Raw genomic sequence first — 57,671 nt, forward strand, 5'->3', positions numbered from 1 at the left:
GAGTCCTAGCGTTTCACACGCAAGGTGAAGTGATTTACTGGGGATATGAAGGATTAGAACCACCTCAATCTAATCAGATTGCTGACGTTTATGGTGATGTTAGTGGTTATCAACCCATCCGATACGTTGATAGTCATGCTGGATATAAAGATTGGTTTATTCAAACGTATCAAAAACCCGGATTCACAGTAGAACTTGGTAGCGGCGTGAATCCGTTGCCTATAAGTGATTTAAATCAACTCTACCCTCAAGCCTTAAGTATTATTTTAGCCAATATGGAGGTATGAATAAGGGTTCTAACCAATTGGTTAGAACCCTTAATTTTAAACCTCTTGAAAATAATCTTTGTAAAAGCCGCCCATTTTACCACTATCATCAATAACAAAGTAAAATTCTTCTGATTCATTTTTTACGTCATATGTTTTGCCTGATGTTAACACATTTTCTACTGTAAATTTTTCCGCATTTGTGTGAACACATTTAATTTGTTTAATAGGTTCATTTTGCTCCCATGTTTTATGAATCACTGTTATCACTCCTACTTATTAATCGAATAATACTTTATACTTGCCGTAACCTTGTTCATCCAGCTGTTCTTTCGGTATAAATTTAAGCGCAGCAGAATTAATACAATAACGCATACCACCTGCTTCTTGAGGTCCATCGTCAAACACATGACCTAAATGACTATCTGCATGTTGACTGCGCACTTCTATTCGGCGCATCCCTAAAGAAGTATCAAGATCTTCTTCTAACGGTGCGATGGGTTTCGTGAAGCTTGGCCAACCACAGCCCGCATCATACTTATCATTTGATGAAAATAGTGGCTCACCACTCACAATATCAACGTAAATCCCGTCTTCTTCGTGATCCCAGTACTCATTTTGATATGGAGTTTCTGTTGCATCTTCTTGCGTGACTTTATACTGTATATCAGTTAATCGATTTTTTAAATCGTCCATTTCTTGCTGATTTGACCAATGTTCTTTAATAAAACCTTGTCGACCTGATCCTTTTTTATACATTTTATAATGGAAAGGGTGTTTTTTATAATAATCTTGGTGTTCTTCTTCAGCAGGATAAAATGTTTTAGCTTCAAGGATATCGACGACAATTGGATCTTTAAATTTACCACTTTCAACTAAGGCTTGCTTAGATTGTTCAGCTAATTGTTTTTGTTCTTCATCATGATAATAAATAGCTGGCTTGTACGACTCGCCTCGATCATTAAATTGACCACCTGCATCAGTTGGATCGATTTGTTGCCAAAAGATCTCTAATAAATCTTCATAAGGAAACACAGAAGGATTATATTTGATTTGTACAGCTTCTCGGTGTCCAGTGGTCTCTGAACATACTTCTTCATAAGTTGGATTTTTCGTATGTCCCCCTGTATAACCTGATTCAATGGATTCAATTCCTGGACGGCGGTCGAATGGTTCAACCATACACCAAAAGCAACCGCCAGCAAATGTTGCTAGTTTTAAGTTATTAGACAAAATCATCACCTCTTAAATGACAAATCAGATATACAATTTAGGTTCTGGAAGTTGATCGTGACGGCTTTCTTTAGTTTGATTCACTTTGCTTACACCCAAATCATGGTATTTAGTTTTATCTAAATCATGATCATCAATTGCAATCTTTGATTCATCATGTTTTTCATCTTCCATCATTAATTTTATCATATCAACCATAAAAGGTGCATGCTTTAAAAGCGGACCGTATTGTTTCCAAACCGGTATTAATTGTTGTACAAGTGTTAACCCTTTTTGAACCATATGAAGCGTTTCATGCAATGAATGTTCATTTGATTTAGCTTGCATCAGCAAGGGCTTACGATTGTGGGTTGAACCAAACAATTTTTCTAAGAAATTCGGTTTTCTATGATTCACAAAGCCGCTGTGCACAGGATTATGCCAATGATACATGGGTTCCATTCCATCTCACTCCTTTATCAGCTACTATACTTATACGGGATTATGACCCTTATTGTATAGGCTAATGTGTCAAACACCAATCAATAGTCGTTTGTTGGTGTCTTATTAAAGCCTTATTAACTTGTGTGAATGGTTGGCTTCCAAAGAACCCTCGATAAGCTGATAAAGGACTTGGATGCGGCGCATGCACAATCGTGTGGCGCGATTGAATAAGCTGAGCTTTTTGATAAGCTTGCTTCCCCCATAAAATGAAGACAATATGGGAATGACTTTCACTTAATTGTGTAATGACGTCGTCTGTGAAAGAATGCCAACCTAAACGACGGTGGCTATTTGCTTCACCTTGTTTGACTGTTAGAGATGTATTTAACATTAGTACACCCTCTTCAGCCCATTGCGCTAAATCACCATGTGGTAGCTCACAACCTAAATCATTCCACAACTCTTTATTAATATTTCGAAGCGATGGTGGAAAAGCTTGCCCTTTAGGAACAGAGAAGCTAAGTCCATTCGCTTGATTCGGTTGGTGGTAAGGATCTTGCCCTAACAAGACCACTTTTACATTGGCAAAGGGTGTTAATTCAAAAGCACGAAACAGTTGATGATATGAAGGATAAATAACGTTCTCAGTATAGGCTTGTTCTACCGTTTCTAATAAATGTTGAAAATACGCTTGATTTAATTCTGGTTTTAAATTTTGCTCCCAATCTTCAGGTAATATCATTCATTAACCTCCTTTATTTCCCGGGTAAGCGCAAAATACGACTTATACATACAAGATAACTAAGTTTTCTCAATGCTACAACAGCCTATACACAATGGGTAAAAGCTGCATAGGTTAGGAGTGAAACCAATGAAGGAGGCATGCATCATGGGTAAAGGATATGATAATAACGGCTTCACACTAATTGTTGTGCTTTTCATTTTACTAATCATTGTTGGTAGCGCATACGTTTGCTAATGGATTTTAAGATGATAAAGGCTTCACCACAAGTGGTGAAGCCTCTTATCATGTTTCAGTATGTCGCTCGTACTCTTCCCAAAGTTGATCAAAAATTTGGATTGCCTTAGGAAATGGACTATTCATTTCTAGATATTCACTTATCTCATTATAATTTACAGACTGTTTGGGGAATCCATGATCACGAAATATTGCTTCAGCAAGTTGTTTCCGCGCATCATGTTTATTTTGGATTCCTCTATATTGCATAGCAAAATGATAAAATGATCTCAAACATAAACACCTGCTTTTATTCGTTATCTAATTGATCTTGAATAGCGGCTAATTTTTTCAACCTTCGTTTATAAACAATTCCTGATGTCATAATCGCTAACTCATAAAGTAATATCATTGGCGCAGCCACAATGAGTTGTAATATAAAGTCAGGTGGGGATAACATAGTCCCCAATATGACAAGAATTAAATAAGCATACTTTCTTGTCCGTTTCATATAGTCAGGTGTTAATACACCTAGACTCGTTAAGAACATAGCAATGAGTGGTACTTCAAAGAAAAATGCAAACGGTACAGTGATTTGCATAATAAAACGGAAATATTTATTAACCGTAAACATTTCATTCACGACACCGTCACTTAAACCAAGTAAGAAATTCAAAACTAAATCTTTAATAATAAAATAACCAAAACCTAATCCTAAAGCAAATAGGATAAAAATCGCTGGAACATATAATAAGCTAACGCGTGCTTCATGCTTGGTTAGACCAGGTTTTATAAATAACCACAACTGTAAAGCTAAAAACGGTATCGTAATTAGAAAACCAACAATCGTCCCGATAATGACATATACCCAAATTATATCGAATGGACTAAGTACAGTCAGCTGAAAGGGCACATCATTCGCTACATAGTTATAAACCTCTTCACGGAAATAAAAGCCGACACCGAAGGACAGAGCAAATACGATAAAACTCCAGAAAAAACGGCGCCTGAGTTCACCTAAGTGACCTGTCCAATCCATTTCTTGTTGATCTATTTCTTCCTCATGCGTCAAAAGTTTCACCTCTTACTACCAATCTCACCATAACATTTATCATAAAAGAAGATGTAAGGAACTCCTTACACCTTGGTGAAACGATCATTATTGTTTATTAGAATCTGACTGTTGCTCTTTCGTGTTAGAGGAATTCGACGAGTTTGAATCGTCAGACATTAAATCGTTCGTTGCTTTTTTAAATTCCTTTAACGAAGAACCAAATGCTTTACCGATCTCTGGTAACTTCGATGGGCCAAAAACAAGCAATAATACTAATACGATTAAAATTAACCCTGGTAATCCGATGCTACCGATGCCCATAATATCACTCCATTTATAATTTATTGACGATCAGTCGTCTTTTTTGATTCTGAATCATCTTCATCAGTTATGCCACGTGTAGAATTTTTAAATTCTCTTAATGATTGGCCAAGTGATTGACCTAATTCAGGTAATTTCTTCGGTCCAAATATAATGAGAAGGATAATTAAAATTAAAATTAATCCCGGTACACCGACTGTCATACATACACCTACCTGTCCCATACTATTACTAACTACATTGTCGCTTATTTCAACTCATTTTGCAAACATATCGAGAGGACTGTTACAAAATGTTCACTTATTGTCGCTTATAAACAGAAAAAGTATGTGCATGTTGGTTCTTTTCGTCCGTCTCCCCTTCTGTTCTTTCAACTAATGCCCACTTGGACCAATCAACTTCCGGAAAATAAGTATCACCTTCAAAAGTCGAATGGATATGAGTTATATACATGTAATCGGCAAATGATAATGCTTCAGCAAAAAGGGCTGCTCCACCAATAATAAATACATGTTCATTGGATAAAACAACATCTTGTAACTCTTCCATACTATGAATAACTGTACATCCTTCTGGGTTGAAATCCTTTTGCCTTGTTAATATGATGTTATGACGTTTAGGAAGTGGTCTCCCGATCGATTCGAACGTTTTTCTTCCCATAACAATTGTCGACTGTGAGGTAACCGATTTAAAATATTTCAAATCATTCGGTAAGTGCCAGGGCATCCCTTGATCCAAACCAATCACATGATTTTCGTCCATCGCTACGATCATTGAATATGTCATGAATAACCTCCTTATACAGCAACTGGTGCCTTAATACTTGGATGTGGATCATATCCTGTAATTGATAAATCATCTAGTTTAATGTCAAAAATTGATTGTTTTTCTTGGTTAATTTTTAATGTTGGTAATGGCATCATCTCACGCTCTAATTGTGTCTTTACTTGTGAAAAATGATTATGATAAATATGAGCATCACCAAATGTGTGAATGAACTCACCAACCTCAAGCCCACATTCATGCGCCACAAGATGTGTTAGTAAAGCATAACTTGCTATATTAAATGGTACACCAAGAAAAATATCACCACTCCGTTGATAAAGTTGACAAGATAGCCGTCCATCTTCTACGTAAAATTGAAATAATGTGTGACATGGTGGTAAAGCCATTGATGGAATATCTTCAGGGTTCCAAGCAGATACAATCAATCGTCTAGAGTTAGGATTCGTTTTAATATCATGAACGACCTGCTTTAATTGATCAATCGTCTCCCCTTGAGAACTTTGCCAGTTTCTCCACTGCTTACCATAAACTTCACCTAAGTGTCCAAACCGTTCAGCAAAGTCATCGTCTTCTAATATGTATTGTTTAAACAGTTGCATTTGTTCTTGGTAGATTTTATTAAATGCCTCATCTTGTTGAGCACGCACCCCAAAGTTATCCATATTCGGCCCTGTGTAATCATCACTTTCAACCCAGTTTTTAAAAGCCCATTCATTCCAAATATTATTATTATGCTGAAGCAAATAACGAATGTTTGTGTCCCCTTTAATAAACCACAACAATTCACTGGCAATTAATTTAAATGGAACTTTCTTAGTCGTAAGTAAAGGGAAACCATCTTGAAGATCAAAACGCATTTGATAGCCGAAGATTGAACGTGTTCCGACTCCTGTTCGATCATGACGGTCTTGACCATGATTAAGCGTATAGTCACTCATATTTAAATAGGCTTCTTCATTTTTAATAGTCATTGTTACCCCTCCGTTCATTTCGTTACAAAACTGTAATGTATACCCTTCAATTTCTGACATATAGTCATATTAGAGTACTTGAAAGGTGTGATCATTATGGTGAATGCAACACCTACTAAAAAAATGATATTAGGTGCAATAGCAGGAAATTTAGCTCTAGCGTCTCCGTTTGCTTTTTATTCACCAGTGCATGCTAGCGAAATAGCTTCCGTTCAATCGACGCCTTTGAGTTACGGCGACCATGGTGAAGCGGTTTTAACCTTGCACCGAAAATTAAAAACAATAGAATATTATCCTAAGAAAGAGACCGCTCAATATAATGCTTTAACCGAATATGCTGTGAAGCAGTTCCAAACAGATCACCATTTAGCTGCTAATGGTGAGCTAAATCAAGAAACAGCTAATATGTTAGACCAAGTTTTTCACGATCATTATATCACATCTATCACGGATGTAGCGGAGGAAATTAAATTCGGCGAGCAATCAAAAAGAGTTGAAAAACTGCAAAACTCACTTAAAGCATTACGTCTATATGATGAAAAAGTTGACGGTATTGCTGGGCCTAACACGAAAGAAGCGCTTGAAAAATTTGATCAGTTTAGTGATGACAAGTTAGATTTAAGTCAATTAGAACCCCCAACGATCGTACATCATGAAGAAACACAACAAGTTAGTCATATGTCTCAATCACAATCAAATACAAAACAAAAATCCGAAACTGTTCAAAAACAATCAAACCGATCCGTTATTTCAACAGCACGTTCACTAGTAGGAACGCCATACAGTTGGGGCGGAACAACAAGAAGCGGATTTGATTGTAGTGGCTTTTTACAATATGTATATAGCCAGCAAGGAAGTTATTTACCACGTACGGTTAGCGATATCTGGAATGCTACCTCCCCTACTTCAAAGCCAAGCGTCGGTAATTTAGTGTTTTTTGAAACCTATCAACCAGGGCCATCGCATGCCGGCATTTATATCGGAAATAATCAATTTATCCATGCTGGAACATCATCAGGTGTAACCATTAGTAATTTATCTGATAGTTACTGGAACCAACGATATTTAGGTGCAAGGATTGTTCATTGATCCGAAAATAAATCGATTTGTTTCGCGTTTAATCCGGTATAATTTATACCTAGCAAATGCTGAAAACGTTTTGCATTGGCATAAGCATGATGTCCCGAATTGTTATTAAACAAAATGGTTAATTGCTCTACTTGTTGAGATAAATTCTGCACACGATCACGCCATGATTTCAATTCTTCATCATTATAATTGTATAAAAATCGGACTTCTCGCCAGTTTTCTTGGCCACTTTGGTTCCAACCATAGACATTACGACCATGAAACCGTATTAAGGATTGTTTTTCATGAGTAATTTCTGGGACAACTGGAATCGAAGACTGACCAGCTTGAGGTTCATCACAAATAGTATGGATCCATTCATCTTCCCTTAAGAAGTTGATTGTGTCTGCTATTATTTGTTCTTGATACCATGACCGATTGCGAAATTCAATCGCAATTGGATAGCATTGAAATTGTTCGCGAATGAATTTCAACCGTTGAATATGCTTTCGACGGACATCAAACCATGGCGGAAATTGAAATAATATTGCATTTAATTTACCTGATTCAATTAAAGGGTCGATCTGCTGCTGATATGATTGGAACATCGACTTAATTTCTTTCCGTGTATATGTTTGGCGATCATGACCAGTAAATGCCTGGTATGCTTTAACAACAAATGAAAAATTATTTGGTGTCTGTTGATCCCAACTTCTTATTTGCTCTGGGCTCATGATGCTATAGAAGCAACTATCCAACTCAACAACAGGAAAATGAGCAGCATAAGAAGACAATTTATGTCTAGAACCGATGTCTTGTTCATGTATATCAGGATGGTCTCCCCAACCAGTTAAGCCAATATTGATTGTCACACGATCACTCCTAAATTTTAGATACACTTAACTCTTGACTTTGTATTTTATATCGGATATACTGAAAGTGCAATTGAGACGTGAAGTATCATAAAGAAAGTCGGGTAACTTCTATAGAAGTGAGAGATGCATTTGTGATCCTTCATTTCTATGGGAGTTACCCTTTTTTGGATACGGAACGTCAATTGTGAATAATCCATTCATAAAATTATCTATGAATGGCAAGTTTTTAGGAGGCTTTTTAAAATGCAAAACGGTACAGTAAAATGGTTTAACGCAGAGAAAGGATATGGCTTTATCCAAGTAGAAGGTGGAGACGATGTATTCGTACACTACTCTGCAATTAACGAAGATGGTTTCAAAACATTAGACGAAGGTCAAGACGTTGAATTCGAAATTGTTGAAGGCGACCGTGGCCCACAGGCTTCTAACGTTAATAAAAAATAATTAAGAATCATCATATACAAACGGCAATCATTCATTGAATGATTGCCGTTTTTTGTATATTAAGGTTGATTTCCTGTTTTTATTTGATTGCTGTCATTCGTGATCCAATCACTAAAGCTGCCAACATACAACAGCACATTGGAAAAACCAGCTTGCCAAAGTGCTATCACATTAGGTGCTGCTGTAACCCCAGAACCACAATAAACGACAATTTGAGAATACTCATTGAGCACTTCAAAATGTTTTTGTAGTTGCTCGTTATGTTTAAAAAATCCATTTTCAAATAATGCTGTCCAATCATAATTCAAAGCTGTCGGTATATGACCTGCTTTTTTATCAATTGGTTCATGCTGTCCCGTATAGCGATCGTGGCTTCTGGAATCAATTAGTGCCACATTTTCTTTTTGAATGTAGTGTTGAACATCGCTTTGAGTTGCTATTAGCGATTGCACTAATCTCCAGCTTTGCTCTTTCTCAATTTTATGATTGATGGGAACTTCATCTGTTGTTGAAAGCCCGGCTTCCTTCCACGCTGAGAGACCACCATCTAATACATAAGCTTCTTCATGACCTATTGCTTTTAATAACCAAACAAAACGAGAGGCAAATGCATGGTTATCATCATAAGCAATCACAATTGATTGATCATTAATTCCTGCTTGTTTTAGAGTATCCAAAAATTGATTAAGATCTGGCAGTGGGTGTCTACCACCTGTTTCTTTGATTTCACCACTCAAATCCTTCTCCAAGTCCATATATACTGCACCTGGTATATGTTCATGTGCGTAAGATACCTTCCCTTTTTCAGGATCTTGTAAATCGAAACGACAGTCAACAAAGATTAGATCTTGCCTTAAGTTCCATTCATATGCGGACTGAACTGATATAATCAATTGAACCCCTCCCTTTTATTTCTCATCATACAGACTTAACGCTTGATTTTCTAACGGAATTCTTTTTGTCATTAGCGCAACATGTAATAAAGGAAATATAAAGGCAGTCAGATAAGCATGAAACATCAATGACAAGCAAATGAATTCAAAAAATACGATCCAATAATTAGGATGCTTTACCCAACGAAATAAACCATTTGTAACACGTTCATCGTTTGTAGGGTTGATAATAACTTTTGTATTCCATAATCGACCCAAAGTTTTAATGACATAAACACGGCATAATTGTAAAACTATAAATATGACGAACAATAGCCAAGGAATTGATTGCTGCCACTGATGTGAGATATAACTTTCAACAATTAAACTAAATAGAAATAACGAATGGACAAGCACAATCCAATGGTAATAAGGGTCATTGATCATAATTCCGCCACGTTTCAACTGATAAGCCTCATTTTTGCGGGCCAATCCTAATTCATATAATCTTAGCGCTATTAAATAAATGAATATGACCACATAAAACAATTATATGACCTCCAACAGTAATATTTCTGAAGAAAATCCTGGTCCTAGAGCAGTTAAGAGCCCCTTATCACCTTGTTTTAACTCCTGATTGATATAGCTTTGTAATACAAATAATACTGTAGGCGATGACATATTACCAAACTGTCTTAAGACGGATTTTGCTGTATCTAGTTTAAGTAAATCAGGTATTATGTCTTCTAATTGTTCAATGATTTTCTTGCCACCTGGATGCGCAACAACAAAATTCAAATCATTCTGGGTTAAATTGTTTCGTTCTAGAAATTCTTGTACCTGAGGTGCCCAAAAAGAATTCACCAATCTCGGGATCTTTTGACTAAACACCACATGAAATCCATCATCCTTAACGTCCCAACCCATCACATCAAGAGAGTCTGGTAATAGCTTTGAGTCAGTCGTGTTGATTTGAACAGTACAGCCTTCAGATTGTTTTACAAGATCATGATTAGCACCTAATAATAATACAGCTGCTGCCCCGTCACTAAAGATTGCGGCACCGACAATATCTTTTTTCGTTAAATCTCGCGGGTGAAAGGCAGTGGATGCTAACTCACAACACACTAATAATAACGATTCATCTGGATGAGCTTTTAGATAATCATAAGCTCTTGCTAAACCAATAGCCCCTCCCGCACAACCTAATCCAAACATAGGCATGCGCTTTATCGACGATGAAAGTTGTAATTCATTAATGAGATGAGCATCAAATGAAGGCGTTAATATTCCCGTGCTAGTCACACTAATGATGGCGTCAATTTCTAAAGATTGATCATAGTTACCAAGGCAATTCTCAACTGCTTCTTGAGCAAGATTTAAGCCTTCTTCAAACCATAATTGATGGCGATCACTTAATTTATTCTCACTATGAAGCCATTCTCGATCCGCTGCAAAATAACGTGTATCAATCGCTGCTTGATCAAACACAGCTAGATATTTTTGAAGTGATTCATTCGTATATTGTGAGATGAATTGTTTTGCTTCTGATTGACTAAACCGGTGACGCGGGACACTTGTACCAATTGATGAAATTATAGCCATATGTGTAACCACCTTTTTATTCTTATAATCCCCTTTATTCGCTCCTTCTAATCATCTCAAATTATGAAAAACCATCTAGCGCTTGCACTAGATGGTCAATGTTCATCAATATTTTTTACCGAAGAATTGATAATAGTCTGCTTTAATAAAACCGTTGAATAGCTTTCGCTTTTTCGATGCCTGAACACCATAATGCTTTTCAAATTGCTCATGTGAAGTTAACATGTACACACTCCATTTAGGGAAATCCTTCATAATACCGCCTAAAGCACGGTATAATGATTCTACTTCATCACGATCACTAAGACGTTCACCATAAGGTGGATTCCCAATCACATAACCTACATCAGATTTGGGACGAAGATCTTTAACATTCATTTGCTTCCATTCAATTAGATCAGCTAACCCTGCTTCAAGTGCATTATTAGTCGCTATTTCAATCGCATTGTGATCGATATCTGAACCAGTTATGGATAATGGTTGATCATAATTGGCTATGTCCTCTGCTTCTTCTAAAGCTTCATCCCAAATGGATTGTGGTAGAAAGTCCCATTCTTGTGCGGAAAAATCACGATTAAATCCCGGTGCAATATTCTGACCAATTAATGCGGCTTCAATTGGTATAGTACCAGAGCCTGTGAAGGGATCGACCAATGTCTTATCAGGTGTCCAATTCGTTAACTTAACTAATGCAGCGGCTAGGGTTTCTTTAAGTGGTGCGTCCACTTGATCGATTCGATAGCCACGTTTGTGTAAACCAGCCCCTGTTGTATCAAGTGAAAGTGTGACGCGATCTTTAAGTATAGCGACTTCCACTTTATAACGTACGCCTGATTCTTCTAAACGTGAATGAATATGATATTGCTCTTGCAAACGAGAAACAATCGCTTTCTTTACGATCGATTGACAATCTGGCACCGAATAGAGTTTAGATTTATGTGATTTACCGACAACATGAATAAAAGCATCTTCAGGTAACCAATCTTCCCATGGGCAAGCTTTTGTTTGTTCGAATAATTCATCGAAGCTATAGGCATCGAACTCATCGACTAGAACTTTGACGCGATCAGCCGTTCTTAACCAAAGATTGGTACGTGCGATTCCTGCAAAGTCTGATTTAAAAATAACTTTCCCATTTTCAGTTTTTAAGTCATGATAGCCTAAGTCTTGTAGTTCTTGCTTAACAAGACCTTCTAAGCCCATAGCTGCTGTTGCTATTAAAGTGAGTTGATTTGACACGAGAGTCATTCCTTTCGCAAATCTGAAATCATCTATCTATAGTATGTATGAAATAATTTATTCAATATGAAATAAAGGCATAAATAAGGTGACCGATCAATGTTTGGTAAGCCATGTTCTGTCTCTTAGTACTGCTAACGGTGGTCAATCTCGTACGCCGAGTGTAATCATCTATCTACAAGCCATAAATGCTTGTCTTCTTGCTAAGTTGAATTCCTTGCAAGAAGTGCCCCTACCATTGTTTGGGTTGCTCACTCGCGGGGTTTACCGCGTTCCACCTCGATTGTTTCCAATCAAGCTCGTCTCTGTGGCACTTTAAAGGTATTGTAGCCCTATCGAAAAGACGTAGGCTACAGCCTTGCCGTTAGCTACCTTTAAGGTAACTACCTTGACTTATGGTTTCGTCAAGCACGAACACTACTAGCATCTCAGCTAGTGTGAGCATGGACTTTCCTCTCAAGCTGTACTTGAGCAATTACATTAACATTGATCTTCCTTATTTATGCCTGAACAACGTATTTTAACACATCATATTAAATAATTCGACTGTAAATATTAACAAAATGACTCTTACTCACTTCGCCCGCCACGACTAAATACAGCTTTTTCTAAATTCGATAACCTTTGTAGAACATCAGCATTGACTTGAGAACGACTTTGGTTTGTTGTTTCAAATTGTGGTGAACCACTTGAAGCATTCGTGATCCGTTCCATCTCTTCTTTTAATCGGCTGATCTCTTTTTCGAAGTAATCGTAATCCTTAATGACAACATCTAAAAACTCGTCCACTTCATCCTGATTGTATCCGCGCATCGATGTTTTGAATTCCTTATCTAAAATGTCTTGATTAGTAAGCTGTGGTTTATACATAAATAAATACCCTCCTACGATTAATCATATTCTAATAGTCCAGATTCTTGCATATCACGAGCTATTTCTTCTAAATCAAACGCATTGATCTGGAACATCTCATAATCTTTTTGTTCTTGATACTGTAATACAAGTTGATGAAAATATTTAGGCGAGCCACCATATTCATCCTCATAGACAATCAAACAACCATCCGTCTTGTTAAGCAGCCATTTGTCTCGGGTTTGGTATTGTGAAGGCCCTTCATAAGATTTTTGGCTTAATGGTTGTGAAAAGTCAGCTTTTAAGAGCATTGTTTGATATTTCTGCTGTTTTTCTTCGTTCCATACCTGATCTTGGTTCTGAAATGGCGGAATCACCGCTATTTTTAGGTCGTAGTCATTTTTTAATTGCTCGACAACATCAAATGCCCACATTTCTACCCCTGGTTGACCAGAGATCACAATCCATTCCAACTCTTGTTCAACAAGAGGCACTAGTTGACGTTTAATCGCCTCTTGAATGACGGTTATTTTTTGGTCTTGTTCATTAAATATATTCAGTTCATGTGGTTTATATCCTATAATTGCAATTGATTTCATAATACTAGTATATCAAAAAAAGAGCTAGTGTTAACTAGCTCTCTGAAAAAACATTAAAGTTATATTAATTTTGGCCAGATTCTAAATCCTCTGGTGTAAAAGAGAAAGGTAACAATTCTTGAACTGTCGTTTCTTTCACTTCTAGATTCTTGTTCGTAATATAAACAGGCATTGACGGTTCAAAGAATTCACTCATCACCTGTCGACAAGCGCCACAAGGTGGTACTGGGCGATCTGTATTAGCCATAACAGCTAAAGCTTCAAAGTCACGAACGCCTTGAGATACTGCTTTAAAAATAGCTACGCGCTCACCACAACATGTTAATGGATAGGAAGCGTTTTCAATGTTACAGCCTTGAAAAACTTCGCCATCCTTTGTTAACAATGCTGCACCCACAGGGAATTTAGAATATGGCACATAAGCTTGCGATAACATTTCTTGCGCTGCATTTACTAGTTGCTCTTTCTCCATCTCGACCTCTCCTCTTTATTCATCTATATCTTCAATTTTAGGAAAACGATTTAGGAATGATCTGTTATACTAACGTCATTTAAAACGAGATCTAAATTATACATAACCGATTGATACAATTCCATAAATCGTTTCTTCCGTACATCATGAAAATAGCTATGCAAAATCATAATCTCTAAGTTATCTTTTGTATTTTTAATCTGATTAGGAAATAACGGAATTTGATGAACAATCGCGTTTGCATCCTCTTCCCACTTCTCAATCTTTTCAAATTGATTAAGCGATTCATTTTTAACTTGGTAAAACTCATCGTATATTTTGCGATTAAATTTATAACCGTTTTCATATCGATCAAAGCAATTTTCTAAGAGCTGATGCCTTAGTTCTTTCGTTAAGTCGATAAAAGCCTGCATAACATCCACCTTTCTACATCTAATGTATCATGAAATATAACTGAATTCTATTATTTAGTGCCCTTTTTCTGAATTTTATCTTCTATTTGATCTGTTAATTGATCTAATGCTTGTTCTAATTCATCTAATGATAATAATAGTTCACCTTTATCAACATAGGGATTCGTAATCATCTGTTCCACACCATTTCCCCCTTTCTTCTTTATCATGGTATTCATGATGACAGAGGGAAAACCCTTGCTTAGTGACGATAATCGAACCAAATAGACAAAACTAGAAGTAAAGTGGTTTTAATTGACAAGATGCTTCTTTTGAGGTTCTGAGATATTCGCCACTTGAGCCAATAGTTGTCTTTTATGCACAAACTGTTTATAGAAAGGTTTTGGATCAACTTTCTTTTCTTCTTTCCACCATTTACGTTTAATTCTCGTATCCTTCACCCAATCACTCATGTTATATGTTATAGAATGATCAATTCGGGTATAACACTCACGTAGTGGTTCACTTACTGTTTCTATATTGGATAATGTAAATTGTTCATAAGCCTTACGACTGCCTATAATGTCAACTTGGTCAGAAAAATCATAAAACAATGGATATAGATAAGGATAAAATAAGATATTCGCTACTTGTTTTCCGAATCGAATGCGATTTGTTACATTTTGAAATGGTGGGACATTAAGCCCATATACTTTTCCCTGCATAGTAGGGATTAAGATTGAATTAAGATGTAAGATTGACTGTATATAATAAGGTAACTGTTTAAATACTTTACGCTGATAAGGGTTATTTTTTATAATTGGCTGTTGGATTAATTGTTGCTCATTAATAATTTGAGCTGTTAATAGTCTTTCAGTATCTTTAGTTTGGTAAAAGTGATACCACTCTTGTTCCATAAATGAAGAAACACCAAAGTATTTTAGTAAAAAGAATAGCGGTCTCCCTTGTAGCTTTGACTGTTCGTAAATCAGCAACTGAGGATACGCATCGCGAAAGATAAACCAATTAATACTTTCATAAGTTAAAAATAACGCTTTACGATCTTGTTCCGACAGTAGGGTTTTATAAACTGGTAATGTTAAGTCCGTCATGTTCCAACCAGCATTGCGGGATACAGTAGAAGCTAAAAATGACCATTTTATTTCAGGATGATTCACATAAAACTGCCAATATGCATGGGTTCGAGCTATATTATCGATGTTAAAGTTAGCTGTTTGTTCCTCGAGGTCATAAACGACTAAAGGTCGCATATCATCATTCCTTTATCAGTATTCAACATATTCACAGTATATCCAATTCTTTTTACTTTAAAATTTGGTATAATAAATGCTGAGGAGGAATTAACTTTGCAATATCCTAAAGGCAGTCGTCAGTCATCTCACATTAAACGCAACAGAAAAAACACTCAAAAACATCAAACTAAAGACGCCTATGCTAACCGAGGTATGACCCTCGAAAAAGACATTAATGATACGAATAAATATTATTTAGAGTCCGGAAAAGCAGTCATCCATAAGAAACCAACACCAATCCAAGTTGTGGATGTTGATTATCCTAAACGTAGTGCAGCTGTTATTAAAGAGGCTTATTATCGTAGACCATCAACAACAGACTTCAACGGACTCTACCAAGGACGTCATATTGACTTTGAGGCTAAAGAAACTAAAAACAAACAATCATTACCTTTAAGTAATATCCATAATCACCAAGTTGAACACATGAAACGTATTCATGATCATGGCGGAATTTCATTTTTAATTGTTCGTTTTTCTAATATGAACGAAACGTTTTTATTACCTTTATCTCATTTTTTATCTATTTGGAACGAACAAGAAAATGGCGGTCGAAAATCGATCCCATATCCTTACATCGCTGAACATGGTTTCGTCATCCCATTCCGCTTACAAGCCAAAGTTGATTATTTACAAGTAATTGATGACGTTTATTTTACGGAGGAGAATAATTATGAGTGATCAAGTAAAGAGTCGGAAAGCCAATAAACAAAAGAAAAAACAAAATAAGAAAATCAATTGGAAAAAAGTCTTTTTAACATTATTGATTATTGGACTAGTCATGACATTAGTTGGTGCTGGTGTCGTTTATTCATATATCAGTGATGCACCTGAGCTTAATGAAGAAGAATTACAAGTACCAGCAGGAACATCGATTTTAGATCGTAACGGTGAAGAAATTGCGAACTTAGCAACTGAAAACCGCACCGTTATTGAATATAGTGACCTATCCCCTGTTGTTGAAGATGCAGTCATTGCTACAGAGGATGCTCGCTTCTATGAACATAGTGGTATTGATATTCGTCGAATCGGTGCTGCAGTCATCGCAAATATAAAAGAAGGATTCGGAGCAGAAGGCGCTAGTACGATTACTCAACAAGTAATCAAGAACTTTTTACTGTCGGACAAAAAAGTCCTTGAGCGAAAAGTACAAGAACAATATTTAGCACTCAAATTAGAGCAAGAATATTCTAAAGAACAAATCTTAATGATGTATTTAAATAAAATTTATTATGGTAACGGCATTTATGGCATTCAACAAGCATCTGAATACTATTATGGCAAAGAGGACTTGAATAATTTAACACTTTCTGAAGCGGCCTTATTAGCAGGTTTACCTCAAAGACCTAGTGGTTATAATCCATTAGAGCATCCAGAACGTGCTCAAGACCGCCGCGATACAGTCTTAGACTTAATGGTCCATCATGATAAAATTACTGAACAAGAAGCTGAAGAAGCGAAACAAGTCAATGTATCAGACATGGTTCAAGAGAATAATGAATCAAGTGAAGTAAATTATCCTGCCTTTATTGAAACAGTATATGATGAAGCTGAAAAATTAATAGAACAAGAAGATTTAAATATTCACACAGCTGGTTTAACGATTCACACAACATTAGACCAAGATGCTCAGCAACAATTGAAGGAATTGCTAAGTCATGATAGCTCTGCTTTCCCGAACAATGAATTAGAAGCAGGTGTGACAGCTCTTGATACAAAAACAGGTCAAGTGCTAGCCATTGGTGGCGGCCGTAATCGAACACAACCATTTAACCAAAACTATGCAACGGATATTGGGCGTGGACCAGGTTCGGCAATTAAACCAATCGTCAGTTACGGCCCTGTTATAGAACAAAATCAGTTTTCTACGTATCATCAATATAATAATAGTCGTGAAGAGGACTATCTTCCTTGGGACAGTGAAAAGACTGTTAGTCGAGGATATACAGGTTGGGTTACCATGCGAGAATCCCTATACCGTTCATTAAATGTACCAGCTGTTATTAATGCCCGTGAGCACCTTGATCAAGAAGCTGCAGGGGAATTTGCTCGCAACTTAGGAATTTCATCAATCGAAGGTAACGTGAATGCTGCAATGCCACTCGGTGGTTCCAATGAAGTCCAAACAAATGCTTACGAGATGGCGGGTGCATATGCAGCATTTGGTAATCAAGGTATGTATAATGAACCACATACCATTACGAAGATCGAATTCCCTGATGGCCGAACAATGGAGCCAGATCGTGAAAGCACACCAGTCATGGAAGATTACACGGCTTATATGATCTCTGACATGCTTAAAGACACGATTGAGAATCCTAACGGAACAGCTGCAGATGAACTTAACTTTGGTTCTATACCAGTGGCTGGTAAAACAGGTACAACTGATAAAACTGTTGACTCATGGTTTGTTGGGTATTCAACAAACTATACGATTTCTGTTTGGACCGGTTATGACGAACAAACTACAATTGAAAACACAAATCCACGTTTCAGAATCTTTGAAACGTTGATGACCCAATTATCAGAAGGTGAAGATACAGCAGATTTCTCCAAACCGGATTCAGTTAAAGAAATTGGAGTTGAAGAAGGATCTCGTCCTGCTAAGTTACCAAGTGAATACACACCTGAAAGCGAGATCGTAACTGAACTCTTTGTCGAAGGTAATGAACCATCTGAAACATCTGATCAGTACGAACAAATCGATCCAATTGAATCATTACAAGTTGACTTTAACGCTGAAGAAGAAAACATTGAAGCTTCTTGGTCTCACCCATCAAGTGGTGATGTCCAATTTGATATCAGCATTTCAGCTAACGATCAAGAGGTTGATTCTATTAGCGGTTACGGCGACACAAGTTATACCTTTAATAATATTGAAAAGGGTCAAACGTATACCTTTGAAATTACAGCCTACGATGCAGCAAATACTGAAAATCAAAGCGAACCTGTAACTGGATCAGTCGAGATTCCAGCAGAAGATTCAGATTTCTGGGAAGAGTTCTTGGATGAAAAAGATGATGATGAAAATGAAGAAGATGAAAATAACGACAATAATAGCGAGGACGAAGAAAACACTAATAACGAAGAATCTGATGAAAACGATGAAGAATCAGATAATACCAATGATGGTGACTCCAGTGAAGAGTCAGGTGACGACAATCAAGAAAACGGAGACACTAACGAAACAGACGATTCTAGTAATACAGACGATTCCAACAACACAGATGATTCTAATAACACAGATGATAGCGAAGAGAATTCGACAGAAGATGACAGCAATCAAGATTCCAACTAAATATAATCATAAAAAACAGGATGTCTAAACTTAGACATCCTGTTTTTTCATTCTTTTTTGTCCTTCTCGGCAAACGGATAACAGCGGACACTCTGGACAATGAGGTGTTTTAGCCTGGCAATGATAGCGCCCAAAAAAGATCATGCGATGATGGGTCGCGCTCCATTCCTCTTCAGGTATTTTTCGCATGAGTGTCTTCTCTACTTCTAACACAGAATCTTTCCACCTGCATAGACCTAAGCGTTTAGACACGCGCTCGACATGAGTATCTACAGCAATGGCTGGCATACCAAATGCAACAGACATAACAACGTTGGCTGTTTTGCGTCCTACCCCTGCTAAGTTAATAAGCGACTCATAACTATTTGGTACTTCACCATCATGTTTTTCAATTAAATCAGTACATAGTTTTCGGATATTTTTCGCTTTATTACGATATAAGCCAATTCGTTTAATATCGTGTTGTAATTGTTCAAGTGAGACATTAATATAGTCTTCTGGTGTTTTATACTTAGCGAATAAATCAGGCGTTACTTTATTAACTAAAGCATCAGTTGCTTGAGCTGATAGGACAACAGCTATTAGCAACTCTAACTCATTCTCATGATCTAATTCACAATCAGCATCTGGATACATGTCTTGCAATGTATCTAATACATATCGAATGTCTTTTTTGGTTAACACCAGTTCTCTCCTCCCCTACTCTTCTAACCAATTATAGTAAACAGAAGTATCTCTTTTTTCTTTCGGTGCCTGACGATTTTGTTGCGGTGATTCTTGTTTAGCATCTTGTGCTGACTTAATCCCTTTTTTCTTCCATTCATTTAAAATACGATCAATATAACGAAAGTTCAATTTCCCCATTAAAACAGCTTCTCTTAAAGCGGCTTTAATTAATGCCGGTTTAAATTGATCATCATCTAACCAATGACTTACCGTATCAATTTCAATGGGTGATAATGTACGAGCAAATTCCTGCTCAAATAATTGAAATAGTTTCCCCTCTTCCTCTCTTGATGAGGGTTCTCCTTGTTCATATAAATTGGAAAATAAGGGGGATAATGAATACCATTCTTGTTCTTGGCCGTCCTCATCTTTAACATGTTCAATATTTAAAAGTGATTGATTGCGTAGTTTTTTTAGAACATTAGCTACTTCATTCGCATTAATCGTCATACGCTGGGCGATTTGATCAAATGTAGGCAATAGCGTACCAGTTTGTTGAATATGAATGATTTGCATAATGACAATTACGTCAGTTTCGTTCAATGATAATGATTTGTAATCAACTAGCAACTGAGATGGAATACTAAGTTGATCAGCTAATAATTTCTGATAAGAAAACGGTACTTCCATTTTATCCACTCCCTCCATAACAAGAATAGAAAAGATGACCCACTGAATGAGTCATCTATTTCCTATGGGTATAAACGATTTAATAAACGTGGAAATGGTATTGTTTCACGAATATGTTCTATTCCAGTAATCCAAGCTACCGTTCTTTCTAAGCCTAAGCCGAAACCGGAATGCGGAACAGAACCATATTGACGTAATTGTAAATACCACTGATAAGCTGGTCCTTCTAAATCATGTTCTTTATAACGCTGAGCCATTAATTCATAGTCATCAATACGCTCAGAACCTCCAATAATCTCACCATATCCTTCTGGTGCAATTAAATCAGCACATAATGCATAATCAGGATCTTCAGGATCTGGTTTCATATAAAAGGCTTTGATGTCTAATGGAAAGTGGGTGATAAAGACAGGTTTATCAAATGATTCGGCAATAGCTGTTTCATGTGGTGCACCGAAATCATCCCCATCATCAATATCATCAAATCCTTGATCTTTTAATAGTTGAATTGCATCCGCATACTTGATGCGTGGAAATGGCGCTGTAATCTTTTCAAGTTGTGATTTGTCACGTTCTAAAGTATCTAGTTCAACTTGGCAATTCTTTAAGACGGATTGAACGACAAATGCGACGTACTCTTCTTGCATTTGTAAGCTTTCTTCGTGGTCCATAAATGCCATTTCCGGCTCAATCATCCAGAATTCAATTAAATGACGTCGTGTTTTGGATTTTTCAGCTCGGAATGTCGGACCAAATGAAAAGACACGTCCTAAAGCCATAGCAGCTGCTTCCATATATAACTGGCCACTTTGTGAGAGATAAGCATCTTCATCAAAGTATTTGGTATGGAATAATTCAGTCGTTCCTTCAGCTGATGCCCCTGTTAAAATTGGCGGATCAATTTTAACAAACCCTTCATTATTAAAGAATTCATAAGTTGAGCGAATGATTTCATTACGGACTTTCATGATTGCGTGTTGCTTCTTACTACGCAACCATAAATGACGATGGTCCATTAAGAATTCCGTACCATGTTCTTTCGGTGTAATTGGATAATCAACAGCTTCTTGAATAAGTTCAAGACCCGTCACCTGTAATTCATAACCAAGTGGACTGCGACTATCTTCTACAACTGTACCTGTTACATATAGAGAAGATTCTTGTGATATTTCTTTTGAAAGCTCAAACTCTTCTTCAGATACTGCAGCCTTTGCAACAACACCCTGAATAAATCCTGAGCCATCACGTAGTTGTAAAAATGAGATCTTGCCACTTGAACGTTTATTATGTAGCCACGCTCCAATTGTGACTGTTTCATTTAAGTGCTTGTGTACATTTGCTATAGTTGTTTTCACGTTCGCTGCCTCCTAACTGTACTTCTCAACAAAACGTTTTAAACGTTTCGTTGCTTCTTCTAAATCGTCTAGAGATGTTGCATATGATAATCGTACATTATCTTCAGCCCCGAAACCTGACCCTGGAACAATTGCCAGTTTCTCTTCTTCAAGTAATTGTTTAACCCATTCATCAACAGAATCGAAAGGTGAATCATCTACAATTTGTCGAACATTAGGGAATAAATAGAAAGCTCCATCAGGTTTAACACATGTTAACTTAGGGATGTCCAATAACCAATTATACAATGTCTCAAGCCGTTCTTCAAAGGCTTGGTTCATTTGCTTAACCTCTTCTTCATCGTGAGTATAAGCCGCTATTGCAGCATATTGCGCAATAGAAGTTGGGTTTGAAGTTGCATGTGATGCTAAATTAGACATTGCTTGTATAATTTGCTTATTCCCAGCAGCATAACCTATACGCCATCCTGTCATGGCATGGGACTTACTGACACCATTGATGACAACCGTATGATCTTTCAATTGATCAGACATTTGAGCCATCGATACATGTTCTTTACCACCGTAAATCAGTTTTTCATAAATTTCATCAGATACAATTAAAAGATTATGCTTTAAAGCAACTTCACCTAACGCTTTTAATTCATCTTCAGAATAAAGCACACCAGTCGGATTACTAGGTGAGTTAATGATCACAGCTTTGGTATATTCTGTGACAGCCTCTTCTAATTGTTCAGGGGTCATTTTAAATTGATTAGATTCCTTCGTTGCTACAAATACAGGCTGACCCTCTGCCAATTTAATTTGTTCTGGATAACTCACCCAATAAGGACTTGGTACTACCACTTCGTCACCACGATTTAATAATACTTGAAATAAAGCATATAAAGCGTGCTTAGCACCAGTTGTAACAATAACTTGATCTAAGTCATATGATAAGTTTTGGTCACGTTTAAACTTATCACTGATTGCCTGTTTTAGTTCTGGTAAACCACCAGCTGGTGTATAATTTGTCTTTCCTTCATCCATTGCTTGCTTAGCAGCATCTAGAATATATGATGGTGTATTAAAATCAGGTTCACCTGCTCCTAATCCTACGACATCATGACCTTCTGCTTTTAGTGCTTTAGCTTTGGATGTAATCGCCAAAGTACTAGATGGTGTTAATGATTGAACTCGATCGGCTAATTCCATATGTATCGCTCCTATCTTAGTTTTGACTAAAAGATATTGAATCGTACACGTCTCCTTCTTCAAACGTATAAGTTCTGAAGACCATACTGTCATTTTCCTCATAAATAAATTCCCAAATATAACGGTCGTTCATCATGCCAGGGGTGATACTTAACAATTCACAATTAGTGCAAGATTGTTGCCATTTATTGCGGATTTCTTCTTTTGCCATCACATCATTAGCTGAAATCCAAGAAATATCATTAGGATCAAGTGAATCTCTTTGTGGTACAAAAACATATAATGATTCTTCTTCAGATTGACCTAACACTACCGTATAGGTTTCATCTCCGCGATAAACGTAATCCGTTTCTACTTGCTCGATTGGGGCAGTCTCTAACGCGATGTCTATATAAGTTTGTTGTTGCTCTCCTTGCCCACCTTGAATATCATAATATAAAAAAGATGAAACGACAATAAACACTATTAATACAGTCATTATGATGGATAAAGAGAGCAATACCCATTTCTGTTGGAACCATTCTTTTAATGACACATTCTCAGCTCCTACATACAATTCATCCCATACATGCTTTATATTATAACAAGTTTTCACCTGCATGAGGGAACCATATACAAAAAAATTATATATCATTTTTGTTGTAACTTATCTAATTTCACCGAAAAATCTCGATCTTCATTTAATACATGGATTGCTAATTCATCTGATAAAAGATACGTATCAACCCAAAGCTCTTGAAGATGTTGATAAATAGATGAATTGGGTTGAATATCATTGTTTTCATTAATAATAGCAACCTCAGGTTCAATTTTATATAACGTCTTCAAATCAACATCTTCTTTTTCCAAATATGAAGGGAAATAAGCCACGTCTGCATGTGTAATGTCGTAATCGTCTGATGACTCATACCAATACATAGAAGTAGCACCATTTGAAATAAACACATTTCCTTGATCATGTTCCAACGTTCGATATTGTATATATAAACGTCGACTTAAAGTGAAAGTTGATTCTTGTTGCAATGTAATGTCGTCTACATTTTCATTTTCATCTAAACACTCATCATCAAAAGTCGGAACCATATAAACATATTGCACTTCATATTTATCAATTAACTGGGTTAAATTATTACAACTGTTCGCTTCTGAAGAGGTCATCACAATACTCTTGATCGTATCATGATTTGTTAGCTCAATTGATTCATTTAACTCTTCAAATTCTTGAGGATTCCCTGTATTAATTAAAGCTAATGTATCTTCTGTTTGTAACAACACAGTATCGCCAGCCCCAGTTGAAGTAAACACCCACTCACTCTTTTCACTGTCAGACACACCTGTTGGTAGCATAAGCAACATAGCCATAATTATCGAAGTCATTTTCATTCATGATCAACACCTAACCGTTATATAATCTAACGCTTAGGTTGTTACAAAGTGTTAACGTTTATGTTAGCCATATTTTTGCATCATTAATCACTTGTTCAGGCGTTGCATGAATCGACTCGACATGTGGTAATCCATTTAAAAATGTTTGACCATAACGTTTTGTATAAATTCGTTGATCAAGCACGAGAAATACTCCTCGATCTTGTTCACTTCTAATCATACGTCCAAAAGCTTGACGAAAACGTTGTACCGCAATAGGCAATGCTAATTGATAAAACGTGTTTGTATTTTGATCGGGAAGAGATTTTCGTTTAGCTTGCATAATCGGGCTAGACGGTGTCTCAAATGGAAGTCTAACCATACAAACTGTCTTACAAGATTGATCATTAACATCGAACCCTTCCCAAAACGAATGAGTACCAAGTAATATGATATGATCTGTTGTTTCAAACATTTTCTTTAGCTTTTCTCTACTACCAGTGGTAACACCTTGACCAATTATTGTAACATGCTCTAATGTTTTAGATCGTTTGAGTTGTTTATAAACTAATCGCAACATATCAAATGACGTAAATAAAATCAGCATTTTTTGCTGAATAGCATCCATGTATTGAATGATAAAATCAGATACGCCAGATGTATAAGTTGTTAAATCTGTTTTAGTGACATCTGGTAAATGATTAGGAGTTAGCACTCTTACTTGTTCTTGATAGTCAAATGGTGCACTAAATTCAACACATGCTGTTTGCTCAGGTAAACCAGTTTGTACTAAAAACGGTTTAAAATCATGATTAATCTGTAATGTCGAACTTGTTAATACAACAGGCTGTTTATTGAATAACAACGATTGAAGTGTTTCACTCACTGAAACTGGTTCAATGTGAAGTGTTGCAGCATTCTTAGCTCCATATTGATTGGTTTCAACCCATTTTATATGGCTTTCAGCTCTTTCAAAAAATTGTTTAAGTGTTTGTTTAAACCGTGTGATTTGCTGGATGGCTTCATGTATTAACAGTTGATACCAATCCTTTTGAAGAGCATGTTGATTTGTAAAATCGATAATTTGGCCAAGAATCGCTGATAAATGATGAAACTGTTCTTTAATATCACCTTCAGTTAATAGCATCTCATTTGATTCATCTAAGATCAGCTGAGCTTTTCCAGTATCCGTCAACATGTCATCTTCATGTAAGAAATCAACAGCAAGATAGATTGCTCTAAAGAATGTATCTGCACTCTGTCTTGCTTGTTCGATTAGATCGAAGGGCAAGATTGGTTGTAGATCTTGTAATAAATGAACAATATGAACATAATTTAATTGTCTTGCTAATTGATGGCGTGTTGTATTCTCCAATTGATGAGCCTCATCGATTATGATTGAATCATGATTAGGAATCTGTTGATTTTGGAGCGCATCACGAATTAGAAAAGCATGATTAACTATAATTAAATCAGCCTGTTCACAGTTTCTCAAGGCATCATGGAAATATGAACCTTCTTTTGATGTATGAGGGTTTTCACAGTTAATATAATGCCATATTTGTTGTCCGTTAGTTGGAAGATTTAATTCATCAACATCGCCTGTTTGAGTTTCGGTTAACCATACAATAAGCATCGACGCAGTTAAAACCGCATCATAATTAGAATAATCTTCAAAATGATCCAGGTAGGTTTGAAAACGCTTAATATGAATATAATGTCTCGGGCTTTTTAGCAAAACCGTATTTAAAGGTAAATCAAGTTGTTGAGTCAATAAATTCGCTTCATGGACAACTTGTTGTTGTAATTGGATCGTGCTCGTTGAAATTAACGTTTTATACCCGTTGAGACCATTATAAATACTTGGTAGTAAATAGGACCGAGTTTTTCCTAATCCTGAACCCGCTTCAGCAACCAAATGAGAAGCTTCATGAACATGTGAATAGATGGTTTTAGCCATCTCTCTCTGTTGGTCTCTTAACTCATAGGGTAAGGTTCTTTCTTTAGCTTCTAACCAGTCATTAAAATTCGAGTTTATTATCTTTTTTTCCTGTTTTTGATTATATATAGAATAGTCATTAAAAGAATCAGTTGTGTAATTGTAGCGTCGTTCTTCCAATAAGTTATCAAACCAAGATTCTATCTGACTATGCAATGATGGAATAAAAGGCTTTAGTTGCTGTAAAGTATGATAAGGTAATATTTCTAATTTTTCTCGTATATTTAACCATAGTTGCCCAGTCACGTAGGCATCTGATAAAGCTCGGTGAGGCGAATAATGTTCAATCCCTAAATAATCAACTATTTCCGATAATTTGTAACTTGGAGCTTTTGGAAAACATAACCTTGCCAATTCAACCGTATCAATAGTATGGCAAGTTAATGGCCCCATCCCAACTTGTTCAAATGATTCATTAAGAAAGGCGAAATCGAAAGGAACATGGTGCGCAACAAAATAACCATTTTGTAACATTTTATGCAGTTTTGGAGCTAAATTTTCAAAAGTTGGCGCATCAACTAGATCCTCGTTAGTAATGCCAGTAAGATGTGAAATGAAGGATGGTACATTGTTTTTGGGTTTTACTTTAGACTTAAATTCATCAACAATCTCTTTTCCTTCAAAAATAACAATTCCAATTTCGATAATCTCTGCGCCTTTACTTACAGCATGCCCTGTTGTTTCTAAATCAACAATGATATAACGTTCTACCACATTCGCTCACCTTTCTTTGCCGCTTCAGATCGATCAAGACCAAAAAGAACCCCCTTTTGTTCAATAAGGGAGTTACAATAGAGTCATCGGCGATTCTTTCGTTACAGTTTCCTGAACGGCGTTATTTTCATCCATAAATGCTATTTTAGGATGATGATGGGATAAATCATTTTCTGATAGCGTCACATAAGACATGATAATCACGATATCACCTTGTTGAACGCGTCTAGCAGCTGCCCCATTCAGACAAATGACTCCACTATTTGCTTCTCCTGCAATCACATATGTTTCAAAACGTTCACCATTATTATTGTTAACGATATGTACTTGTTCGTGTGGTAGAATATTGACTTCTTCTAAGATTTTCTTATCAATTGTAATACTTCCCACATAATTTAAATTCGCCTCTGTAACTGTTGCACAATGAATCTTACTATTTAGCATGGTTCGTTGCATTCATTTCGCCTCCATATTTAAACTTCCCATCAGGCCTTAAAATAACATTATCGATCAACCTTGCATCTTGATACTGAACCGCAACCGCTATAATTATATCATGTTCTACTAGAATGTCACTTGATAATCCAGGATAAGTTAAGCAGTCAATATAATCGATTGTACCTTGGATTGCTTGAAGTTCATCATTTACCAAACGCAGAACATCGTCTCGCTTCCAATCTTGATTATTCTTGATTAAAGATTGTCCAGCTTGTAATGCTTGATAAATCATTGGCGCCTCTAACCGTTCATTCTCAGTTAATCGAACATTTCGACTACTTAAAGCTAGTCCATCAGATTCTCTTGTCGTTGGAACTGGAACTAGTTCTGTAGAGAAGTTAAAATCTTCAATCAGTCCATCAACCACAGCAACTTGCTGGGCATCTTTTAGCCCAAAGTAAACACGGTGAGGTGAAATGATATTAAATAATTTCGTTAGGACAACCAATACCCCTTCAAAATGACCAGGTCTTGTCGCACCACAGAGTACATCGCCACGTTTTGCTAAAGTGAGTTGAGTGGATAATTCTTTAGGATACATTTCCTCAACATTCGGATAAAATATATAATCAACTGCTTCAGCTTTTAGTAAACTTTCATCTCGTTCAAAATCTCTAGGATAATGATTTAAATCCGCAGATTGGTTGAACTGTAATGGATTCACAAAGACACTAACGACAACAATATCATTTTGTTCTCTAGCTTCTTGAACCAATGCTAAATGGCCATCGTGTAAATATCCCATTGTTGGCACAAAACCAATCGTCTGACCGTGATAATAACAATCATCTGCTACTTCTCGCATAGTTTGAATGGTCTTGATTGTTTTCATTTATCCCCATACACCCCTTTTAATACCTCATCTTTTATTTGGAAGGTGTGTTGTTCAGTTGGAAAGAACTTATTTTTAACATCTTCAACATAATGACTAATAGCAGTCGTTCCATCTTTGTTAAAATTAGCATAGCTTTGAACGAATTTGGGTAATCGTGATACACCGTATTCTAGTAAGTCATGATAAACAAGCACTTGCCCGTCACACTCAACGCCTGCACCTATTCCTATTGTTGGTATAGACAATTCTTCTGTTAGTTTTGCAGCCAGTCTAGCGGGTACACATTCTAAGACTACAGCAATAGCCCCTGCTTCTTCTAATGCTTTAGCATCTTCAACAATTTGTTTAGCTTCCGCCTCAGTACGTCCTTGCACTCGGTAACCGCCCAAGACGTTAACATTTTGGGGTGTTAAACCAACATGGCCAACAATAGGAATTCCAGCCTTCGTGATTCGTTCAACTGTAGGTGCAACGTCTGCTCCACCTTCAATTTTTAACGCATCAGGTTCAATTGATTGAAATAGCTCTTTAGCGTTCATGATTGCATCCCGTTCTGACACATTAAACGACATAAAAGGCATATCGACTACTGTATAGGTATCAGGAGCCCCTCTTTTTACAGCTTTCCCATGATGAATCATATCCTCAATGGTCACTTTGATCGTAGAAGAATAACCTAATACAACCATACCTAAGGAGTCCCCGACTAAAATAATATCTGAATGAGCTGATTCACACATTTGAGCTGAAGGGAAATCATATGCTGTCACCATTGCAATTGGCTCTTGGTTATTGACTTTATCCATAAACATACTTTTGATCGTCATCAAATCGCCTCCTAATAAGGTTTATGAGCGCCACAGAATTTCTGCTGAATACAATATATGATGCTCACCTAATACGTCTTCAACAATTAAAGCTCCATCATCATTCAAGCTAATTAGCTTCCCAGACCATTCAGTATTCGTTCGAATGCTCAACCATTCACCAATTCTATACCCTAGTTGTTCCCAGTCTTCCTTAATCGACTGAAAACCATGAGCTAGGAAATGATCATATTCCCTTTCAAAACTTGAAGCCAGTTCTCTGAAGAGAGCATTTAAGTCAACAGTTTCATTTAAAAATTGCTTAAGTGAAGTCGCTGTATGTTGAACTGATGGATGAAAGTCTTCACTTGTATGATTAACATTAATCCCTGATCCTAAGATAATATAATCAATTTCATCTTGTTCAGCTTGCATTTCCGTTAAAATACCAGCTAATTTTTGGTTATGAATATATAAATCATTCGGCCATTTAATCTCAACAGGTATGGACCATTTCTTAAGCGCTTTCGCATAAGCTACAGCTGCTACTAGTGTTAATTGTGTTGCAGCTTTAGGTGTCAATTCCGTAGGCCGCAAGATAACACTAAACCATAAACCTAGACCAGCAGGTGAATCCCAATATCGTTTCAAGCGACCTTTACCAGCTGTTTGTTCGCCAGCAATTACTACTGTACCATGTTCACATCCTTCTCGAGCAAGATCATGAGCATGATATTGTGTTGATGTTACGGATGGTAAGTAATTAATCTCATTGCCATACCAAGTCGTATCTAGGCCCCATCTTAACGATACTTCAGACATTTCATTGGGAACACTGACAATTCTGTACCCTCGATTAGTAACAGCTTCAATTTGATAGCCAGCTTTCTTCAGCTCGTTCATATGCTTCCAAATAGCTGAGCGTGATATATTAAGCTGTCTAGACAGCTCTTGACCTGATATATAATCACCTGTTTGATTATAGAGTAGTTCAATTAGTCTTTTTCTTGTTCCTTCCATTGTTTCACCTGTCTCTCAATTGCCTCATATTGATTTGATAGTTCTCCACTCAAAATCATGTCTTCAATTAATTGTAAATAATCACCAATCCACGGACCCTTTCGTTTATCTGGTCGTAAATTCAATAATTGATTGCCCTCTATAACCAGATCCTTTCTCGAGTGAATCGGCAATTGACTGTACATAGAGACTAAATCCTCTAATGTCCATTCATAAAAATCGAATTGTTGAAGTAACTGTATAAATTGTGGAAATCGACTCCGTCCTAATTGATATAATAACTGATTTGTCATACCGTTCATTTGATAGATCTTAAAAGCTTCAATCAGCTCATTTGCTTCTCGCTTCTGCTGATTGGAACAACGGTAAGCTTTCACCCAATCTGATAACGTCCAAGAATCTGATAGTAAAGACGACAAAGCTAATACAACTTCTTGATATTCAATAGAAGATTCGACATGATCACTTAAACGTTGAATAACGTTATGATCTTCTTTTAATAATGGTAACGATTCAAACATATTCGTCTCGAGCACAATCTCTAAACCTTGTTTCACATTTTTACCAGCAAATAATTTAAACCATTCAACTTGAATGCGTTCAGCTGCAATATTTTGAAGTAAATGGTGCTGTGTTTTAATAGCTTGTTTGACTGATTTAGTCACCGTAAAATTTAATTGACTACAAAAACGAACCGCCCGCATCATCCGAAGTGCATCTTCACTAAAGCGCTCCTCTGCATGACCCACTGTATTTATCAATTGATTATGTAAGTCTGCTTGTCCATCGAAAGGATCAATGAGTTGTTCAGATGGATGCATAGCGATCGCATTAATTGTAAAATCTCGACGTGCTAAATCGTCAGTTAAACTTCGAACAAATGTCACGGACTCAGGTCTACGAAAGTCAGAATAATCACTTTCAACCCGATAAGTTGTCACTTCATATCCATCATTTCCATGCAATACTAAAACTGTTCCATGTTCAACCCCTACAGGCACCGTTTTTTTGAATAAGGACATGGTTTCAGTTGGTGTCGCATTCGTGGCAATATCAATATCACCAATCGGTTCATCTAATAAATAGTCGCGGACAGCTCCACCGACAAAATAAGCCTCATAACCGTGCTTTTCAAATGTATCAATAATGGGCTTCGCATTTATAAATGCTTGATTAATCATATCATGTCATTCCTTATTCAAAACGTGATCATAGAGTTCTTCATACTGCTTAACGATATGTTTTGTTTGAAAATGGTTTTCTACTGTTTGTTGGGCATGTATAGATTGTGCTTCCCACAAAGCGTCATTTTGTAGTAATGCTATGGCTTTCGTCGCCACACATTCTAGGTCACCTAATGAACAAAGATAGCCGTTCTTGCCATCTTCTATGACTTCAGGAATTCCACCAATATTCGTTCCAATACAAGGAACACCTTGACTCATAGCTTCAAGCAGCACTAGACCAAAACTTTCTTTTTCAGATAACAGTATCTTCAAATCACTAACTTTAATTAAATCTTGGATATTATCTTGTCGACCGAGAAAAATAACATCTTGATCTAAGTTATAATCAACGACCTTTTGACGAACTCGACTATATTCAGGACCATCACCAACTAATAATAGCTTTGATGGCACTTGTTCTCTTATATAATAATAGGCTTCAATGACTTGCTCTACTCGCTTGACTTTTCGAAAGTTAGAAATATGAATGATGACTTTTTCATGTTCTGGGATATTTAATTCTTCTTTAAGATTGTCACTCGTTTGAGACAAGCGATCTCCTAGGTCTATAAAATTATGAATAACTTGTATATTGGCTTTCGTTTGAAAAGCTTCTTCTGTCTGTTGTTTCAAACTATTAGAAACAGCTGTTACTGCATCAGACTGTTCAATTGCAAAACGAATCATATTTTGCAAGCTATCATCAATTCCTAATACCGTAATATCTGTTCCATGTAAGGTCGTCACAATCTTCACGTCACGCGTCATCATCTGTTTAGCAAATAGTGCACAAATCGCATGAGGTACAGCATAATGAGCATGAATGATATCTAATTCTTCACGATCAGCTACTTCAGCTATTTTGTTGGCCAATGATAGATCATAAGGTGGATGCTTAAACACTGGATAATTAGCTACTTCTACTTCATGAAAATAGATATTTGGATATAACCGTTTCAAGCGAAATGGCATCGTCGTCGATATAAAATGAACTTCATAACCTTGTTCAGCCAAATAAATTCCCAATTCTGTAGCGACAACACCAGAACCACCAATCGTTGGGTAACAGACAATCCCGATACGCCTAGTCATGGTATTCCCCTACCGAATCTTGAAGCGTACGCCAGTCTAACCATCCATTTGATAAGCCTCTAACGATAATCTCAGCTGTTGCTGCATTTGTCGCAACTGGGATTTGATACACATCGCACAAACGTAATAAAGCTGTAACATCGGGTTCATGTGGTTGAGCTGTTAAAGGATCGCGGAAGAAGATAATTAAATCTAAATCGTTGGTTGCAATCTTTGCCCCAATTTGCTGATCGCCACCTAATGGACCTGATTGCAACCTGTATACATCCAACCCAACTTCATCAATAATTCGTTGTCCTGTTGTTCCTGTAGCAAACAACGAATGCTCTTTAAAAATAGGTTCATATGCTGTGACAAAGTTTAATAAGTTTTGTTTTTTCTTATCATGCGCTATTAGAGCGATATTCAATCTTTCTCCCCCACTATTCCATTAGATTTTCCAAGCCATAAATATACTCATCATGCTCAATTACTTGTTCAACTGCAAAATGAACACCACTCATAAACGAATAACGATCAGTAGAAGAATGCGTTACTTTAAGTGTTTGACCAGCTTGACCAAATGTAACTTCTTGTTCAGCTACATATCCTGGTAAGCGAACACTGTGAATCTTAAAGCCATCATAATCAGCACCACGAGCACCTGACATTGTTTCCTTTTCGTCTGGGTGACCTTGTTTTTGTGATTGCCGTGCATCTTCTATCATTTGAGCTGTTTTAACGGCCGTACCAGATGGCGCGTCTAATTTTTGATCATGGTGTTTTTCAATGATTTCGACATTCGGAAAATACTTCGCAGCCATTTGTGAAAATCGCATCATTAATACAGCGCCCATTGCGAAATTAGGCGCAATCACTACGCCTGTCTGATAATCTTGGCTTAACTGTTTAATTTCATTTAATTGCTCAGTGGTAAAACCTGATGTACCTACCACAGGACGCACACGATGTAATAAAGCTAACCGTGTATGTTCATATCCTACTTCTGGATTGGTTAAGTCGATTAACACATCAGCATTCACCTCATCAAATGCTTGATTAGCATCTGTATAAATCGGAGCATCCAAATTAGGCAGTCCGTCAACATCATTAATATTCATGCCGTCATGTTTTCGGTCAAGACAGGCAACTAATTGAAAATGATCTGTTCTTTCTACTAATTTCAATGCTTCACTTCCCATTTTTCCGCGTGGTCCAGCTAACATAAGATTGATCGTGTTAGTCATGATTTATTCTCCTTTTTTGTCCAACGATTTTGGTCACGTGTTTCTATTTTTGACATGCTCTGTTCAAATGCGTCATTTATATCAATGTCTAGAGAATTAGCAAACGTCATGATGACAAAAAGAAGGTCACCCAACTCTTCCTCTAATGCTTTTTCAGCCTCAGGAGATTTTTTTGGTTTTTCTCCATAAACATGATTGACTTCACGTGATAATTCACCGAGTTCCTCTGTCAGTCGTGCCATCATAGCAAGAGGTGAAAAGTAGCCTTCTTCAAATTGGCTAATAAACTTATGTACTCTAGCTTGCATCTCTTGTGTTGTATTAGAATGACTCATTTTTAGCACACACCTTCTTTATAATCTAACATAATGTTAGCTAACAATTCATGTTTTGACAAATGATTTATACCAATTTTCAGACTGAGTACCATTTATACAATTGTTTATTTGTAGAAAATTAACTATAATGAATGCGTGTCAAATTTTAAAAACATAGATGGGGGGGGCATAATAGTGCAAGGAATTAAATTTAAAAATATACTGTTTATCTTAGTTGGTTCGGCGATATTCTCCTTTGGAATCGTTAATTTTAATATGCAAAACAATTTAACGGAGGGTGGATTCACAGGGATCACATTATTATTATATTTTCTATTCTCATGGGATCCAGGAGTCATGAATATTGTATTAAATATCCCCGTATTTCTAATCGGTTTAAGATTGTTAGGACGTCAAACCTTTATTTATACAGTGATTGGAACTTTCGCTGTGTCTATATATTTATGGATCTTTCAAGCTTATCCTGCATTTGCATTACAAGAAGATATGACGTTGGCTGCATTATTTGCTGGTACCTTTATTGGAGTTGGCTTAGGCATCATCTTTCGTTTCGGTGGAACCACTGGTGGAGTCGATATTATTGCTCGATTGGTTAATCGATACATAGGTTGGAGTATGGGACGAACGATGTTTTTATTTGATGCAATTGTTATTATCTCTTCTGTTATTTTTTATTTAGATGAAGTAGAGGGTATGTACACATTAGTGGCAGTATTTGTAGGAGCCAGAATCATCGACTTTATTCAAGAAGGAGCCTATGCTGCACGAGGTGCTACTATTATTACTAATCACAGTGATCAACTTGCACAAGAAATCACAACTAAAATGGACCGCGGTGTCACGTTACTACATGCAACAGGTTATTATTCTAATGAGCAGAGGCTTGTATTATATTGTGTTGTAGGAAGAAATGAAATCGTTAAATTAAAATCCATTGTTCAAGAAATTGACCCTCATGCCTTTGTTTCCATTTCCTCAGTTCATGATGTGCATGGCGAAGGGTTTACATTAGATGAAAACAAAAAACCAATTGATTAAAAAATGGTTCTAAGACGAATGTTGATTTGGCTTTGTATATCCTTATTTTTATGATGTAATAACACTCTTCGTCGCAGGTGATCAAACCGTCAAAAACCATACGCTTGGTGCTTAATCACTTTCGTCTAATTATTAATCTTTTCAATGTAACCATTGTGAAAGTTATAACCAAAGCTGTTCATGATTTCTTTTTGCCAGGGATAATATTAAATCTTTTGAGTTGATGTTTGGCATACAGGACATGGCACGATCTCACGTGGACGTTCGATATAGATGTGATAATAGCCATTCTCTTCTCGTGTCTCAGTGACGTGAAAGCTTTCCAATCCTGGTAAGGTCCTGTTATGATGCATATGCACGCAGCTCCTCTTTGTTTTGTTTTAGTGGTATAAAACTAGGATAACAAATAAGGAGTTTGCGTGTTTTTTTGTTTCATCAAACCGCTAAGTTGGCATCAGGTGAGAAGCGTAGGTGGTGACGCCTGGTCAACTAAGTTCGGTCACGTCCTGTGACCAACGTCGACATTAGGCCACCCGGGCCGTCACGGGAACAGCACGCGTCTCGAGACCCCGCAGGTCATGTTTTTCGGCCGAGGAGGCTCGAGCCGTGCCCCTGCATAGAAAACACTGCAAAAAAACGAACGTAGTGAGATTGAGCAGATGTTGCACTTGTGCCCTATGGGTGCAAGCATCCACCGTAAGCGGATCGCCTGATGCCAACGGTCATCATCCAAAACCTCAATCTGAATCGTGATTCTACCCCAACAAATATTTTAGAGCCAGAAAAATCCTCCGAACGTTAGAGTTTCATTAATCGTTCGGAGGATTTTTATATTCTGCCTTTTGTGTATTGGCACTTCCATATAAATTGAGTTGATTTCTTTTTTGATTTGACTGGTATAACCTTGCGCCAACATAGAATAAAGTCAATAATACAATGCATGTAATAACAACAATCATCTGAATTAATTCTTGCGACGATACCATCAGTGAGCTGAATATAGAATACCAGTTAAACATCATCCATTCATAAATGGCCATAATCTGACGTTCCCCTTTTTATCAGTTAATTTATATTTATGTCAGATTAGGGGTCTGTGTTCTTTTGATACAAAGTAAATATACGAGTGTAATTGATAATATACTTAACCAAAATGTGAAGTATCCAATATGTTGCTCATATTCAGTCAGTGTAGAATACATCGGCATTTGACCATAAACATAATCAATGATGTCATTATGTAACGTCCATATAGCAGCAACAATTAAGTGACGCCATTCTATCTTGTAAAAAGGTGCAAATAATAGCGCTTGAATAGCCATAGCGCCGTGTGAAACGATGAGCATCAAAGACATGATTCCAACTTCTTGACCATTAAAATAGGTTAAAATATTCATGATCACGGCCCATACACCATACTTAAATAACGTGACCATCGCTAAAGCTTCCATATAGCTAAAGTGACGACCAATTAAAAATCCAACTAAAACAATAACGAAAAATAATGAAGCTGTAGGACTATCAGGAACAAAAGGGATAAAGACCGTTGATGTAATCTCTAATTGTGGTTCATACCAAATATAACCATAAATTGTTCCGAAAAAGTTAACGATCAATAAAAATAACAGCAATCTTCGGTCTAAGAGCAAATATTTCATAAATTGACTCCTATCTAAAATAAACTATGAAAAATAAAGAGCTGACTTGTTGTTAAGTCAGCTCTTGTAACATTACGATTCAGAATCACTATTTTCGCCTTCAGTACTTCCATCGCCGCTACCTTCTCCATTGACTTCACCTTCTCCACCTGATGATGGTCGGTTATCAACAATGAAATTCGCAAGCTTTTCAAGTTCTTCATCAGAACCTTCAAATTGATTAGCCGGCATATCTCCTATACCATTACGGGCTATATCTTTAACAGCGTCGACGTTCATTTGTGATTCTAGTAAGGATGGTCCCATTCCGGCATTACCACCCATATTTTCACCGTGACAACTCATACAATTATTAGAGTATGCTTCGTAACCAGGGTGTTCTGTGTCGACTTCATGTTCAGTAGCATTGGCAATTGAATATTGCTCACGCTGCTCCCAGTCAACAGCTGTTACTGATACGTATGTGAGCCAAACAGTTGCAATAACACCCATTAGCATCATGCCATTAGCGATTGGTCGCTGAGACGGGCGTCGGCCAGGACCACGGTCTAAAAATGGCGCTAATAATAGGGCACCAAATGCTAGGCCTGGAATACCAACTGTACCAATTACAACATAATTAGCTGATGCAAATTCAAACTTTAATAATTCATATAAGAATAAGAAATACCAGTCAGGAAGTGGAATATAAGCTGAATTGTTTGGGTCAGCTTGTTGTTCCAAAGGTGATGGTGCAACAGCCACTAGACATAGAAAGCCGATTAAGAAAACCGCACCAACAAGCCATTCTTTTAACAAGAAGTTCGGCCAGAACGCTTCCGTACGACCAGGATATTCAGAATAATCTTTAGGGATCGTATTACGTTGACTTTTGTCTTGGACACGTGAGTCCCCGACAAACTTCATTCCTTTACCTTTATGCACAGTTTTCCCTCCTTTTCAGACGTTTTAGCTTATAATGGACCTGAAATACCTTGACGACGGATCATAATGAAGTGAGCTGCCATCAAGCCAAATAATGCTGCTGGTAAAAAGAATACGTGAATCGCAAAGAATCTTGTTAAGGTTTGAGCCCCAACAATTTCTGGATCACCAGCTAAAAGCGTTTTAATATCTGTACCAATTACTGGTACACTTTCAGCAATTTCAAGACCAACTTGCGTTGCGAAGAATGCTTTATTATCCCATGGTAATAAGTAACCAGTAAAACCTAGCCCAAACATAACAAAGAATAATAGAACACCTACAACCCAATTCAATTCACGTGGCTTTTTATAAGCACCTTGGAAGAAAACACGCAAGGTATGTAAGAAAATCATGACGATTACTACACTCGCGCCCCAGTGGTGCATACCTCTAACAATTTGTCCATGTGCAACTTGTGATTGAAGATACTCAACCGAAGCGAAAGCATTTTCAATATCTGGCACATAATACATCGTTAAGAACATTCCTGACAGCACCTGGATAACCGTAACGAAAAAGGTTAGTCCACCAAAACAATATACGAATGCTGAAAAGTGGTGAGCCGGGTTAACATGCTCAGGAACTTCATGGTCTGCGATATCGCGCCAAATCGGCGTAATATCGAGTCGTTCGTCAACCCAATCATATAATTTTTGAAGCATCTATTACGCCCCTCCTCTCGGTTGAGCCTTACCTAAGTAAAGCTTACCTTCTTCTACGCGATATTCATAAGCTGGTAGTGGTGCAGTCGGCGGAGTATCCGCAATATTAACACCCATTCGATCATAACGACCATTGTGACAAGGACAGAAGAATTCATTATCATAATCTCCGCCTTCCCAATCAACTGTACAACCCAAGTGTGTACAAACAGGTGATAACGCTAATATCTCATCGTTTTCAGTGCGATAAACCCATGCAGTTTGCTCACTCTCAGATTCATACCAACCATCTTCTTGTGGTACTGTAAAAGATTTACGCTGTGGTTGTTGTGTTATTTCACTAACATCCATAACATACTGAAAGTCACTTGAACCTTCTGCTTGCAAAAGTGGGTCTACAGCCATACCAACCATTGGTGAAACCATTGCAGCTCCCATAAAACCACCAACACCAGTTAGCGTGTAGTTTAAGAACTGTCTTCTGGAAACTTGGTTATTTTTCTTTTCGCTCATGTCTTTCCCCCCTATCCAATCTATTCAACGTTCAGGGTATTTTACATATTTATTAGGACAATATCATAATAGCGTATCCCACCATTTCGGTCAATAAAAACTCGTTCAAGAATCGAAAAATGTCACAATTTCTTTACAATATTGTCATAAAGATTTCTATTACCATTGATCTTTGATCAACGTTTTCAATTCATTTGCATGTGATTGAATCATTTGTTGTGTTTCTATTTGGTTCAAGTCATTTTCTGTTGGTGCTGGTAACCAAATGAGTTCACCATTCAATTCACTATAGTGCTTTCTCCATTTATTATCAAAGGTGAATAGCATGACGTGTTTGAATGGTTGTTGTTGGGTTAATTCACCAACATTGGCTTTTAATCGCTCAACTTCTAATTCTAGTGTGTTTTGTTTCATGTAATGATATACAGGTAATAATAACACTCGTCCTTTAAAATGTTTTTCAATCTGAGACATTAGAATATACATAGCCTCAGATTGGAATGTATACTTCTTCAATTCTTCATCGGTTTCATACGAAAAAGGTACAAGCGGTATTATAGCCGTATCAATATAATCTTTTGCCTGGATAAATTGTTGGATATCATTATATGTCCATTTCAAAATTGTCATCCCCTATTCACTCATTTGGTTACGCTGGTTTAATAACCAACTGTAAAAATAAAATGCCTCATCATCACCGTTGTCTAATGACTCATCTATTTTCAATTTTAATTGTGTCATATAGTGTTCATCAGTAACAAATTGTAGAAGTGAATCAACCATTTGATAATCACTTTCTTCTAAATAATAATCATCTGGAAGATATGGATTATTTGATAAGACATCACTATAAGCTGTTGACTGTCTAACATCCGGGAAATTTAACTCGATATAGAGATCTTTTTGATGATTCATCCGAATATCATGAAACGCTTTTTCCACTTCAGATGTAACCACATGCTCTTTATAATACCGAAAAGGCCTCTTGTCTTGTGATTCAACTGATACAACCATGCCCCTAGGACATAGATGTGCCTCATAGACAAAATGAATATGATTTAATAATTCATCACGTTTTAAAATATAATCAAACAACCAAACGATTTCACGTTTAGGTAACTCATACTGATTTAGAAACCAATTTAGAAAAACTTTTTTTTGAATTGGTGAGACATGCATTCAAACACCTCATTCATCTCGGATTCGTTCCACAAACTCCCTAATTTCTTCGTCATCAGGTATTATTGTTAAATATTTTGTCAGTTGTTTTAATGCAAGTTCAGTTTCGCCTTCTTCCATTAAGAATAGACCGTATTCCTTAAGGAAATCAGGATCATCCGCATATGATATTGCCGCCTGCTTGTACATATTTTTCGCTTGATCAAATTCCTCTAGTTCATTATAAATTTGTGCTGAACGCCAATTTAATACAACTGGGTAACCTTCATAGCTCATTAGCTCGTCCACTAATTCTTTAGCCTTCATATACTCATCGTTTTCAAAGTAAATATGAAGTAACATCTCTGCTCCATCTTCATAAGCTGGATCAATGGCTAATGACTCCTGAAGATATTGGACGGCATCATCGGTCTTTTGTAACTTCAGGGCAAACTGTGCTGCTAATAAATATAACTCATTATTATGTTCATCTTTTTGAATACCTTGAACAGTTGTATCAAATGCCTCTTGTACTGCTCCTTCTTCATATAAAGCTTGAGCTAACATAGGATATACACTTGTATATTCTGGATCTAAATCAATCAACTGATTCCAAACTCTTGTGCAAATATCATAGCGATCCAATTGATACGCTGTATAACCATACTTGAATAACTGGTCTGGTGTTTCAAGTTCAATTTGTTCATAATAGTGAAGAGCTTGTTCCCAATTACCTACTGACGATAATGATTCAGCTAATCGTTCTTTAATATTAACAACGCTAATTTCTCCATCATATTTTTCGACCTTTTCATAATATGGAATTGATTTCTGGTATTCACCATTAGAAAAGGCTAGTTCACCTAATGCTAAATCAATAATGGGTTCCTCTGGATCAACAGCCTTAGCTTCATTCAGCTTCTTTTCAGCGACTTCGTATAAACCTTGTGATTGATATAAATCCGCTAATTGTACTAATGCAGGAATATACGCTTCTGCTTCTTCATCGATATCCTCTAATAAGTCAATGACTCGATCATCTTCCCCTAAGTCTGTATAGATTTCGGCTAATAGTAATTTTACATAATGATCGTCTGGATATAGAACAAGCATATCTTCATATACTTCTTTAGCATCGTTCAATAATCCCCATTCCTGTAATAACTGGGCAATATCAAGTCGTTCAGCATCATCCGCTTCAGCGATATAATTTTTTAATAATTGAACAGCTTCGCTAATTTTACCTTCATTTTTTAATTCTAGAGCTTCACTAATTGTTTCCATAATATATACACCTTTCTATTCATCTCGTACATAATCCTGTAAAATATCATTCAAATTTTGGAAAAAAGTCGGATAAGATATGTTGATACAATCAATATTATCAATAATAACTGGGTTGTTGCTAATAAAAGACGCTATGACTGCTAACATTGCCATTCGATGATCATTGTAAGAAGTAATATGGCCTCCAATGAGGTCACTTTTCCCTTCAATTATTATCGAATCATCTTCCGCCTTTAAGTTAGCACCTAGAGAATTTAGCATTTCAACAGTCGCGTGAATTCGATCTGTCTCTTTATATCTTAACTCATTTATATGTTCTAAAGTCATAGTCCCTTCTGTCTGCGTTGCAACAAGTGCTAATAAGGGTACTTCATCAATAAGGGAAGGGATTTCATCTTTCGACAATGAAGTAGGAGTTAATGTCGATGACTGAACATAAACATCTCCAACAGGTTCTAATCCCACGTAGTCTTTAACAGTCACATCAATAGATGCACCCATTCGCTGCAAGACACGAATAAATCCAATCCGTGTTTCATTCAAGCTTAAAGCTTCAAGTTTCAATTCACTATTTGGTGTTATAACTGTTGCTGTTATCCAAAAAGCTGCAGATGAAGGGTCACCAGGAATGGTAAGGTGAGCCCCTTTAAGAAACTGCTTACCTTCTACAGAACGAATCGTATGGTCTTCATCAATGGTTCCACCAAAAGCTTTTACCATCTTTTCCGTATGATCACGCGTTTTAATCGGCTCTGTAACCATTGTTTTTCCATTTGTGGACATCCCTGCTAAAAGAATAGCCGATTTTACTTGTGCACTAGGGATTGGTAGCTCATAAGATATCGAATTTAATTCTGATCCTTGTATAATAAATGGCAAACGATCAGGTTCCCCATCAAATGTAAATCGGGCACCCATAGTGGATAAAGGGTCAATAATGCGTTTCATCGGCCGCTGTTTTAGTGATTCATCACCCGTCAGTTTAACTGGATGTTGAAAGGCTGCTAAAACCCCCGATAACAATCTTGCCGTTGTACCAGAGTTTCCTAAATTAATAGGTTGCTTGGGAGGATGCCACGAGCTAATACCAGAACTCTCTATAAATGTTTGTTCACCCACTGTTTGTATATCTACACCCAAAGCTTGGCATGCTTCAATCGTTCTTTTGCAATCCTCAGAATCTAACAACCCATTAATGACACTCTGTCCTTTTGCCATTGCAGCTAACAATACCCCGCGGTGACTCATAGATTTGTCACCTGCCACTTTAATTTGACCATTAATAACACTGTTAGGGAAATGATAAGCGTTATTCATACTGCCTCCCCCTTTATGTCAGAACTTTTAAATGTTTATTTTGATTAAGTTGTTCGACAAAATTTATTAATAATTTATTTAGTTCACTGATCGAGAAAGTCTTAGCATAAGGTTTACCTATGTTTTCTAATAAAATACATGTTATATTCCCCGTTTGATTCTTTTTATCGTGCTTCATAGCTTGAATTAAAGAATCATATTTCCATTCAGTTAAATTTAATGAATAACCTAGAGTTGTTAACCAATGCAAAAGCTCTTCATGAAAGAAGAAATCACTACGTTTATGCACATGGTCAGATAAATATAAGTCGAATAATATCCCAATCATGACAGCCTCACCATGAGTCACTTTATATTCACTATACACCGATTCTATGGCGTGACCTAATGTATGGCCAAGATTCAAAACTTGCCTCATATCCTGTTCATATTCATCTTGTTCAATGATCTGTTTTTTCACAAGAATAGACTGAGTTAGTATATTTTCAACTTCATGACTAGTCAATTGCGTAAAATCATCTACTTCGGCGATCATCTTGTATAAAGGGTCAGGCTTTAGATAACTATGTTTCACAACTTCTGCAAATCCTGAGCGAAATTGAAGCGAACTCAACGTATCTAACATTTCATAATCATATAACACGAGGTCTGGTGAATAAAAATGACCAATAATATTCTTTATATGATGATGATTAATAGCGACCTTCCCGCCGACACTACTATCATGTGCAAGTAATGTCGTAGGCATTTGAACAAAGCCAATACCTCGCATATACGAAGATGCAACAAATCCTGCTAAATCACCTGTAACGCCACCACCTAAAGCAATAATGGCTGAATGACGGTCAAAATAATTTTCACATAAAAAAGTTATAATAGATTCGAATTGATCAATATTCTTGGACTGCTCACCTTCAGGAATTAGATAGGTGAAAACATCATAAGATTGACTCAACTGTGATTTAAGATCTAATAAATACAATGGGGCCACTTGTTCATCTGTCACAATAGCTATTTGATTAAATTGAAAAGGCTTAAGCCATTCTTCAATCGAATGACGTAAACCTTTATCGATGATTATTTGATAAGGTCGAGTTCCATGAACCGTTAATTTATTCATCCAAACGTTCGCACCCTTTCACGGTAATCTGTTAGAGCTGCTTTCAATTGTTCCATATAATCAGAAGGAAATTGCTCTACAATAGCTGCTGCAACTTCCCAAGCGACGACATGTTCCATCACAACTGAAGCTGCTGGAACCGCACAGCTATCAGAGCGCTCAATACTTGCTTTAAACGGTTCTTTAGAATGAATATCAACACTTTCAAGTGGTTTATACAAGGTAGGAATCGGCTTCATAACCCCTTTTACAACGATCGGCATTCCTGTTGTCATGCCGCCTTCAAAACCACCTAAGCGATTCGTTTTTCGATAATAGCCTTGATCCTCATCATAAGCTATTTCATCGTGCGTTTCACTTCCGCGTGTATGAGCTGCTGAAAAACCGATGCCGAACTCCACACCTTTAAATGCATTAATACTCATCACGGCAGCTGCAATTTTACCGTCTAGTTTTCGGTCATATTGAACATAGGAACCTAAACCTGGTGGTAAGCCATCTACAGTTACCTCAACAACACCACCAATAGAGTCCCCAGCTTGTTTTGCTTGATCAATAACGCGTTTCATAGATTCCTCTTGGTGAGGATCAATTGTATTAACTTCAGACTGACGAGCTCGTTCAATTTTTTCATCAATGGTTAAATCTAAGTTAGCAGCCTGAACGTCATAAATTTGTCTGACATAACCTGCTACAGTAATGCCTAGCTCTGATAATAATTTCTTAGCCATTGAACCTGCCGCCACACGAGCAGCAGTCTCTCTTGCCGATGAACGTTCTAATACATTCCGTAAATCATCATGATTGTACTTCATTCCTCCGTTTAAATCGGCGTGTCCTGGTCGCGGTTTTGTAACTTGACGCCTAATATGAGTATCAGGGTCAACTGGTTCTTCTCCCATGATATCTTGCCAATTTTTAAAGTCATCATTAGTTAAAGCTAATGTAACAGGTGAACCTAGTGTATAACCGTGCCTAATACCACTCATGATGGAAACTAAGTCTTTTTCAATTTTCATACGTCTGCCACGACCATAACCCCCTTGTCTTCTAATTAAGGAGTCATTAAGTTCGTCAGCAGAGATAGGCAATTGCGCAGGCAAACCTTCAATAATCGTTGTTAGTTGTTTACCGTGTGACTCGCCAGCTGTTAAATATCGCAAAGGATAACACCTCTTTATGCTTGTTTTTCGTAAAAGAATGTTCGAGCAACACTTAAATTGAATTGTTGTGGATCAAATATTTGTTCCGTACTACCAACAAATAATACACCACCAGGAACAAGAGATTGTGAGAATAATTGATAGACCTGGCGCTTAGCTTCTTCAGTAAAATAAATAAGGACATTTCGACATACAATCAAATCGTAAGTCGATTTATACTGATCAGCTAATAGATTATGTTTACTGAATTTAACACATCTTTTCACATCATCTGATAATACATAGTGATCTCCTCTTTTAGTGAAGAATTTGGCTTTTTTATCTTCGGGCACCTCTTTGAGTGACCGTTCTGGATAAATGGCTTCTTGAGCACGATTTAATGCTTGATCATCAATATCCGTAGCATGCACGGTTATGTCTTTAAGCGGGAAGTAATCACTTAAAATCATTGCGATCGTATAAGGTTCTTCACCTGTAGAACAAGCTGCACTCCATACTTTTAATTTGTCATTTCCTTCTTTAATCGATGGTAAGATTTGAGTTCTTAATGTTTCCCAACGATTGAAGTTTCGATAAAATTCAGAAACGTTTATAGTCATTCGGTCAAGAAATTCATAATATAATTGCTCATCTCTCATCATCGCCTCAAAATATTCAACGAACGTCTTGAAACCGCGTTTATCTCGTAACGTTGTGAGACGTCTTTTCATTTGTTTCTCTTTGTACAAAGACAAGTCAATACCTGTCCGTTTTTTGATTCGTTCTATAAAGTCTATGTAATCGTCCCGCACGTTTCTCTCTCCTCAATTATGTCTCATTACACCCCATTATATAATAGATGACGATTGAAATGCTATTGTTTCAATCGTTGAAAAGCATGATGTAATGAATAATTTATCAAACTAAAAAACCTTGTGCTAATGTGCACAAGGTTCATTCAACACTACAATTAGTAAACCCACTGGTCCATGTCTTTAGTGTAATTAATTAGGCCGCCTTCTGGGAAGAATAGGCCGATCTCACGTTCAGCAGATTCTGGAGAGTCAGAACCATGAATCACGTTTTTACCTACTGTAACTCCGTAATCGCCACGGATTGTTCCGATGTCAGATTCTGCAGGATTAGTCGCACCCATCATTTTACGTGCTGTAGCGATCACATTCTCGCCTTCCCAAACCATTGCAAATACAGGGCCAGATGTAATGAAGTTAACAAGCTCACCAAAGAATGGCTTGTCTTTATGCTCACCATAGTGCTCCTCAGCTAGCTCTGTAGGTACTTGCATTAATTTAGCTGAAACTAATTTATAACCTTTGTTCTCAAAACGAGACACAATCTCTCCAACTAAATTGCGTTGTACGCCGTCTGGTTTAACCATAATAAAAGTTTGTTCCATGTTACGTCACCTCTTCGTCAAATTATCATTCAAACCGTTAAAAAGTTTAACAAAATTTATGACAAATTACAATTCAAAATTTACGTTTACCCAGATAACCTGCAACTTTTTGTAAGGTTCTTTTTGCTTTTATATCTGGTAAAGCGTCTAATTGATGTAATGCTTTACGCAAATAAGCTTGACTATATTGAAAAGCGTCTTCGATCGCATCCGATTTCTTGATAGCTTGAATAGCTTGTTCAGCGTACTCTTGATTATTTGGGTCTTTAAAGAATTGTTGGACCTGCTCAGCGATCATTTCATTTTGACAAGCTAGTATAGTTGGTAATGTAAGATTACCCGATAACAAATCACTTCCAACTGGTTTGCCTAATTCTTTTTCAGTGGATGTAAAATCAAGAATATCATCAATAATTTGATATGACATGCCTATATAATAGCCGTAAAGCGTTAATCGTTCGATTGTCTCGTCACTACAATTGGCTGCGATTGCTCCTAATTTAGTACTTGTTGCGATCAATAAAGCAGTTTTACGTTTAATTCTTCGAAAATAATTAAATAGACTTTGGTCATATGTATATTTGTCACGAATCTGTTCAATCTCGCCAACACAAACTTGGTAAATCGTATCAGCTAGTACTTGATGGATTGCTATTTCATTTCTCCCTCGAACTAATTCAAGTGTTCGTGCAAATAAGAAATCACCTGTGTACATTGCGGTTAAATTGTCCCATTTAGCATTAATGGTTTCATGCCCGCGCCTTGTACTTGCAACATCAATGACATCATCATGGACTAAGGAAGCCATATGAATCAGCTCTAAGGCAACAGAGACATTTCTCACTTGATCATGATCCGCCTCACCGAATTGTGAAGATAATAAAACAAAAATAGGTCTAATTCGTTTGCCACCAGCTTGAAGCAAATGACTAGAAGCAGTCGAAATTAAAGAATGCTCTTCACCCGTGATTTGTTTCATTCTGTTTTCTATTTCAGTAATATCATCATTCATATAATTAATTGCCGTTGCCAATTTCATCTCAATTCACCTTTTTATATCTTTACTTACGTCCCAAGTGCATAGCCGCAACACCTAAGGCGTAACTTTTTACTTTCACGTTTGAAAATCCGGCTTCTAAGAACATGTTTTTTAGCTCTTTTTTCCCAGGAAAATGTTGTGTTGACTCATTTAACCAAGCATATTCATCGTAACTCTTGGCAAACATTTTACCAAGGAGTGGCATGATATGTTTAAAATAGACAAAATATATTTGTTTAAATACAGGCAATGTAGGTTGTGAGGTTTCTAAACAGACGACTTGTCCTCCAGGTTTAACAACACGATGCATTTCTTTAAGAACTTGCATATAATCTGGTACGTTGCGCAACCCAAAGCCAATCGTGACATAATCAAATTGGTGGTCATCGTATGGTAATTCCATTGCATTTCCATGAACAAACGTAACATTTTGTACCTCTTGTTCTTCTCTCTTTGATTCACCTACAGCTAACATATTCTGACTAAAATCAAGCCCGATGACATACCCATTTGTTCCAACAGCCTCGCTTAAAGCTAATGTCCAATCTCCTGTGCCACAGCAAACATCCAAACAATCAGCCCCTTGTTGGACATTCATTAGTTTCATGACATTCTTACGCCATGCTTTATGACGTTTGAAAGATATAATGGCATTCATTTTATCGTATTTAGTTGAAATTGATTCAAAAACATGATGTACTTTTTCAGATTTTGATTTTGGATCCATTATGTAGACTCCTATATATAAGTATTGTTCTCGCTGTCAATAGCATTCAAACGACTCTGAATAGCATTCCTCATATCTTCGGATGATGAATTCATCCAATATAGCGGTAATGCCTCAGCATGTTGTAAAACAAATTGTTCTATAAATATATTGCTATACTCATTTTCTAAGTGAAAATATTGTATAACACCTTGTAACAAGCAAGAATAAACATTACTTACCTTATTTAAGCGTTGTTCTATTGAATGGTCATGATGAAGTAATTCAATCTTATACTCATTAATCTCTTTTATGTAGGGTAAGAAAAAATGTAACATATTTGTTTCATGATGGGTGGAGAGTAATTTATAAAAAAAGGCACTATGATAATCGCCCATCAATACATGTAATTGATTTGATTTCAATTGTTCTACTTCAATATCCTCATCAAAATGATGATCTAGTTGATCATGAATATTTAGTGATAATTGCATGTTTACTAGAGCATCAGCCAAGACATTATGACGACGTGTCGTTACATCATAAAGAAATAGTAATAACGGTGTTGCAAAAAATGAATCATACATGGTTGATTCAATGTAATCATGCTTATACCTCTCCAAGAATGAGTGTTGAAAAGATATCAACGTTTGATTGTTATAATCAGTCATAATTTATCACCCGTATCAAATCAAATAGTTACTTTTCAAAAATATGATCACGTTTATTTTAGCATTTATCGCATGTTTTCGCTATCTTTAAACACACGACCCCAAACATTGGCTCTAAATTTAATTAAAGTTCACCAACAAGAAAAAAAGAGAGGTGAAAAAACACCCCTCTTTCGCCCTATGTACACTATTATTTAACAGCATCCTTAAGGGCTTTACCAGGTTTGAATGCTGGCACTTTGCTTGCTGGAATATCGATTTCTTTTCCAGTTTGTGGATTACGTCCTTTACGTGCAGAACGCTCACGTACTTCAAAGTTACCAAACCCAATTAATTGTACTTTTTCAGATTTTTTAAGAGAAGCAGTAATCGCTTCAAATACTGAGTCTACAGCTTTTGATGCATCTTTCTTTGAAAGATCAGCTTGATCAGCAACTGCATTTACTAAGTCTGTTTTGTTCATCCGTCTCACCTCCTCTCAGAAGTGTTTTGACTTATAACCTTAACTTGTATTTCATTTCAAAATCAAATACAAGTTAATCATGATTTCAAAATGGTACTTAATTTGTCATATTGCTATTTATACAATCTCAATTAATCCGAATCGAATTATTACGATTGTATCCAAAGTTAGACGAAATATACACTTAAATATTTCACAACCACTGATATGACTGTATGTAGCATATTTTTCTAACTGATGTAACTGCATATTATCACATGCTGTAAGGTCTTTCAACACGAATTTGCATCAAATCAGGGATTTTGTCGTGTTTTTGGGTAATTTATCCTACAAAATGAGGTTATTATTACAAAAATCTTCTGTTATTTTTGTATTTTATATCTCTCTTCAAGCACAAAAAAAGCCGTGACTGATTGCCTTCAGTCACGGCCTTTAAACTATGCTTTATAAAATAATTGCAATCAGTCCACCGTTGCCTTCGTTAATAATACGTTCTAACGTATCTTTAAGTTTATATCTCGCATTTTCTGGCATCAGTGTTAATTTGGCATGAATGCCTTCTCTTACGATTGAGCTAAGTGATCTTCCGAAAATATCGGATTTCCAAATCGATAACGGATCCTCTTCAAAATCTTGCATCAGATAGCGCACTAATTCTTCACTTTGCTTCTCAGTACCAATAATAGGTGCAAACTCTGATTCTACATCTACCTTCACCATATGAATGGATGGAGCTACTGCTTTAAGACGAACACCAAAACGTGAACCTTGTTTAATAATCTCTGGTTCTTCCAAACGCATATCTTCTAATGTCGGGTTAGCAATGCCATAGCCCGTTTGTTTGACCATATTTAATGCGTCTGATACTTGATCATATTCGCGTTTTGCTTCTGAATAATCTTGGAGTAGCTCTAGTAAATGATCTTTACCACGTATTTCTACTCCAACAATTTCATTTAATACTTGATCATACAATTCATCCGAAGCAAACAAATCGATTTCAGCAATACCTTCTCCCATTTCAATACCGCCCATTTTGGCATCTGCAATAAATTCATAGGAATGAAAGTCATCTACTACGCGGTCAACATCGCGCACACGCTTAATATTTTGGACAGTACCTTGAATAGCCTCTTGGAATTCAGCTCGCAACCAGTGATCTTGTTTTAATGACATCACCCAACTCGGTAAATTAACATTCACCTCTAGTACTGGGAATTCATATAAAGCTTCACGCATGATATTTTGAACGTCATCTTCACTTAATTCTTCCACAGATACCGGAAGCACTGGGATGTCATATTCGTCTGCCAATGATTCTCTTAGTAGGCTTGTTTCATAAGCATGAGGTTGATTTGAATTTAATATCATAATAAATGGTTTGCCTACTTCTCGTAATTCTTGAACAACTTGCTGCTCTGCTTCACGATAGTCTTCTCGAGGAATGTCACTGAATGAACCGTCTGTTGTCACAACAACGCCGATGGTCGAATGATCCTGTATGACTTTTCTTGTCCCTATTTCAGCAGCATCATGGAATGGTATTGCTTCTTCATACCATGGCGTTTGGATCATTCTTGGTCCATTTTCATCCTCAAACCCTTGAGCACTTGGTATTGTGTAACCAACACAATCAACTAACCTTACATTTGCCTCTAAGCCCTCATCCACTTTAATGGAGACTGCATTATTGGGTATGAATTTAGGTTCAGTTGTCATGATCGTTCGTCCTGCAGCACTTTGTGGCAATTCGTCTTGTGCTCTTGCACGATCTTGTTCATCGTTAATATTAGGTAAGACAATCGAATCCATAAAATGCTTGATAAAAGTTGACTTACCTGTTCTTACAGCCCCTACTACTCCCAAATAGATGTCACCGTTTGTCCGTTTTGATATGTCGTGTAACACGTTGAAATTATCCATTTTGATCCCTCCGACTTCATCAATTGATCGACCAATATTTTATAAGCCACTACTAGATTATGTCGGGGTGGGACAGAATTATGATAAAAAATAAAAAAAGATTCTATCACGATGAATAGAATCTTAATCATTAGCCTGGTTATTTGTATTTTGATTATCTGGAGTTTCTAAAATAATTTCTCCATCTTCAAGATACATTTCAGGAGAATACGCGGGTACGATTGGATAATGGTCTAATAACAAATAGCGTAAATCGCCTTCATAAGTTTCGATCCCCTCTTCTTCTAATAAACGATAAACATCTGGACGATAATCGATCGCAGCTTCTGCCTGAGATGTCATAATGATATCAAGGGATTGACTTGAATAAGGACTTGATACACTTAAACTATCTTGAAGATCTATATGCTCTTCATTAATGGTAAATACACCATCTCCAATTGACTCTCCATAAGGAGGATGCCCATTTTCGTTTTGATATAAGTTAATATCGTAATTTACTGAACGAAGTGATTGCGTGACTCGTACATCAGACACTTTGACCTCAGCTGTGTCTTCTGGATCCAGAATAACATATGAGTAATAGCCACCTTCTTCAAATGAATTAGCAGGAATTTCACCTAAGTAATTTTGGTCAATTAATGGTGTGAAATTCACTGGATATTTTATAAATAATGGCGTGTTCTGATCACGTGTTTCTATTGGTAATATCCCATTTTCTTGCTCACGAAATTGATCAACTGCTTGTTGAACACGTGACAATTGCTGTTCATTAGATACTTGGTTTTCCGAACGTTGCTCATTTGGATATAAACACGCAGATAGCATGGATAAACCGATTATTATAACTAATAGTTTACGTAACATCTTTCAAGCGCTCCTTTTATTCTGGTGTTGGCCCACTAAAAACAATATAGAAGATAATAAAACCGCCCACTACCATACACAGATAAGCTATAACGGCAACAACACCACTTATAACGCCTTTTAATTTATGACGAGCTAATAAAATTAAGCCAGTAGCAACAAATAATAAAATCATACCTAAGAAAGATATGTACATCCTTAACAATGGTTCTGACATAGTGCATCTCCCTTCGCGATGTAAACTCCAACAACTTGTCCAAACACAGTTAAAAGAGGTGTTGGGGCAGACACCTCTTTTTATGACTAACTCCTCAAACGTAGCTCACTTAATCGAATACATTTCATAATATGAATTTTATCATAGTGTTTCAACATTTGATTGCCTAATATTCAACTATTTTTTGAAAATTTGTTGTAATGTTGATGCATCAAGCGATCCGTTTTGATGAACGATGGTCTTTACAATTTTGTCTTCACGTTCTTGACTTAAAGGTTTACGAGCCATTCTTGCCAAATGACGCACAAGTTGTCGTACGGTGCGCTCATCTGAAAAATCAGCATTTTGAACAGATTGAGCAACTTGCATAATATCATCAGAAGAAATATTGGCTGATTCCTTTAAATGATCAAATATCGACTGCTGGAATTCACGATTCATTATTAACCTCCTTTAGTACCGTTCATCATAATATATGCATGACTAAAGAAGGTGTTCAATCAAATGCCTAAGTTAAATGTTCTAATTCATCGGTTTTTCCACGGTTCATTAAATCATCGACAACATCTTTAGGTGGTTTTTCGTTAACGATTAAGTCGTATAATCCAGATGTGATTGGCATATCAACTTGATAGTTTTTGGCCATTTGATATACCGCTTCGGTTGTGCGAACACCTTCGACAACCATTCCCATCTGCTCTAATACATCATCAAGCACATAACCTTGACCTAACATGTTACCAGCACGGTAATTACGACTGTGTTGACTTGTACATGTCACAATCAAATCACCTACGCCAGTTAAACCAGCAAATGTAAGTGGATTTGCATTCAATCGTTTACCAAGTCTTGCCATTTCAGCTAGACCTCTAGTGATCAATGCTGCTTTTGCATTATCACCATAGCCTAATCCATCAGAAATACCAGCACCTAATGCAATAATATTTTTTAACGCTCCACCAATTTCAACTCCAACCAAGTCTTCATTCGTATAAACACGGAATCGATCATTCATGAATAAATCTTGAGACGTAACAGATTGAGTTTGATTTAAAGAAGATACCGTAACAGTCGTAGGTAAACGTTTCCCTACCTCTTCAGCGTGACTTGGGCCTGATAAAACGGCTATATTTTGACCTATAGAGTCACCTAATTCTTCAGTCATCATTTCAGAAATTCGTTTATTAGAGCCTGGTTCGATTCCTTTCGAAGCGTGAATGATTAATTGATCTTCATGGATATACGGTTTAACTTGTTGACATACATCACGGATTGCTTTCGTTGGCACAACAAATAGTATCATTTCCGTTTGATTAACTGCCTTAGCTAAATCTGATGTGGGAGCTATATTATCAGGTAATTTAACATCTGGTAAATACTGCGTATTCTCACGATTGTTGTTAATTTGTTCAGATAAGGATTCACGGTGTGACCATAAAGACACGTGGTGTCCATTATCTGCTAGCACTAAGGACAAAGCAGTCCCCCAGCTTCCAGAACCTAATACTGTCACTTTCTTACTCATATTGACACCTCATTCTTATGATCTTTGTCTTGCGTATATTTTAATTGGCGATCCTTCAAAACCGAAAGCTTCACGAATCCTATTTTCTAAGAATCGTTCATAAGTAAAATGCATCAAACTTGGATCATTAACAAAAACAACAAAAGTAGGTGGTTTGGTCGCTACTTGTGTTGTGTATAAAATTTTCATTTTTTGACCCTTAATCGATGGAGTAGGATTCATTGCTAATGCATCTTCTACCACTTCATTAAGCAAGTTTGTTTTCACACGTTTAGCATGGTTTTCACTAGCCTCAATAACTTTAGGCATTAAGGTATGAATACGCTTCTTCGTTGATGCTGACAAGAATACAACTGGTGCATAAGAAAGGAATTGAAATTGTTGTCTGATATCATCTTCAAATTTCTTCATACGATCTTGCTCCGAATCGACTGTATCCCATTTATTGACGACAATAACAATCGCTTTACCTGCTTCATGAGCGTAACCAGCAATTTTTTTATCTTGTTCAATTATACCGGTTTCTGCATCTAATACAACTAAGACAACATCCGATCGTTCAATAGCCTTTAATGCCCGTAAAACACTATACTTTTCCGTGTTTTCGTATACTTTTCCACGCTTTCTCATACCAGCTGTATCAATAATTTTAAATTCTCGGCTATCGCGTTTGAATTCAGTGTCGATCGCATCCTTAGTTGTGCCTGCTGTGTCACTGACGATAACACGTTCTTCTCCTAGCATGGCATTAACGAGTGAAGATTTACCTACATTCGGTCGACCAATAAGTGAAAAATGAATACGGTCATCATCTTCCTCTGAACCTAAATCAGTCGGAAAATGTTTTACCGTTTCATCTAATACATCACCTATTCCACGTCCGTGAGTACCTGAAATCGGAAATGGTTGCCCTAAGCCTAACGCATAGTATTCATATAAAAGGTCTTGCATCTCATAATTATCAATTTTATTCACTGCAAGAACAATAGGTTTATTGGACTTATACAGGATTTGGGCCACTTCTTCATCAGCTGCAGTGATCCCGTCTCGGCCATTTACTAAAAAGATGATCACATCTGCCTCATCAATGGCTACTTGTGCTTGCTCTCTAATCTGAACAATTAACGGTTCATTACTTAAATCAATTCCACCAGTATCTATGACATTAAATTGGTGATTTAGCCATTCAGATTCAGCGTAGATACGATCTCTTGTTACGCCAGGCACATCTTCTACTATGGATATTCTCTCGCCTACAAGTCGATTAAAAATTGTTGATTTTCCTACGTTGGGTCTTCCTACGATTGCCACAACCGATTTTCTCATGATAACTCATCCTTTTCGCATAACTAACACTTGTTCAACATTCTATTTTAGAAGAAAAAGAGTGGCAATAAGCCACCCCTTCTTACTCCTTATTAAAGTCTTTTAGTTTATCACCAATAAGATCGCCTAATTGGAAACCTTCATCTTCTTCTTTTTGGTATTTCGCGACATCAGCATTTTCTTCAATTTCTTGAGCTTCTTTAATACTTAGTGAAACACGTTGGTTAGTTTCGTTAACATCAAGGACTTTAACGTTGACCTTCTGATCAATTTCAAGTGCTTCTTGAGGTGAACCAATATGCTCTTTAGAAATTTCCGAAATATGAACAAGACCCTCTACTTGTGGAAGTACTTCGATAAACGCACCAAAATTAACTAGTCGTTTAACTGTTCCTTCAACAATTTGTCCTGGTTTTAACTTTAGTTCAACACCTTCCCAAGGACCTGGTTGTAACTCTTTTATAGATAAACCAATTCTCTCAGTATCACGATCAACTGTTAGAACTTTAACTGTCACTTTTTGACCAACTTCTACAGCATCTTCAACTTGGTTAACGTGATCATGTGATAATTGTGAAATATGAATAAGACCATCTATTCCACCTAGATCAACAAATGCGCCAAACGATGCTACACGTTGAACGACACCTTCAAGAACGTCTCCTACTTCGATACTTTGTAATAGTTGTTTTTTCTTTAACTGTTTTTCTGATTCTTCAACAGCTTTATGAGATAGTATAATGCGATTTCGTTCTTCATTTACTTCTATAATTTTAACTTCTAGTGTCTTACCTTGATAAACGGATAAATCATCAACATAAAAAGTTTCAACATGTGAAGCAGGTATAAAGCCACGTACGCCAACATCAACTATTAGACCAGCATCGACAACATCTGAAACAACTGCTTGAATAACAACATCTTGTTCATGCTGTTGCATGAGTTGATCCCATGCCATTTGTTGATCTTTCTCTTTCTTTGAAACAACGATGACTTCATCTTCTACTTTTGTAACAACACCTTCAAAGGTATCGCCTTCTGATAACACTTCGTTTGTATGGTCAACATGTAAATGTGACAGTTCTGAAATTGGTACAACACCATCAAATTTTGCACCTATATTAACAACCACTTGTTTTTCTTCTAGTTTAACAACTGTCGCCTTCACTTCATCTCCAACTTGGAGCGTTTGTTCTGATACATTTTCTTGATTTTCAGTCATTATGATTCCTCCTTCTTCCTCAAACAAAACAAAATACATTATGTAATAATAACACCTTTATTATAACATTATTTTGTATTTTCTTCTAATAATGATTGGATATTCGCCATAATTTCATCTGTCACATCTTGAGCTCTAGGGTTTTCATCTTTTAATGTTTCAAATTCGATCGCTTGGCCATATACGACATGTAATGGTTCAAATCGATCATAACTTCCGATAATAGCGCATGGTATCACCGTCGCGTTAGAACGCATCGCAAAAAAACCTGCTCCTGCAAGTCCTTTTTGTAATTGTCCATCCTCACTGCGAGTTCCCTCAGGAAACAATCCTAGTATTCCACCTTGTTCTAATAATTCTAACCCTTTACGAAGAGCATTACGATCACGCATTCCCCGTTTAACTGGGAAAGCATTTAAATGAGGTAATAGAGAGCCTAACCCTTTCTTCTCAAACAACTCTTCTTTTGCCATAAAGTGTATGTCCCTCGGTGATGTAATACCGACAACTGGAGGGTCAAAATTAGAGATATGATTTGAACAGATAATAACAGGACCTTGATCAGGTATATTTTCCTGGCCATGAATCTTGATTCGATATAAAAATTTAAATATTACCCAAACCACAAATTTAGCGAACTTATAAATCATCTCATAAACCCCTTTATTTCTTACTGAGCTTGTTCAATCAATGAAAGAATTTGATTAGTTACATCATCAATTGATAATGACGTGGTGTCAATCTCGATTGCGTCTTCAGCCTGAACAAGCGGTGCCATTTCACGCTCTGAATCAATTTGGTCACGACGTTCAATATCACGCTTTAATTCTTCTAAATCCGACTCAATTCCTTTTTGTAAGTTTTCTGTGTGTCGTCTTTCAGCCCGCTCTTCCACAGAAGCAATTAAGAACACTTTTACATCTGCTTGAGGTAAGACATATGTGCCTATATCACGTCCGTCCATGACAACATTAGCAACTTCAGCTAATTCACGTTGCATGGCCACCATATGATCACGAACGGATTTATGTTTAGCCACATCTGAAACATGATTTGTCACATCTGTTTGTCTAACCTCCTGCGAGACATTTTCACTATTTAAATATACGTCTTGACCATGTTCTTGATACTTGAATGAAATGGTTACACGATTAGCTAAATGTGATAACTCTTGTTCATCATTAGGGTCAATCCCTTCTCTAAGAGCTTGTAATGTTAAGGCTCGGTACATTGCACCAGTATCAATGTATACGTAACTAAGTTGATTTGCTACCTTTTTGGCAACAGTACTTTTACCCGCTGCCGCTGGTCCGTCAATTGCTACTTTCATGATTGTTCCTCCTAGTATTTTTAAGTTGTCACATATTAT

71 protein-coding genes and 1 other RNA gene (2 of these 72 only partly in view) are annotated in these 57,671 nt (G+C 36.7%); 7 read left to right on the forward strand and 65 right to left on the reverse strand.

Going from position 1 to position 57,671, the window contains the following annotated elements; all coding sequences use genetic code 11:
• On the forward strand, nt 1–287 hold the 3' portion of the coding sequence (locus ACKXGF_RS08050; RefSeq protein ID WP_411953284.1) for a M14 family metallocarboxypeptidase. The gene continues 613 nt to the left of window position 1, outside the view; the window shows 287 of its 900 coding nt (coding positions 614–900); its start codon lies beyond the left edge, outside the window; its stop codon occupies nt 285–287.
• A 36-nt stretch (nt 288–323) separates the two neighbouring features.
• On the opposite strand, the gene ACKXGF_RS08055 is transcribed toward ACKXGF_RS08050, so the two are convergent.
• From ACKXGF_RS08055 to ACKXGF_RS08070, 4 genes are all read right to left on the reverse strand, one after another.
• Nucleotides 324–527, reverse strand: a complete 204-nt coding sequence (locus tag ACKXGF_RS08055) for a DUF6501 family protein (protein WP_167260431.1) — start codon at nt 525–527, stop codon at nt 324–326.
• An 18-nt stretch (nt 528–545) separates the two neighbouring features.
• A complete protein-coding gene (gene msrA, locus ACKXGF_RS08060) occupies nt 546–1,505 on the reverse strand; it encodes a peptide-methionine (S)-S-oxide reductase MsrA (protein ID WP_411953285.1) in 960 nt (319 codons plus the stop codon).
• Between the two features lie 18 nt (nt 1,506–1,523).
• Nucleotides 1,524–1,940, reverse strand: coding sequence for a VrrA/YqfQ family protein (vrrA, locus tag ACKXGF_RS08065; RefSeq protein ID WP_411953286.1), 417 nt, complete (start codon nt 1,938–1,940; stop codon nt 1,524–1,526).
• 61 nt (nt 1,941–2,001) lie between these two features.
• On the reverse strand, nt 2,002–2,664 hold the full coding sequence (locus ACKXGF_RS08070; RefSeq protein WP_411953287.1) for a uracil-DNA glycosylase: 663 nt from the start codon (nt 2,662–2,664) through the stop codon (nt 2,002–2,004).
• A gap of 147 nt (nt 2,665–2,811) precedes the next feature.
• Here ACKXGF_RS08070 and ACKXGF_RS08075 point away from each other — a divergent pair, with 147 nt between their 5' ends.
• Nucleotides 2,812–2,901: a YjcZ family sporulation protein gene (locus ACKXGF_RS08075; RefSeq protein ID WP_167260439.1), complete on the forward strand. Its 90-nt coding sequence runs from the start codon at nt 2,812–2,814 to the stop codon at nt 2,899–2,901.
• 48 nt (nt 2,902–2,949) lie between these two features.
• On the opposite strand, the gene ACKXGF_RS08080 is transcribed toward ACKXGF_RS08075, so the two are convergent.
• From ACKXGF_RS08080 to ACKXGF_RS08105, 6 genes are all read right to left on the reverse strand, one after another.
• Entirely contained in the window at nt 2,950–3,174 is a 225-nt protein-coding gene (locus tag ACKXGF_RS08080) for a YozE family protein (RefSeq protein ID WP_411953288.1), read from the reverse strand.
• Between the two features lie 16 nt (nt 3,175–3,190).
• Nucleotides 3,191–3,952: a twin-arginine translocase subunit TatC gene (gene tatC, locus ACKXGF_RS08085; protein ID WP_411953289.1), complete on the reverse strand. Its 762-nt coding sequence runs from the start codon at nt 3,950–3,952 to the stop codon at nt 3,191–3,193.
• Nucleotides 3,953–4,039: 87 nt separating this feature from the next.
• Nucleotides 4,040–4,255: a twin-arginine translocase TatA/TatE family subunit gene (tatA, locus tag ACKXGF_RS08090; RefSeq protein ID WP_167260445.1), complete on the reverse strand. Its 216-nt coding sequence runs from the start codon at nt 4,253–4,255 to the stop codon at nt 4,040–4,042.
• Between the two features lie 20 nt (nt 4,256–4,275).
• Nucleotides 4,276–4,458 carry a twin-arginine translocase TatA/TatE family subunit gene (locus ACKXGF_RS08095; RefSeq protein ID WP_167260447.1) on the reverse strand — a complete coding sequence of 61 codons (183 nt, stop codon included), beginning with the start codon at nt 4,456–4,458 and terminating at the stop codon, nt 4,276–4,278.
• A gap of 97 nt (nt 4,459–4,555) precedes the next feature.
• Complete coding sequence (locus ACKXGF_RS08100; protein ID WP_411953290.1) at nt 4,556–5,041, reverse strand: dihydrofolate reductase; 486 nt, start codon at nt 5,039–5,041, stop codon at nt 4,556–4,558.
• An 11-nt stretch (nt 5,042–5,052) separates the two neighbouring features.
• On the reverse strand, nt 5,053–6,012 hold the full coding sequence (locus tag ACKXGF_RS08105) for a thymidylate synthase (protein ID WP_411953291.1): 960 nt from the start codon (nt 6,010–6,012) through the stop codon (nt 5,053–5,055).
• A gap of 96 nt (nt 6,013–6,108) precedes the next feature.
• Here ACKXGF_RS08105 and ACKXGF_RS08110 point away from each other — a divergent pair, with 96 nt between their 5' ends.
• Nucleotides 6,109–7,101: an NlpC/P60 family protein gene (locus tag ACKXGF_RS08110; RefSeq protein WP_411953292.1), complete on the forward strand. Its 993-nt coding sequence runs from the start codon at nt 6,109–6,111 to the stop codon at nt 7,099–7,101.
• Here ACKXGF_RS08110 and ACKXGF_RS08115 read toward each other — a convergent pair.
• Complete coding sequence (locus tag ACKXGF_RS08115) at nt 7,095–7,952, reverse strand: DUF72 domain-containing protein (RefSeq protein WP_411953293.1); 858 nt, start codon at nt 7,950–7,952, stop codon at nt 7,095–7,097. The two genes, ACKXGF_RS08110 and ACKXGF_RS08115, sit on opposite strands and share 7 nt — an antisense overlap.
• Before the next feature lie 246 nt (nt 7,953–8,198).
• On the opposite strand from ACKXGF_RS08115, the gene ACKXGF_RS08120 reads away from it, so the two are divergent.
• Nucleotides 8,199–8,399: a cold-shock protein gene (locus tag ACKXGF_RS08120; RefSeq protein WP_167260455.1), complete on the forward strand. Its 201-nt coding sequence runs from the start codon at nt 8,199–8,201 to the stop codon at nt 8,397–8,399.
• Between the two features lie 59 nt (nt 8,400–8,458).
• On the opposite strand, the gene ACKXGF_RS08125 is transcribed toward ACKXGF_RS08120, so the two are convergent.
• The 11 genes from ACKXGF_RS08125 to ACKXGF_RS08175 form a co-directional block, all read right to left on the reverse strand.
• Nucleotides 8,459–9,292 (reverse strand): sulfurtransferase, encoded by an 834-nt coding sequence (locus ACKXGF_RS08125; RefSeq protein ID WP_411953294.1) that lies wholly within the window; start codon nt 9,290–9,292, stop codon nt 8,459–8,461.
• Between the two features lie 15 nt (nt 9,293–9,307).
• Nucleotides 9,308–9,811, reverse strand: a complete 504-nt coding sequence (locus tag ACKXGF_RS08130) for an isoprenylcysteine carboxyl methyltransferase family protein (protein ID WP_411955570.1) — start codon at nt 9,809–9,811, stop codon at nt 9,308–9,310.
• 9 nt (nt 9,812–9,820) lie between these two features.
• Nucleotides 9,821–10,888, reverse strand: coding sequence for a type III polyketide synthase (locus tag ACKXGF_RS08135; RefSeq protein ID WP_411953295.1), 1,068 nt, complete (start codon nt 10,886–10,888; stop codon nt 9,821–9,823).
• 93 nt (nt 10,889–10,981) lie between these two features.
• Nucleotides 10,982–12,124, reverse strand: a complete 1,143-nt coding sequence (locus tag ACKXGF_RS08140) for a THUMP domain-containing class I SAM-dependent RNA methyltransferase (protein WP_411953296.1) — start codon at nt 12,122–12,124, stop codon at nt 10,982–10,984.
• A gap of 93 nt (nt 12,125–12,217) precedes the next feature.
• Nucleotides 12,218–12,602: RNase P RNA component class B (gene rnpB, locus ACKXGF_RS08145), an RNA gene on the reverse strand.
• An 83-nt stretch (nt 12,603–12,685) separates the two neighbouring features.
• Nucleotides 12,686–12,985, reverse strand: coding sequence for a cell division regulator GpsB (gene gpsB / locus ACKXGF_RS08150; protein ID WP_411953297.1), 300 nt, complete (start codon nt 12,983–12,985; stop codon nt 12,686–12,688).
• Nucleotides 12,986–13,005: 20 nt separating this feature from the next.
• A complete protein-coding gene (locus ACKXGF_RS08155) occupies nt 13,006–13,566 on the reverse strand; it encodes an SLOG family protein (RefSeq protein WP_411953298.1) in 561 nt (186 codons plus the stop codon).
• 64 nt (nt 13,567–13,630) lie between these two features.
• Entirely contained in the window at nt 13,631–14,038 is a 408-nt protein-coding gene (locus ACKXGF_RS08160) for a cytidine deaminase (protein WP_411953299.1), read from the reverse strand.
• Nucleotides 14,039–14,088: 50 nt separating this feature from the next.
• The gene (locus ACKXGF_RS08165) at nt 14,089–14,451 is read right to left on the reverse strand and encodes a DUF1798 family protein (RefSeq protein WP_411953300.1); all 363 of its coding nucleotides are present in this window, start codon (nt 14,449–14,451) and stop codon (nt 14,089–14,091) included.
• A 50-nt stretch (nt 14,452–14,501) separates the two neighbouring features.
• Nucleotides 14,502–14,633: a hypothetical protein gene (locus ACKXGF_RS08170; RefSeq protein WP_411953301.1), complete on the reverse strand. Its 132-nt coding sequence runs from the start codon at nt 14,631–14,633 to the stop codon at nt 14,502–14,504.
• A 108-nt stretch (nt 14,634–14,741) separates the two neighbouring features.
• The gene (locus tag ACKXGF_RS08175; RefSeq protein WP_411953302.1) at nt 14,742–15,701 is read right to left on the reverse strand and encodes a DUF2515 family protein; all 960 of its coding nucleotides are present in this window, start codon (nt 15,699–15,701) and stop codon (nt 14,742–14,744) included.
• Nucleotides 15,702–15,797: 96 nt separating this feature from the next.
• On the opposite strand from ACKXGF_RS08175, the gene recU reads away from it, so the two are divergent.
• Both recU and ACKXGF_RS08185 read left to right on the forward strand, forming a co-directional pair.
• The gene (gene recU / locus ACKXGF_RS08180) at nt 15,798–16,424 is read left to right on the forward strand and encodes a Holliday junction resolvase RecU (protein WP_411953303.1); all 627 of its coding nucleotides are present in this window, start codon (nt 15,798–15,800) and stop codon (nt 16,422–16,424) included.
• On the forward strand, nt 16,417–19,041 hold the full coding sequence (locus tag ACKXGF_RS08185) for a PBP1A family penicillin-binding protein (protein WP_411953304.1): 2,625 nt from the start codon (nt 16,417–16,419) through the stop codon (nt 19,039–19,041). Before recU ends, ACKXGF_RS08185 begins: the two co-directional genes overlap by 8 nt.
• Before the next feature lie 30 nt (nt 19,042–19,071).
• On the opposite strand, the gene nth is transcribed toward ACKXGF_RS08185, so the two are convergent.
• From nth to ACKXGF_RS08265, 16 genes are all read right to left on the reverse strand, one after another.
• Nucleotides 19,072–19,725, reverse strand: coding sequence for an endonuclease III (gene nth / locus ACKXGF_RS08190; protein WP_411953305.1), 654 nt, complete (start codon nt 19,723–19,725; stop codon nt 19,072–19,074).
• Between the two features lie 15 nt (nt 19,726–19,740).
• Nucleotides 19,741–20,397, reverse strand: a complete 657-nt coding sequence (locus ACKXGF_RS08195) for a DnaD domain-containing protein (RefSeq protein ID WP_306978130.1) — start codon at nt 20,395–20,397, stop codon at nt 19,741–19,743.
• 62 nt (nt 20,398–20,459) lie between these two features.
• Nucleotides 20,460–21,752 (reverse strand): asparagine--tRNA ligase, encoded by a 1,293-nt coding sequence (asnS, locus tag ACKXGF_RS08200; protein ID WP_167262384.1) that lies wholly within the window; start codon nt 21,750–21,752, stop codon nt 20,460–20,462.
• Nucleotides 21,753–21,764: 12 nt separating this feature from the next.
• On the reverse strand, nt 21,765–22,946 hold the full coding sequence (locus ACKXGF_RS08205) for a pyridoxal phosphate-dependent aminotransferase (RefSeq protein WP_411953306.1): 1,182 nt from the start codon (nt 22,944–22,946) through the stop codon (nt 21,765–21,767).
• A 16-nt stretch (nt 22,947–22,962) separates the two neighbouring features.
• A complete protein-coding gene (locus ACKXGF_RS08210) occupies nt 22,963–23,481 on the reverse strand; it encodes a DUF5590 domain-containing protein (protein ID WP_411953307.1) in 519 nt (172 codons plus the stop codon).
• Between the two features lie 95 nt (nt 23,482–23,576).
• Entirely contained in the window at nt 23,577–24,329 is a 753-nt protein-coding gene (locus ACKXGF_RS08215) for a hypothetical protein (protein ID WP_411953308.1), read from the reverse strand.
• 61 nt (nt 24,330–24,390) lie between these two features.
• Nucleotides 24,391–27,024 (reverse strand): helicase C-terminal domain-containing protein, encoded by a 2,634-nt coding sequence (locus tag ACKXGF_RS08220; RefSeq protein ID WP_411953309.1) that lies wholly within the window; start codon nt 27,022–27,024, stop codon nt 24,391–24,393.
• A 72-nt stretch (nt 27,025–27,096) separates the two neighbouring features.
• Nucleotides 27,097–27,480, reverse strand: coding sequence for an aspartate 1-decarboxylase (panD, locus tag ACKXGF_RS08225; RefSeq protein ID WP_411953310.1), 384 nt, complete (start codon nt 27,478–27,480; stop codon nt 27,097–27,099).
• Entirely contained in the window at nt 27,458–28,354 is an 897-nt protein-coding gene (gene panC, locus ACKXGF_RS08230) for a pantoate--beta-alanine ligase (RefSeq protein WP_411953311.1), read from the reverse strand. Before panC ends, panD begins: the two co-directional genes overlap by 23 nt.
• The gene (gene panB, locus ACKXGF_RS08235; RefSeq protein ID WP_411953312.1) at nt 28,351–29,184 is read right to left on the reverse strand and encodes a 3-methyl-2-oxobutanoate hydroxymethyltransferase; all 834 of its coding nucleotides are present in this window, start codon (nt 29,182–29,184) and stop codon (nt 28,351–28,353) included. The genes panC and panB overlap by 4 nt, the downstream gene beginning before the upstream one ends.
• Before the next feature lie 21 nt (nt 29,185–29,205).
• Nucleotides 29,206–30,183 carry a biotin--[acetyl-CoA-carboxylase] ligase gene (locus ACKXGF_RS08240; protein WP_411953313.1) on the reverse strand — a complete coding sequence of 326 codons (978 nt, stop codon included), beginning with the start codon at nt 30,181–30,183 and terminating at the stop codon, nt 29,206–29,208.
• Complete coding sequence (locus tag ACKXGF_RS08245) at nt 30,159–31,364, reverse strand: CCA tRNA nucleotidyltransferase (RefSeq protein ID WP_411953314.1); 1,206 nt, start codon at nt 31,362–31,364, stop codon at nt 30,159–30,161. The genes ACKXGF_RS08240 and ACKXGF_RS08245 overlap by 25 nt, the downstream gene beginning before the upstream one ends.
• A gap of 6 nt (nt 31,365–31,370) precedes the next feature.
• Nucleotides 31,371–32,501: an N-acetyl-alpha-D-glucosaminyl L-malate synthase BshA gene (gene bshA / locus ACKXGF_RS08250; RefSeq protein ID WP_411953315.1), complete on the reverse strand. Its 1,131-nt coding sequence runs from the start codon at nt 32,499–32,501 to the stop codon at nt 31,371–31,373.
• Nucleotides 32,494–32,910 carry a methylglyoxal synthase gene (mgsA, locus tag ACKXGF_RS08255; RefSeq protein WP_167262395.1) on the reverse strand — a complete coding sequence of 139 codons (417 nt, stop codon included), beginning with the start codon at nt 32,908–32,910 and terminating at the stop codon, nt 32,494–32,496. Before mgsA ends, bshA begins: the two co-directional genes overlap by 8 nt.
• A gap of 13 nt (nt 32,911–32,923) precedes the next feature.
• On the reverse strand, nt 32,924–33,727 hold the full coding sequence (gene dapB / locus ACKXGF_RS08260) for a 4-hydroxy-tetrahydrodipicolinate reductase (protein WP_411953316.1): 804 nt from the start codon (nt 33,725–33,727) through the stop codon (nt 32,924–32,926).
• Nucleotides 33,724–34,062, reverse strand: a complete 339-nt coding sequence (locus tag ACKXGF_RS08265; RefSeq protein ID WP_411953317.1) for a nucleotide pyrophosphohydrolase — start codon at nt 34,060–34,062, stop codon at nt 33,724–33,726. Before ACKXGF_RS08265 ends, dapB begins: the two co-directional genes overlap by 4 nt.
• Before the next feature lie 174 nt (nt 34,063–34,236).
• Here ACKXGF_RS08265 and ACKXGF_RS08270 point away from each other — a divergent pair, with 174 nt between their 5' ends.
• Nucleotides 34,237–35,103, forward strand: a complete 867-nt coding sequence (locus tag ACKXGF_RS08270) for a YitT family protein (RefSeq protein ID WP_411955571.1) — start codon at nt 34,237–34,239, stop codon at nt 35,101–35,103.
• A gap of 206 nt (nt 35,104–35,309) precedes the next feature.
• Here ACKXGF_RS08270 and ACKXGF_RS08275 read toward each other — a convergent pair whose 3' ends face one another.
• From ACKXGF_RS08275 to ACKXGF_RS08405, 27 genes are all read right to left on the reverse strand, one after another.
• Nucleotides 35,310–35,456: a hypothetical protein gene (locus ACKXGF_RS08275; RefSeq protein ID WP_411953318.1), complete on the reverse strand. Its 147-nt coding sequence runs from the start codon at nt 35,454–35,456 to the stop codon at nt 35,310–35,312.
• A gap of 723 nt (nt 35,457–36,179) precedes the next feature.
• Entirely contained in the window at nt 36,180–36,761 is a 582-nt protein-coding gene (locus ACKXGF_RS08280) for a DUF1405 domain-containing protein (protein ID WP_411953319.1), read from the reverse strand.
• 72 nt (nt 36,762–36,833) lie between these two features.
• Nucleotides 36,834–37,685 (reverse strand): c-type cytochrome, encoded by an 852-nt coding sequence (locus ACKXGF_RS08285; protein WP_411953320.1) that lies wholly within the window; start codon nt 37,683–37,685, stop codon nt 36,834–36,836.
• A gap of 29 nt (nt 37,686–37,714) precedes the next feature.
• Nucleotides 37,715–38,389, reverse strand: a complete 675-nt coding sequence (qcrB, locus tag ACKXGF_RS08290; RefSeq protein WP_167262401.1) for a menaquinol-cytochrome c reductase cytochrome b subunit — start codon at nt 38,387–38,389, stop codon at nt 37,715–37,717.
• A 3-nt stretch (nt 38,390–38,392) separates the two neighbouring features.
• Nucleotides 38,393–38,902, reverse strand: coding sequence for a Rieske 2Fe-2S domain-containing protein (locus ACKXGF_RS08295; protein ID WP_411953321.1), 510 nt, complete (start codon nt 38,900–38,902; stop codon nt 38,393–38,395).
• A 159-nt stretch (nt 38,903–39,061) separates the two neighbouring features.
• On the reverse strand, nt 39,062–39,523 hold the full coding sequence (locus ACKXGF_RS08300; protein WP_167262403.1) for a DUF2487 family protein: 462 nt from the start codon (nt 39,521–39,523) through the stop codon (nt 39,062–39,064).
• A 12-nt stretch (nt 39,524–39,535) separates the two neighbouring features.
• Nucleotides 39,536–40,081, reverse strand: a complete 546-nt coding sequence (locus tag ACKXGF_RS08305; RefSeq protein ID WP_411953322.1) for a ReoY family proteolytic degradation factor — start codon at nt 40,079–40,081, stop codon at nt 39,536–39,538.
• Between the two features lie 9 nt (nt 40,082–40,090).
• On the reverse strand, nt 40,091–41,344 hold the full coding sequence (locus tag ACKXGF_RS08310) for a tetratricopeptide repeat protein (RefSeq protein WP_411953323.1): 1,254 nt from the start codon (nt 41,342–41,344) through the stop codon (nt 40,091–40,093).
• Nucleotides 41,345–41,359: 15 nt separating this feature from the next.
• Nucleotides 41,360–42,664 carry a 3-phosphoshikimate 1-carboxyvinyltransferase gene (gene aroA, locus ACKXGF_RS08315; protein ID WP_411953324.1) on the reverse strand — a complete coding sequence of 435 codons (1,305 nt, stop codon included), beginning with the start codon at nt 42,662–42,664 and terminating at the stop codon, nt 41,360–41,362.
• A gap of 13 nt (nt 42,665–42,677) precedes the next feature.
• On the reverse strand, nt 42,678–43,784 hold the full coding sequence (gene aroB / locus ACKXGF_RS08320; protein WP_411953325.1) for a 3-dehydroquinate synthase: 1,107 nt from the start codon (nt 43,782–43,784) through the stop codon (nt 42,678–42,680).
• Nucleotides 43,781–44,947 carry a chorismate synthase gene (aroC, locus tag ACKXGF_RS08325; RefSeq protein ID WP_411953326.1) on the reverse strand — a complete coding sequence of 389 codons (1,167 nt, stop codon included), beginning with the start codon at nt 44,945–44,947 and terminating at the stop codon, nt 43,781–43,783. The genes aroB and aroC overlap by 4 nt, the downstream gene beginning before the upstream one ends.
• A gap of 14 nt (nt 44,948–44,961) precedes the next feature.
• Nucleotides 44,962–45,738, reverse strand: coding sequence for a CheR family methyltransferase (locus ACKXGF_RS08330; RefSeq protein ID WP_411953327.1), 777 nt, complete (start codon nt 45,736–45,738; stop codon nt 44,962–44,964).
• Nucleotides 45,739–45,896: 158 nt separating this feature from the next.
• Nucleotides 45,897–46,343 carry a nucleoside-diphosphate kinase gene (gene ndk / locus ACKXGF_RS08335; protein WP_167262410.1) on the reverse strand — a complete coding sequence of 149 codons (447 nt, stop codon included), beginning with the start codon at nt 46,341–46,343 and terminating at the stop codon, nt 45,897–45,899.
• Nucleotides 46,344–46,416: 73 nt separating this feature from the next.
• The gene (locus tag ACKXGF_RS08340) at nt 46,417–47,382 is read right to left on the reverse strand and encodes a polyprenyl synthetase family protein (RefSeq protein ID WP_411953328.1); all 966 of its coding nucleotides are present in this window, start codon (nt 47,380–47,382) and stop codon (nt 46,417–46,419) included.
• A 22-nt stretch (nt 47,383–47,404) separates the two neighbouring features.
• The gene (locus ACKXGF_RS08345; RefSeq protein ID WP_411953329.1) at nt 47,405–48,109 is read right to left on the reverse strand and encodes a demethylmenaquinone methyltransferase; all 705 of its coding nucleotides are present in this window, start codon (nt 48,107–48,109) and stop codon (nt 47,405–47,407) included.
• An 11-nt stretch (nt 48,110–48,120) separates the two neighbouring features.
• Nucleotides 48,121–48,759 (reverse strand): heptaprenyl diphosphate synthase component 1, encoded by a 639-nt coding sequence (locus ACKXGF_RS08350; protein ID WP_411953330.1) that lies wholly within the window; start codon nt 48,757–48,759, stop codon nt 48,121–48,123.
• A gap of 190 nt (nt 48,760–48,949) precedes the next feature.
• The gene (locus ACKXGF_RS08355) at nt 48,950–49,222 is read right to left on the reverse strand and encodes an HU family DNA-binding protein (protein ID WP_167262414.1); all 273 of its coding nucleotides are present in this window, start codon (nt 49,220–49,222) and stop codon (nt 48,950–48,952) included.
• A gap of 444 nt (nt 49,223–49,666) precedes the next feature.
• Complete coding sequence (gene spoIVA / locus ACKXGF_RS08360; protein ID WP_411953331.1) at nt 49,667–51,145, reverse strand: stage IV sporulation protein A; 1,479 nt, start codon at nt 51,143–51,145, stop codon at nt 49,667–49,669.
• Nucleotides 51,146–51,268: 123 nt separating this feature from the next.
• Nucleotides 51,269–52,012, reverse strand: a complete 744-nt coding sequence (locus ACKXGF_RS08365; RefSeq protein WP_411953332.1) for a hypothetical protein — start codon at nt 52,010–52,012, stop codon at nt 51,269–51,271.
• A 16-nt stretch (nt 52,013–52,028) separates the two neighbouring features.
• Nucleotides 52,029–52,229 carry a DUF2768 domain-containing protein gene (locus tag ACKXGF_RS08370; protein ID WP_167262417.1) on the reverse strand — a complete coding sequence of 67 codons (201 nt, stop codon included), beginning with the start codon at nt 52,227–52,229 and terminating at the stop codon, nt 52,029–52,031.
• A gap of 177 nt (nt 52,230–52,406) precedes the next feature.
• The gene (locus ACKXGF_RS08375; protein ID WP_167262418.1) at nt 52,407–52,670 is read right to left on the reverse strand and encodes a stage VI sporulation protein F; all 264 of its coding nucleotides are present in this window, start codon (nt 52,668–52,670) and stop codon (nt 52,407–52,409) included.
• 67 nt (nt 52,671–52,737) lie between these two features.
• Nucleotides 52,738–53,754 carry an NAD(P)H-dependent glycerol-3-phosphate dehydrogenase gene (locus ACKXGF_RS08380; protein ID WP_411953333.1) on the reverse strand — a complete coding sequence of 339 codons (1,017 nt, stop codon included), beginning with the start codon at nt 53,752–53,754 and terminating at the stop codon, nt 52,738–52,740.
• Between the two features lie 15 nt (nt 53,755–53,769).
• On the reverse strand, nt 53,770–55,080 hold the full coding sequence (gene der / locus ACKXGF_RS08385) for a ribosome biogenesis GTPase Der (protein WP_411953334.1): 1,311 nt from the start codon (nt 55,078–55,080) through the stop codon (nt 53,770–53,772).
• Between the two features lie 82 nt (nt 55,081–55,162).
• Nucleotides 55,163–56,302 (reverse strand): 30S ribosomal protein S1, encoded by a 1,140-nt coding sequence (gene rpsA / locus ACKXGF_RS08390; RefSeq protein WP_411953335.1) that lies wholly within the window; start codon nt 56,300–56,302, stop codon nt 55,163–55,165.
• A 68-nt stretch (nt 56,303–56,370) separates the two neighbouring features.
• Complete coding sequence (locus ACKXGF_RS08395; protein WP_411953336.1) at nt 56,371–56,952, reverse strand: lysophospholipid acyltransferase family protein; 582 nt, start codon at nt 56,950–56,952, stop codon at nt 56,371–56,373.
• Between the two features lie 20 nt (nt 56,953–56,972).
• Nucleotides 56,973–57,632: a (d)CMP kinase gene (cmk, locus tag ACKXGF_RS08400; protein ID WP_167262423.1), complete on the reverse strand. Its 660-nt coding sequence runs from the start codon at nt 57,630–57,632 to the stop codon at nt 56,973–56,975.
• Between the two features lie 35 nt (nt 57,633–57,667).
• On the reverse strand, nt 57,668–57,671 hold the 3' portion of the coding sequence (locus tag ACKXGF_RS08405; protein WP_411953337.1) for a flagellar brake protein. Its footprint extends 653 nt past the window's final position; 4 of the gene's 657 nt are visible here — the last part of the coding sequence; its start codon lies beyond the right edge, outside the window; it ends in the stop codon at nt 57,668–57,670.

It is taken from the genome of Alkalibacillus sp. S2W, assembly GCF_046764385.1.
GTDB lineage: Bacteria > Bacillota > Bacilli > Bacillales > Alkalibacillaceae > Alkalibacillus > Alkalibacillus almallahensis.

Coding starts and splice junctions, on each gene's coding strand:
- ACKXGF_RS08305 (WP_411953322.1), bottom strand. CDS start 40,081: ATGCATGTCTCACCAATTCAAAAAAAAGTTTTTCTAAATTGGTTTCTA.
- ACKXGF_RS08245 (WP_411953314.1), bottom strand. CDS start 31,364: ATGATTAATCAAGCATTTATAAATGCGAAGCCCATTATTGATACATTT.
- panC (WP_411953311.1), bottom strand. CDS start 28,354: ATGAAAACAATCAAGACCATTCAAACTATGCGAGAAGTAGCAGATGAT.
- ACKXGF_RS08155 (WP_411953298.1), bottom strand. CDS start 13,566: ATGAAATCAATTGCAATTATAGGATATAAACCACATGAACTGAATATA.
- ACKXGF_RS08295 (WP_411953321.1), bottom strand. CDS start 38,902: ATGAGCGAAAAGAAAAATAACCAAGTTTCCAGAAGACAGTTCTTAAAC.
- aroA (WP_411953324.1), bottom strand. CDS start 42,664: ATGAATAACGCTTATCATTTCCCTAACAGTGTTATTAATGGTCAAATT.
- ACKXGF_RS08160 (WP_411953299.1), bottom strand. CDS start 14,038: ATGGAGAAAGAGCAACTAGTAAATGCAGCGCAAGAAATGTTATCGCAA.
- vrrA (WP_411953286.1), bottom strand. CDS start 1,940: ATGGAACCCATGTATCATTGGCATAATCCTGTGCACAGCGGCTTTGTG.
- aroB (WP_411953325.1), bottom strand. CDS start 43,784: ATGAATAAATTAACGGTTCATGGAACTCGACCTTATCAAATAATCATC.
- ACKXGF_RS08355 (WP_167262414.1), bottom strand. CDS start 49,222: ATGAACAAAACAGACTTAGTAAATGCAGTTGCTGATCAAGCTGATCTT.
- ACKXGF_RS08070 (WP_411953287.1), bottom strand. CDS start 2,664: ATGATATTACCTGAAGATTGGGAGCAAAATTTAAAACCAGAATTAAAT.
- ACKXGF_RS08265 (WP_411953317.1), bottom strand. CDS start 34,062: ATGAGTCATTCTAATACAACACAAGAGATGCAAGCTAGAGTACATAAG.
- ACKXGF_RS08185 (WP_411953304.1), top strand. CDS start 16,417: ATGAGTGATCAAGTAAAGAGTCGGAAAGCCAATAAACAAAAGAAAAAA.
- ACKXGF_RS08100 (WP_411953290.1), bottom strand. CDS start 5,041: ATGACATATTCAATGATCGTAGCGATGGACGAAAATCATGTGATTGGT.
- ACKXGF_RS08365 (WP_411953332.1), bottom strand. CDS start 52,012: ATGTTACGTAAACTATTAGTTATAATAATCGGTTTATCCATGCTATCT.
- gpsB (WP_411953297.1), bottom strand. CDS start 12,985: ATGTATAAACCACAGCTTACTAATCAAGACATTTTAGATAAGGAATTC.
- bshA (WP_411953315.1), bottom strand. CDS start 32,501: ATGACTAGGCGTATCGGGATTGTCTGTTACCCAACGATTGGTGGTTCT.
- ACKXGF_RS08105 (WP_411953291.1), bottom strand. CDS start 6,012: ATGACTATTAAAAATGAAGAAGCCTATTTAAATATGAGTGACTATACG.
- ACKXGF_RS08345 (WP_411953329.1), bottom strand. CDS start 48,109: ATGGATCCAAAATCAAAATCTGAAAAAGTACATCATGTTTTTGAATCA.
- ACKXGF_RS08110 (WP_411953292.1), top strand. CDS start 6,109: ATGGTGAATGCAACACCTACTAAAAAAATGATATTAGGTGCAATAGCA.
- ndk (WP_167262410.1), bottom strand. CDS start 46,343: ATGGAACAAACTTTTATTATGGTTAAACCAGACGGCGTACAACGCAAT.
- ACKXGF_RS08175 (WP_411953302.1), bottom strand. CDS start 15,701: ATGCGACCTTTAGTCGTTTATGACCTCGAGGAACAAACAGCTAACTTT.
- ACKXGF_RS08140 (WP_411953296.1), bottom strand. CDS start 12,124: ATGACTCTCGTGTCAAATCAACTCACTTTAATAGCAACAGCAGCTATG.
- ACKXGF_RS08275 (WP_411953318.1), bottom strand. CDS start 35,456: ATGCATCATAACAGGACCTTACCAGGATTGGAAAGCTTTCACGTCACT.
- ACKXGF_RS08375 (WP_167262418.1), bottom strand. CDS start 52,670: ATGAATCGTGAATTCCAGCAGTCGATATTTGATCATTTAAAGGAATCA.
- ACKXGF_RS08395 (WP_411953336.1), bottom strand. CDS start 56,952: ATGATTTATAAGTTCGCTAAATTTGTGGTTTGGGTAATATTTAAATTT.
- ACKXGF_RS08380 (WP_411953333.1), bottom strand. CDS start 53,754: ATGAGTAAGAAAGTGACAGTATTAGGTTCTGGAAGCTGGGGGACTGCT.
- ACKXGF_RS08075 (WP_167260439.1), top strand. CDS start 2,812: ATGGGTAAAGGATATGATAATAACGGCTTCACACTAATTGTTGTGCTT.
- msrA (WP_411953285.1), bottom strand. CDS start 1,505: ATGATTTTGTCTAATAACTTAAAACTAGCAACATTTGCTGGCGGTTGC.
- spoIVA (WP_411953331.1), bottom strand. CDS start 51,145: ATGGATAATTTCAACGTGTTACACGACATATCAAAACGGACAAACGGT.
- rpsA (WP_411953335.1), bottom strand. CDS start 56,302: ATGACTGAAAATCAAGAAAATGTATCAGAACAAACGCTCCAAGTTGGA.
- ACKXGF_RS08165 (WP_411953300.1), bottom strand. CDS start 14,451: ATGCAGGCTTTTATCGACTTAACGAAAGAACTAAGGCATCAGCTCTTA.
- ACKXGF_RS08310 (WP_411953323.1), bottom strand. CDS start 41,344: ATGGAAACAATTAGTGAAGCTCTAGAATTAAAAAATGAAGGTAAAATT.
- ACKXGF_RS08340 (WP_411953328.1), bottom strand. CDS start 47,382: ATGAAATTGGCAACGGCAATTAATTATATGAATGATGATATTACTGAA.
- dapB (WP_411953316.1), bottom strand. CDS start 33,727: ATGACTAACACGATCAATCTTATGTTAGCTGGACCACGCGGAAAAATG.
- panB (WP_411953312.1), bottom strand. CDS start 29,184: ATGACGATCAAAAGTATGTTTATGGATAAAGTCAATAACCAAGAGCCA.
- cmk (WP_167262423.1), bottom strand. CDS start 57,632: ATGAAAGTAGCAATTGACGGACCAGCGGCAGCGGGTAAAAGTACTGTT.
- ACKXGF_RS08120 (WP_167260455.1), top strand. CDS start 8,199: ATGCAAAACGGTACAGTAAAATGGTTTAACGCAGAGAAAGGATATGGC.
- ACKXGF_RS08350 (WP_411953330.1), bottom strand. CDS start 48,759: ATGACTGATTATAACAATCAAACGTTGATATCTTTTCAACACTCATTC.
- ACKXGF_RS08195 (WP_306978130.1), bottom strand. CDS start 20,397: ATGGAAGTACCGTTTTCTTATCAGAAATTATTAGCTGATCAACTTAGT.
- ACKXGF_RS08095 (WP_167260447.1), bottom strand. CDS start 4,458: ATGACAGTCGGTGTACCGGGATTAATTTTAATTTTAATTATCCTTCTC.
- tatA (WP_167260445.1), bottom strand. CDS start 4,255: ATGGGCATCGGTAGCATCGGATTACCAGGGTTAATTTTAATCGTATTA.
- ACKXGF_RS08215 (WP_411953308.1), bottom strand. CDS start 24,329: ATGAAAATGACTTCGATAATTATGGCTATGTTGCTTATGCTACCAACA.
- panD (WP_411953310.1), bottom strand. CDS start 27,480: ATGCAACGAACCATGCTAAATAGTAAGATTCATTGTGCAACAGTTACA.
- der (WP_411953334.1), bottom strand. CDS start 55,080: ATGAGAAAATCGGTTGTGGCAATCGTAGGAAGACCCAACGTAGGAAAA.
- ACKXGF_RS08240 (WP_411953313.1), bottom strand. CDS start 30,183: ATGGAAGGAACAAGAAAAAGACTAATTGAACTACTCTATAATCAAACA.
- ACKXGF_RS08370 (WP_167262417.1), bottom strand. CDS start 52,229: ATGTCAGAACCATTGTTAAGGATGTACATATCTTTCTTAGGTATGATT.
- ACKXGF_RS08205 (WP_411953306.1), bottom strand. CDS start 22,946: ATGGAATTAGCCGATCGAGTTCAATCATTAACACCATCTAGTACTTTG.
- qcrB (WP_167262401.1), bottom strand. CDS start 38,389: ATGCTTCAAAAATTATATGATTGGGTTGACGAACGACTCGATATTACG.
- ACKXGF_RS08280 (WP_411953319.1), bottom strand. CDS start 36,761: ATGAAATATTTGCTCTTAGACCGAAGATTGCTGTTATTTTTATTGATC.